This window comes from Actinacidiphila cocklensis, from assembly GCF_907177275.1.
GTDB lineage: Bacteria > Actinomycetota > Actinomycetes > Streptomycetales > Streptomycetaceae > Actinacidiphila > Actinacidiphila cocklensis.
Genome location: NZ_CAJSLV010000057.1, coordinates 56,804 through 114,474 on the forward strand (window position 1 = coordinate 56,804; position 57,671 = coordinate 114,474).

Consider the following 57,671-nt stretch of genomic DNA (forward strand, 5'->3'; position numbering starts at 1 on the left):
CTGTCCGGCAACTCCTTCAACATGGAGCGCACCGGTGTCTTCATCAGCGGCGACCAGAGCGTCGACCTGAGCCTCAACACCGCCACCCGCGCGGGTGACGCGAGCCGTGCCCTGTCGATCGACGTGGCCCACGTGCTGCGCTGGCGCGAGGGCAAGATCATCGAGGGCCGCGGCGCCATCTTCGGCACCGGCACCACCGAGTACAACCAGTTCTTCGCGTGATCCCGTGGCCGGGCCCGGCCCTGGTGGCCGGGTCCGGGTCCGGCCGCGGTCCCAGGACGGCAGGAACCCAGAGGGGAGACAGCAGTGTCGAACACGGATCTGGTCCTCAAGATGTACGAGTACTTCAACTCCGGTCAGCTCGACCGCATCCAGCAGGAGATCTTCCACCCGGACATCGCCTGGCGCATGCCCGGACACCACCCGCTCTCGGGTGAGATGAAGGGCGCTCCGCAGGTCATGGCGTTCTTCGGCGAGCTGTTCAAGGCCGGCATCGTCGTCGACAACGTGCACTTCGGCGAGCTGGACGACGGCACCGTGGTCGAGAAGCACATGGGGCACGCCTCGGCGAGCGGCCAGGAGTACCTCTTCCCCACCTCGACGACCTACAGCATCAGGGACGGCCGGATCGCCGACGTCCAGGTGCACACCGCGGACCAGCACAGCGTGGACCGCTTCATGTGGTCGGTCTTCGCGCTGAAGGCGATCGACGAGCGCCTGGCGGCCTGACCGCGCGCTGCTCCGGCTCCCGCGGGAGCCGGAGCGGCCTCGCGCGGGCCGCCCCATCCGGTACCACCGGCGGAGCTTCACGAGAAGGAGGCAGCAGTGGATATCAAAGACGTGGTGACGCGCTACTACGAACTGGCGAACCGGGGCGACTGGGACGCCTGGACCGACCTGTTCGCCGCTGACCAGGTGATGGACGAGCAACTGGCGGGCCATGTCGAGGGGCGCGAGACGCTCCGCGAGATGATGCGGGGCTTCCCCGCTCTCTACGCCTCCTTCCAGAACGTCCCGCGGCACATCGTGATCGAGGACGACAACGCGGCCGTCGTCTCGCACATCTCGGCGGTCGCCCACTCGGGCGCCCCCGTCGAGGCGGACGTCGTCAACTACTTCCAGGTGGTCGACGGGCTCATCGTCTACATGGCCAACTACCACGACACGGTGCCCTTCCGCCCTGTCTTCGCGTCTTCATAGGCCACGGGAGCGGTTGTGGAAGAGTTCGACTACATCATCGTGGGGGCCGGGACAGCCGGCTCGGTGCTCGCCCACCGCCTCAGCGCGGACCCGGACAAGAAGGTCCTGGTCCTGGAGGCCGGCGGGAACCGCATACCGACCAATGTCGACATCGCACCCCTGTGGTTCACCCTGCTCGGCTCCCCGGTGGACTGGGGCTACCAGAGCACCCCGCAGCGCGGTCTGGGCGGCCGGTCGACGTACGAGCCGCGCGGCAAGATCCCCGGCGGCTCCAGCAACCTCTACATCATGATGCACGTGCGCGGCCACGCCTCGGACTTCGACGCCTGGGCCTACCAGGGCGCGGCCGGCTGGTCGTACCGGGATCTGCTGCCGTACTTCCAGCGGATGGAGGACCAGGAGGACGCCACCGGGCCCGACACCGGGACGGGCGGCCCCCAGGTGGTCACCAACGCCGGTGCGCACGACCCGAACCCGCTGTCCGCCACCTTCATCGAGGCGTGCGCCGACCTCGGGTACCCGCGGACCGCGGACTTCAACGGCCCGCAGATGATCGGCGCCGGCTGGCACCACCTCAACGTCAAGGACGGCAGGCGCGTGGGCGCCCTGGCCTCCTACCTCGAACCCGCCCTGAACCGGCCCAACCTGACGGTGCGTACGGGTGCGCAGGCGACGTCGCTGGTGATCACGGACGGGCGCTGCACCGGGGTGACCTACCGGCAGCAGGACCTCCCCGACGTCGGCGAGGCACGGGAGCTGGCGGGAGCGGCACCGGGGGAGCCCGGTGAGCACACCGTCCACGCCCGGGCCGAGGTGCTGGTGTGCGCGGGGGCCATCGAGTCGCCCAAGCTGCTGATGCTCTCCGGCATCGGCGCCCCCGACCAGCTGCGACCGCTGGGCATCGACGTCACCGCGGCCCTGCCGGGTGTCGGCGGGAACTTCCACAACCACGTCCTGGTGGGCCTGATCGCCGAGACGGTGGAACCGGTGCAGCAGGGCCGGCAGAACCTGTCGGAGTCGGCGCTGTTCACCACCTCGCAGCCCGGCCTGATCGCGCCCGACCTGCAACTGGCCTTCGTCCACGTGCCCTTCGACGTGATCGTGGGCCAGCAGCACCCCAACGCGGTGAGCATCCTGCCCGGTGTGGTGCGGCCCAACTCGCGCGGCTCGGTGACGCTGGCCAGCGCCGATCCGCTCGCCAAGCCGCTGGTGGACCCGAACTACCTCAGCGACCGGTCCGACGTCGAGCGGCTGATCCAGGCCGTCAGGATCAGCCGGGACATCTTCGCGGCGCCGGCCTTCAAGGGCCTGCTCAAGGGCGAGCTGATGCCGGGCGCCGACGTGCGGACCGACCGCCAGCTGGAGCGGTTCGTCCGCGAACGCGCCGACAGCTACCACCACCAGGCGGGCTCGTGCCGGATGGGCATCGACGACCTGGCCGTGGTCGACCCGCAGCTGCGGGTGCACGGTGTCGCCGGGCTCCGGGTCGTCGACGCCAGCGTGATGCCGTCGGTGCCGTCGGGCAACTGCAACACCGCCATCGCCGCGATCGCCGAGCGCGCCGCGGACCTGATCAAGGGGGACTCATGACTCTCGTCTGGTCTCACGTGGCGCTGAACTGCCACGACCAGCGCACCACCGAGCGCTTCTACGGCGAGTTCTTCGGCTTCACCCGCGCCCGTACCGTGTCGCTGGGTGAGGAGGAGATCATCTTCCTGCGCAAGGGCGACGTCTACCTGGAGCTCTTCCACTCCACGCAGGCGCCGCTGGCCAAGGCCGAGGGCGACGGACCGGCCCACCAGGGGACCGCGCGGCATCTGGCCTTCCAGACCGACGACCTGGACGCCTTCCTCGACCGGATCGGCGACCAGGTGCCGGTGAGCCTGGGTCCGCTGCACTTCGACGACTTCATCCCGGGCTGGCGCAGCGTCTGGCTGACCGACCCGGACGGCGTCGTCGTCGAGGTCAGCCAGGGCTACCGCGACGAGGAGACCCCGGTCTCCTCCTGAAAACCCGCGCGCCCGGCCCGTACCGGGGTGGTGGAAGGGCCTCTCCACCACCCCACGGGCCGGGCGCGCGTCCGTGCCGCCGTCAGACTCCGCGCGGTCCGCGGGCGACGGTGTGCTGGTTGGCCTGGCCCATCACCCACGCGGACGTGTCTCTGATGAAGTCGCCGGGGAAGCCGAGCTTGAACTCGGTGGCCTCCTCAAGGCGCTTGACCAGCTCGTCCGGGATCACCGTGTCCAGGGCGCCGAGGTTCTCCTTGAGCTGCTCGACCCGGCGCGCACCGATGATCGGGTGCACGGCGGGGGACTTCAGCATCGTCCAGGCGATCGCCACCTGGGCCGGCGTCTTCCCCAGCTCGTCGGCCACCTTCTGGACGACCGAGGCGACCGCGTGGTCGTGGGCGGAGATCGAGTTCGCCGCCATGCGGGTGGGAACACCCGCCCCCACGTTGCCGCTGGTGTACTTGCCGGAGAGCACACCGTTGCTCAGCGGGCTCCAGGCCGCCACCGACAGGCCCAATGCCTCTGCCGCCGGGAGCAGTTCGCGCTCGATGTCCCGGTTCAGCAGGGAGTAGGGGACCTGGAGGGCCGAGAACTGGGTCCAACCACGCCACTCGGCAAGCGTGTTGGCGCGGGCCAGCACCCACGCCGGCACGTCGGAGACGCCGACGTACAGCACCTTCCCCGAGCGCACCGCGTCGTCGAGCGCCCGCATGGTCTCCTCGATCGGGGTCTGCTTGTCCCAGATGTGCACCCAGTACACGTCGAGGTAGTCCGTGCGCAGCCGGCGCAGGCTCGTCTCAAGGGACAGCGTCAGGTTCTTGCGGTGGTTGCCCGCCGCGTTGGGGTCGCTGCCGTCCCGTGACACCGTGTATTTGGTGGAAAGCACGAACTGGTCCCGGCGGCCTTCGAGAAGTTCGCCGAGAATTGTCTCGCTTGCCCCACCCCGGTAATTGATAGCGGTGTCGATGAAGTTGCCGCCCGCCTCGGCGAACGCGTTGAGCACCCTGCCGCTCTCTTCGGGCGAGGCACCCACGCCACCCTGCTCACCGAACGTCATAGCGCCCAGGAATAGCTCCGACACACGGAGACCGGTCTGACCCAGCAGGCGAAATCGCATGGAATATCCTCCTCGTGACTTTTCGTCGTACGATATGCGGATTGCCGCGAGCCGATAGGGCCGCATCGTCTCAGCGAGCGGACTACGTCAAGTCGGCGCCGGGGGAGGCGGGATGATTGACCTGCCGCAGTCCGTCCAGTGCTGAGCCATGTCGTTGTCCTGCCGCGCGCGGGCACTTCAGTCTGGCCACTGTACCGACGGAATCGACTGTGGAGGTTCGTCATGAGTGAAACCGTTGTGCCGCCTGTGTCTGCGGGTGAGCAGGCTGTACGTGACCTGGTGAAGACCTGGTACGAGGCACTCGACCGGCACGACCCGGTCGAGCAGGTGCTGCCGTACCTGGTCGACGAGGGGCTGGAGATGAAGTTCCCGGAGGCGACGCTGCGCAGCATCGAGGAGTTCAAGGGCTGGTACGAGGCTGTCACCCACCGGTTCTTCGACGAGATACACGAGTTGGTCAGCGTCGAGCTGACGCCCCTTGCCGACGGCTCGGGCGACGAGGTCAAGGTCGTCGTCAACTGGCAGGCCCACATCTGGGACCAGCCCGAGCCGCACAGCAAGTGGCTGGGCTTCGACGCCTACCAGACCTGGGTGGTCGTCAGCGATGAGCAGGGCAAACCGCGGGTGAAGACCTATAGCGTGGATCGGTTGGCGCCCATGGCGGGGTCTGCCGCCCTCTGAGGCGCCCCGGCAGGTCTGGTGGGCGGGATTCCCCCTGGGGGTCCCGCCCACCGGCAAATAGCAGTGGACTGAGTTAACTCGGGAATTGACAAATATTTACAGGGGTGGTTAAATGATTGCAGTGAAGGTAATCAACCGGTTATCGGCAGAGTCGGGGGTTGTCGTCTCATGACCGCGTACCTGCAATCTTCATCCGGGGGTCCTGACGGCCTCTCCGAATACTGTGCTCGGCTCTTCTCGCAGTTCACTCGTTCGGATCAGCGGCGCTGGGGTGAGGTCTACATTCGCGGCCTGCTTGACGCCGACGGCCGCAAGACGCCGGCGAGGATCTCCGAGCACGTCCTGGGGCACAAAGCGCCCCAGCAGCTGCAGCAGTTCGTGAGCCAGAGCCCGTGGGACTACTCCTTCGTCCGCCGCCACCTCGCCGAGTGGGTGGCCTCGGCCATGCCCCCGGCGGTCTGGGCGGTCGACGAGGTGATGTTCCCCAAGAACGGCACCCACTCGGCAGGAGTGGGCCGGCAGTTCGTCTCCAGCGAGGGACGGACCGTCAACTGCCAGTTAGCCCTGGCGACCTCGCTCGTCAGCGAGGCCGGCAGCGTGCCCGTCAACTGGCGCCTGCTGATGCCGCCGCACTGGGACGCCGACCCGGCCCTGCGCAGCGCGGCACGTATCCCCGAGACCGAGCAGTACCGCCCCCGCTGGCAGCACGTGCTGGGGGCCGTCGACGAGATGGCGCGTGACTGGGCACTGGCGCCGGCGCCGGTGCTCGTCAGCTGGAAGTACGAAGCCCAGGTCGGCCGGCTGCTGGGCGGGCTCGAAGCCCGCGGTCTGCCCTATCTGGTGGAGATAGGCCCGGGCACCCCGGTCACCGGGCGCAGTCCCCGGCCGCGTGGCCGGGTCGCGTCCGCGGTGAGCGGACAAGAGGTACCCTGCACCGCCGCAGAACTCGCCCTGGCCGCCCGGCACCACAGCGGGCGGGCCACTCTGGCCTGGCGCGAGGGCGTCGAAAGCTACGTCCGCAGTTCCCAGTTCATGGCGGCGCAGGTTCCGCATGCCGGCGACGCCATGACCGCCGAGGGGCACGTACGACGTCTGGTCCGCCCCCGGCAGCTGCTCATGGAATGGCCCGAGGGCACCACGGAACCCAGCTCATACTGGCTGACCAACCTGGGTTCGCGCCGTATGCCCGAGTTGGTGAGCGCGGCCAAACTGCGCTGGCGCTCGCGGTACGACCTGGCGCGGCTGCGCGAGGAGTGCGGGCTGCTCGACTTCGAAGGCCGCTCGTTCCGCGGCTGGCACCACCACGTCACTCTGGCCTCAGCGGCGCACGGCTTCCGGGTACTCGGCAGGGTCGGCGACAGCCGTACCGCGGCCGCGGAACGCCGGACGCTGGTGGCCTCTTCTTCATGAAGTAGGGGCGCCGACTTTACGCAGTACACGTCACGTTCGGTCCGGACGCATGCTCGCTCGGAGATCCTGGTTCACTACCCCGAGTGCAGTTCCCTTGTACAACCACGGGGCCGTCCGATCCTCGACCGCTGTGTCCGACCGGCGTGCGACCTACGCCTATTCGGCAAGAGAGCATGAGAGAAGGATGGTGCAGAGATGCGTTTCGGAGTCCTGGGTACCGGATGGGTCGGCAAGGCCATCGCCACCAAGCTGGTCGAAGTGGGGCATGAGGTGCGACTCGGATCGCGCCACACCGACAGCCCGGTCGTCGCGCAGTGGGTCAAGGAGAACGGCGACCGCGCCAGCGGCGGCACCTTGGCCGATGCCGCAGCGTTCGCGGAGATCGTCTTCAACTGCTCCGCAGGTCTGGGCACCATGGAGGCCCTGGAGGCCGCCGGCGCCAACAACCTGGCGGACAAGATCATCATAGACCTCGCCAACCCCGTCATCGCATCGGGTCGGATCGAGCCCCCCACCCTCGACATCGCCAACATCGACAGCCTGGGCGAGCGCATCCAGCGCCGCTACCCGGCGAGCCGGGTCGTGAAGACCCTCAACACCATCAACTTCAACGTGATGGTCAACCCCGGCCTCGTCCCCGGCGACCACGTGGTCTTCGTCAGCGGCGACGACCAGGAGGCCAAGGACCAGACCGCCGCGATCCTCGGCGAGTTCGGCTGGCCGGCCGACCGCATCGTCGACCTGGGCGACATCACCACCGCACGCGGTGTCGAGATGTACATCGGGCTCTTCTCGCGGCTGTTCCTGAAGTACCGCCACGTCAACTTCAACATCACGATCGTGCAGGACCCCGACGCGGTACCGATCCTCCCCCTCGACTCCTGACCGGCACTGCCGGCAGGTGCACGGTCCCCGGCCTTCCCGGCCGGGGAGTACCACCTTCCATAACCGAAGATCCGAATACCGAGGCCCACCATGTCAGAACCCGTTACCACCATGGACAGCAGGCGCTGGTACGTCCTCGCGCTGCTGGCCATGACGCAGTTCGTCGTCATCCTGGACATCACGATCGTCAATATCGCATTACCTGCGATCAAGGACCACCTCGATTTCTCCGAGAAGGGTCTGCCGTGGGTGGTCGACGCCTACATGCTGACTTTCGGCGGCTTCCTCCTCATGGGCGGAAGAGCGGCCGACCTCTTCGGACGCAAGCGCATCTTCCTCAGCGGGCTCGTCCTGTTCGGCCTGTCCTCGCTGGCCTGCGGTCTGGCCAACAACTCGGGTGAGCTGATCACGGCCCGCGCCTTCCAGGGACTCGGCGGCGCGATCCTGTCGCCGGCCGCGCTCTCCCTGGTGGCCGTCACCTTCACCCGGGACGAGGAACGCAACAAGGCGATGGGCATCTGGGGTGCCGTCGCCGGTGCCGGTGGTGCCACCGGCGTCGTCCTGGGCGGTGTGCTCACCGACGGCCCGGGCTGGGAGTGGGTGTTCTGGGTCAACGTCCCCTTCACCCTCGGCGGTGCGCTGATCGGCACCCGCCTGCTCGTCGAGAACCTGGACTCCACCACCGTACGCAAGTTCCGCGAGTTCGACCTGCTCGGCGCCCTGCTGGTGACGGCCGGCCTGTCGGCCCTGATCTACGGCCTGGTGCAGATCGGCGAGTCCGGCTCCGGTTCCGCCAAGGCCGGGATCGCCCTGGGCCTCGCGGTGCTGCTGCTGGTCGCGTTCGTCATGACCGAACTGCGCACCTCCTCACCGCTGGTGCCGTTCGGCATCTTCCGCAGCCGGTCGCTGACGGCGGCCAACGTGGTGATGCTGGCCTTCGCCGCGGGCGTGGTGGCGATGAACTTCTTCGTCACGCTCTACCTCCAGCAGGTCCTCGGCTACAGCGCCCTCGAAGCCGGCCTGAGCTTCCTGCCGATGGCCCTGGGCCAGATCGTGTTCTCCACGGTCGCCTCCAAGATGCTCGGCAAGATCGGGCTGCCCCGGGTGATGCTGATCGGCCTGGTCGCCTCCGCGGTGGCGCTCGGCTGGTTCGCGCTCATGCGGCCCGACGGCTCGTTCCTGGTCGACGTCCTGGGTCCTGCCGTGCTGCTCTCCGTCGGCGGCGGCTTCAGCTTCGTCGCGATCGTGGTCTCCGCCATCTCCGGCGTCCAGCCGATGGAGCAGGGCCTGGCCGGCGGCCTGATCAACATGTCCCAGCAGGTCGGCGGCGCCCTCGGCCTCGCCGTCCTGTCCTCGCTCGCCGCCTGGCGTACCGACCACCTGGCGGGCAGCGGCCCGATCAGCTCCACCGACCTCAACAACGGCTTCCGGCTCGGCCTGATCGTCGCCGCCGTGCTGATCGCCATTGTCGCGGCGGTGGGACCGTACGCCGTACGAGCCCCGGCGGCAGCCGCGGGCGGCGGCGAGGCAGCGCCGACCGAAGACACCGAAGCGGCCGGCGAGACCGTCACCTCCTGAGCGCCGACCGGCTTCAGGACGGCTGAATCCCAAGGAGTAGCCATGCGCCTGGAAGAGCTCAACCCTCCCTACGAAGGCATCGACGCCGAGCGGATCTCCCAGTGGGTTCCGCCGGACGCCGAGGTCGAGCCGCTGCACACCGTGCGGATGTACCTCAAGAACCACCCGCTGCTGGCCGAGAGGATGCGGCCGCTGGCCTGGTTCCTGCTCGACCCGTCGATCAGTTCTCTCGACGTGCGGGCTCGTGAGCTGGCCGTGGCCCGCACCTGCGGGCGCACCAACTGCGAGTCCCAGTGGGGGGTGCACCAGGCCGTCTACGGCGAGGTGGCCGAGATCACCCCGGAGCAGCGGCTGTCCACGGTCAAGGGCTCGCCCGAGGACGACGTATGGAGCGAGCGCGACCGGGTGATCCTGCGTGCGGTGGACGAGCTCATCGACACGCACGGGCTCTCCGACGAGCAGTGGGCCGCGCTGCGCGGTCACCTGGACGAGGCGCAGACCCTGGAGCTGCTCGTCCTGACCGGGTGGTACCTGCTCAACTGCATCACCACCAACGTCATCCAGACGCCGCTCGAACCCTTCGCCCTGCGCTTCCCGTCGTAACCGCAGGCACGCGTACCACCGACGAGACAGAGAACCCACGTACGAGAACGGAGGCGCTCCAAGATGAGTAACAAGATATCGGATCCGGTTCGCGCTGCTCTCACGGCAGGGAACCTTGCCCACATGGTGACGATCAACCCGGACGGCAGCCCGCAGGTGGCCTGCGTCTGGGTGGCGCTGGACGAAGAGGACCGGGTGGTCTCGGCACACCTGGTGGAACAGCAGAAGGTCCGCAACCTGCGGCGCGACCCGCGGGTCGCGCTGTCCATGGCACCCGGGGAGAAGAGCCCCGAGGGGCTCGCGTACCACTTCGTGGTGCACGGGCACGCCGAGGTCATCGAGGGCGGAGCGCCCGCGGAGCTCAGCCGCATCGCGGTGCCCTACCTCGGTGCGGGAGTCCAGTGGCCGCCGGCGCAGTTCGCCGACGCCGAGGGCTTCGTCATCCGCATCACGGTGGACCGCGTCGCGGGCTTCGGCCCCTGGGAGTAGTCCCTGCGGACCGGCGGCGGTACATCCGGTGACCCGGACGTACCGCCGCCGGCCCACTTCCGCACCACAGGACTACCCCAGGGAGATCCGGCATGCGGAACATCGGCATCATCGGTGGGACCGGCCCCCAGGGAAAGGGCCTGGCGTACCGTTTCGCCCTCGCAGGCCACGCGGTGGCCATCGGTTCCCGATCCGCCGAGCGGTCGGCGCAGACCGCGTACGAGCTGAACGAGCGGCTCGGGGGCGGCACGGCCGTGCACGGTACGACCAACGCGGGCGCCGCCGTCTTCTGCGACGTCGCGGTGCTCGCGGTTCCCTACCAGGGCTTCGCCGAAGTCCTCGCCGGCCTGGCGCCCCGCCTGGAGGGGAAGACGGCCGTCTGCTGCGTCAACCCGCTGGGCTTCGACCGCCAGGGCGCCTACGGCCTGTACGTGCCCGAGGGCAGCGCCGCCGAGCAGGCGGCGTCCGTGCTGAGCGGGTCCGCGGTCGCCGCGGCCTTCCACAACGTCTCCGCGGTCAGGCTGCGGGACGACGACGGGCCGCTGGAGGACACCGACATCCTGGTGGCCGGCGACGACCCGGACGCCAAGGAGGTCGCCATGGGCCTGGCGGCGGCGGTGACCGGCCGCGCCGGCGTCGACGCCGGCGCGCTGCGCAACGCGCGCATCCTGGAGCAGTTGACGGCCGTTCTGATCGCGGTCAACAAGAACTACAAGGTCAACGCCGGGATCGCGGTGAGCGGTCTGGCCCCCGGGGCGAGGGACCGCGCCGCGGCGGCGTGACCTGGCGGGACCCCGAACGCAGCGGCCGGAGGCTCAGCCTCCGGCCGTCGGCATTTCCGCAGGCCACCTGCCGACATGACACAAAATGCGGCTGGACCTGACGTTTCCGGGCCATGCGCCCGATTTTCTTTCCTCCGCGGTTCTGTCCGCTGATAGACATGCAGAGGAAATTGACTGCCCGAATGACTACCTGTCATGAAGGAGCTTCACGGATGGCGAAAAAGCGCATTCTCATCGTCCTGTCCGAGTACGGTTTCTGGGGTGAGGAGCTGATCGGCCCGCTGGAGACTTTCGACGAGGCCGGCTACGACATCACATTCGCGACGCCGACGGGTAAACGACCGGTGGCACTGCCGCCGAGCATGGACCCGGAGTACATCGACCCGCCGCTCGGCCGCTCGGTCACCAGCACCGAGATGGCCCAGAAGGTGCGGGCGATCGACCGCTCCGAGCGGCTGGACAACCCGCTGGACCTCTCCGCCTGGCTCCCGGACCGGCCCTACCGCTCCCGCACCGATTTCCTGCGGGCCTGGGAGGGCTACGAGAACCACCGGTCCGAGGTGACCGCGCAGATAGCCGACCGGTTCGACGCCCTGCTCATCGTGGGCGGCAGCGGCCCGATCGTGGACCTCGCCAACAACTGGCGGGTGCACGACCTGATCCTGGCCTTCCACAACCTCGACCTGCCGATCGCGGCCGAGTGCTACGGCGTGGCCTGCCTGGCCTTCGCCCGCGAGCAGGACAACCGGGTCAGCATCATCAGGAACAAGCACGTCACCGGGCACTGCATCGAGTACGACTACAAGGACGGCACCGGCTTCATGGGTACCGACTTCGTGATCGGCCCGCCGCCGTACCCGCTGGAGTACATCCTGCGCGACGCCACCGCACCCGAGGGCGCCTACCACGGCAACTTCGGCAAGGAGACGTCGGTGATCGTCGACTACCCGTTCATCACCGGCCGTTCCACCCCCGACTCCTACCTCACCGGCCAGAAGGTCGTCGAGGTCCTGGAGCACGGGCTGCGCACCTGGGGCTTCACCGCCTGACAACCCCCACGGGGTTCACGCCCGGCGGCTGCGGCCACGTACGCCGCAGCCGCCCGCATCCGGCACACCCAGAAAGGCAGGAGTCCATGGCAGCCAGCCGACCCGCTCGTGTGGCACTGCTCGAGCAACTGCAGGCCGACGGCGTCACCCACATGTTCGGCAACCCAGGCACGGTGGAACAGGGTTTCCTCGACGAACTGCGCAGCTTTCCCGAACTCCAGTACGTACTGGCCCTGCAGGAGGCCGCCGTCGTCGGCATGGCCGACGGCTACGCCCGCACCACCCGCAAGCCGGCCGTCATGCAGCTCCACTCGGGAGTGGGCCTCGGCAACGGCATCGGCATGCTCTACCAGGCCATGCGCGGCCACGCGCCGCTGGTCGTGCTGGTCGGCGAGTCCGGTCTGGCCTACGACAGCATGGACGCCCAGATGGCCGCCGACCTGGTCGGCATGGCCGAGCCGGTGACCAAGTGGGCGACCCGCGTGGTCGACCCGCAGTCGGTCCTGCGGGTCGTGCGGCGGGCCATGAAGGTCGCCGCCACCGCGCCGTACGGCCCGGTGCTGGTGGTGCTGCCCGCCGACGTGATGGACGAGAACACCGAAGAGCCGGTCGTGCCGACCTCGTACCTGGACACCGCCAGCGTCCCCAGTGCCGCCGCCGTCGGGCAGGCCGCCCAGTTGCTGGCCGGGGCACGCCGGCCGATGGTGATCGCCGGCGACGGCGTCCACTTCTCCGGGGCGCAGCCCGAACTGGCCCGGCTCGCCGAGCGCTGGGGCGCCGAGGTGTGGGGCGCGGACTGGGCCGAGGTCAACCTGCCCGCCGACCACCCGGCCTACCACGGGCAGTTGGGTCACATGTTCGGCGCCGCCAGCCGGCTGACGACCACCCAGGCCGACGCCGTCCTGGTGGTCGGCACCTACGTGCTGCCCGAGGTCTACCCCGCCCTGGAAGGGGTGTTCGCGCCCGGCGCGAAGGTCGTGCACATCGACCTGGACACCGGCGCGATCGCCAAGAACTTCCCCGTCGACCTGGGCCTGGTGGCCGACCCCAAGCAGACCCTGGGCCTGCTCACCAACGCCCTGGAAGGCGTGATGAGCCCGCAGGACCAGGCCAGGGCGGCCGAGCGCATCGAGGTATGGGGCCGGGAGAAGGCCGCCGCGCACGCCGAAGCCGTCGCCAAGGACGTCCAGGACGCGGAGACGCGGCCGCTGAGCATGGCGCTGTTCGCCCGCGAACTGGCCCGCCTGCTGCCGGACGACTCCGTCGTCTTCGACGAGGCCCTCACCTCCTCGCCCGCCCTCGGCCGCTACCTGCCGCCGAACGTGCCGGGCAACTGGATGTCGACCCGCGGCGGTTCGCTGGGCGTCGGCATACCGGGCGCGATCGGCGCCAAGCTCGCCCGCCCCGACGTCACGGTCTTCGGATTCACCGGTGACGGCGGCAGCATGTACACCCCGCAGGCGCTGTGGACGGCCGCCCGCTACGACATCGCGGCCAAGTTCGTCATCTGCAACAACGGCCGCTACCACCTGCTGGACCAGAACATCGCCGAGTACTGGCGCAGCCAGGGCATCACCGCGCACGACTTCCCCGACCTGTTCGACCTGAGCCGCCCCGCCATCGACTTCGTCCGGCTGGCCGGTTCCATGGGCGTCAGGGCGGTCCGGGTGGAGAAGGCGCAGGAGGTGGTACCCGCGATCGTGGACGCGCTGGCGCACGCCGGCCCGTTCCTGATCGACCTGGTGATCGACCGCGACATCTGAGGCCGCGTCTCATCGACCCCGCGTGAAGGAGTGGGCAGCGTGCGATTGAAAGGGCAGAAGATCGCGGTCCTGATGGAGAGCGACTTCTACGAACCGGAGATCTTCTACTACCAGCGCCGGTTCGCCGAGGAAGGCGCGGAGGTCCACTTCCTCACGCGCCTGTGGGGGAATGAGCGCATCGTCTTCCGCGGACACGAGTACCGGGTGCCGTTCGAGGTCAGCGAGTCGTTCGAGGAGCTGGACGAGTTCGGGCTCAAGCAGTTCTCCGCGGTCATCGTGCCCTCGGGGATGGTCTCCGACCGGCTGCGCTACACCGAGGAGGTCGACGAACTGCCGCCCGCGACGGCCTTCCTGCGCAGGGCCTTCGCCGACCCGGCGATCATCAAGGGCATCATCTGCCACGGCATGTGGCTGGCCGCCCCGATCCCCCAGGTCATCAGCGGACGCCGAGCCGTCGTCCACAACAACCTGCTGGGCGACCTGAAGAACATGGGCGGGATCTACCAGGACCGCGACGTCGTCGTCGACGAGGACCTGGTCACGGCACGTACCGGCAACCACTGCCACGTGTTCGCCCGCACCATCATCGACCTGCTCGCCGAGCGAGCCGAGCGCCACCAGGCCTGGGCGGCCTGACCCGCGCCGCAGACAACCGCCCCGGTCACCGCACGACACAAGGGACCGAACTGCAGTAGGGAAGAGGGGACGTCACACATGGCCACCGCGATCGATCGTACTGAGCTCACCACGTCGAGCCCGCCCGCGGCTTCCGCGGACGGACCACTGATCGGCCGCATTCCCGTTCTGGACGTCGCCCCCGCGGTGGACGGCGGCCGGCGCCCGGCGAAAGCCGTGGTGGGCGAGTCGTTCGAGGTCAGCGCAACGGTCTTCCGCGAGGGCCACGACAAGTTAGGCGCCAACGTGGTGCTGCGCGGCCCCACGGGGCGGATCGGCCCGTGGACGCCGATGCACGAACTCGCGCCCGGCTCCGACCGCTGGGGCGCGGAGGTGGTGGCGGCCACGCCGGGCCGCTGGACGTACACCGTCGAGGCCTGGAGCGACCCGGTGGGCAGCTGGCGGCACCGCGCCCGGATCAAGATAGCCGCCGGCATCGACACCGAACTGCTGCTGGAGGAGGGGGCGCTGCTGCTGGAGCGCGCGGCCGCGGGCGTGCCCAAGACCAAGGGCAGGGCGGCCGTCCTCGGCGCCGTGAAGACCCTGCGGAGCGAGGGACTCGGCCCCGATGAGCGGCTCGCCGCCGCACTGGCGGAACCGGTGGTCCGCACCCTGGACCGCTACCCCTTGCGGGAGTTCGTCTCCGCCTCCGCGCCGGCCGCACTCCAGGTCGACAGGGAGCGCGCGCTGTACGGCTCGTGGTACGAGTTCTTCCCCCGCTCGGAAGGCGCGAGCGTCGACCCGGTGGGCCACCGGCCGCCGGTCAGCGGCACCCTGGTGACCGCTGCCCGGCGGCTGCCAGCGGTGGCCGCGATGGGCTTCGACGTGGTCTACCTGCCGCCGGTCCACCCGATCGGCCGCACCTTCCGCAAGGGGCCGGAGAACTCCACGGAGGCCGCCGCCCACGACGTCGGCTCGCCCTGGGCGATCGGCTCGGCCGACGGCGGCCACGACGCGATCCATCCCGACCTGGGGACCCTCGACGACTTCGACGCCTTCGTCGGCCGGGCACGGGAGCTGGGCATGGAGGTCGCGATGGACTTCGCCCTCCAGTGCTCGCCCGACCACCCGTGGGTGGCCCAGCACCCCGAGTGGTTCACCACCCGGGTCGACGGGAGCATCGCCTACGCCGAGAACCCGCCGAAGAAGTACCAGGACATCTACCCGGTCAACTTCGACCTCGACTTCGAGGGGCTGGTCGCCGAGACGCTGCGCCTGCTGCGCTTCTGGATGCGGCACGGTGTGCGCATCTTCCGGGTCGACAACCCGCACACCAAGCCGGTCGTCTTCTGGGAGCGGGTGCTCGCCGACGTCGCCCGCACCGATCCCGACGTGCTCTTCCTCGCCGAGGCGTTCACCCGCCCCGCGATGATGCGGACGCTGGCGAAGATCGGCTTCCACCAGTCGTACACCTACTTCACCTGGCGCACCGGCAAGCAGGAGATCACCGACTACCTCACCGAGCTGTCCGGCGAGTCGGCCTCCTACATGCGGCCGAACTTCTTTCCCAGCACCCCCGACATCCTGCACGCCTACCTCCAGCACGGCGGCCGGGCGGCCTTCGCGATCCGGGCGATCCTGGCCGCGACGCTCAGCCCCAGCATGGGCATCTACGCCGGGTACGAGCTCTTCGAGGCCGCCGCCGTCCGCGAGGGCTCGGAGGAGTACGCGCAGTCGGAGAAGTACCAGCTCAGGCCGCGCGACTGGAGCACGAGCGACACGCTGGCGCCGCTGCTCACCACCCTGAACCGGCTGCGCCGCAAGCACCGCCCGCTGCAACTCCTGCGCAACCTGCGCTTCCACACCACGGACAACGACCAGATCCTCGCCTACTCCAAGACGGCCGCCACGCCCGACGGCGGCCGGGAGACCGTGCTGGTGGTCGTCAACCTCGACCCCCACCACACCCAGGAGACCACCGTCCACCTGGACTTCGGCGACCTGGACCCGGGGGAGTACTTCGATGTCCGCGACGAGCTGACCGGCACCGTCTACCACTGGGGGCGGCACAACTACGTGCGGCTCGACCCCGACCGGCAGCCGGCCCACGTGTTCACGCTGCATCCCGGGAGCGGGCAGTGAGCACGGCGTCCGACGCGTCCGGGGCCTGCGCGCAGGCCCCGGACGCGGCAGGGGCGTCGCTGCGCGCCCATCCGCTGCTCGGCCCGCTCGCCCCGGCGCTCACCCCGTGGCTGCTGAGCCGGCGGTGGTTCCCGCACGACGACGGCTGCGGGCACGACCTGAGACCCGTCGCGTGCAGCGTGCTGCACGAGGACGACGCGGTCGCGCTCGTGCACGCGCTGATCGAGGACCGCCGGGCCTCCGGCGACTCCCGGCGCTGGCAACTGCTCGTCGGCGTCAGCCGCGTGCCGCCCGCCGCACCCGACGCGGCGGTCTTCGGCCGCGCCGGGGACGGCCGCTGGCAGGGCTGGTCGCTGTACGACGCGACGGCCGATCCGCGGCTGATGACCGCCCTGGTGCGCCGCACCCTCGAACCGCGCCGCGGGGAACCGCGGTTGACGCTGGCCGCGGAGTTCGGCCGGTCCGCGCTCGACGGCCTGGTGCCGCGGGCGCTGCTGGCCGACCAGAGCAACACCAACGTGGTCTTCGGCGACCGCTTCATGTTCAAGCTGATCCGCAGCCCGCAGGAGGGCGTCCAGCCGGAGACCGAGATCCTCTCGGCGCTCACCCGGCTGTCCAGCCCGAGCACTCCGCGGCTGGCCGGCTGGCTGCACACCGCGGACAGCGGCAGTACCCCCACGGTGCTGGGCGTCCTCACCGAGTTCCTGCCCAACGACGGCGACGCCTGGCGGCTGGCCCTGACCGAGGCGGGCGCCGGCCGGGCCGCGGAGTTCACCGCGCACGCCAGGACCCTGGGCGGCGCCGTCGCGGAGCTGCACGCCCGGCTCGCCGAGGCGCTCGGCAGCAGCGCACTGACGCATCGTCAGATCCGCGACCAGACGGCTGCCATGGGCGAGCGGCTGCGGGCCGCGGTCGGGGAGGTGCCCGAACTCGCGCCGTACGAAAAGCGGTTGGCCGCACTGCACGAGGACTACGCACGCGCGGCCGGCGACGGCGCCGTCCAGCGAATCCACGGCGACCTGCACCTCGGCCAGATCCTGCACACCCCGGACGGCTGGCGGTTCATCGACTTCGAGGGCGAGCCCGCCCGCCCACTGGTGGAACGCGTGCGTCCCGAGCACCCGTTGCGCGACGTCGCGGGGATGTTCCGCTCCTTCGACTACGCGGCAGCGCAGGCGCTGGCGTCGGGACCGCCGGCGGACGCCGCCCATGCACGGGCCTGGTGCGCGGTCAACCAGCGGGAGTTCGCCCGGGGTTACACCGCCGCCGGCGGGCTGGACCCCGACCTGCACCCGGTGGCGATGCGCGCCTTCGAGGCGGACAAGGCGGTCTACGAGGCGCTGTACGAGTCCCGCCACCGGCCGGAGTGGCTGTCCATCCCGCTCGCCGCCATCGACCGCGCCCTGTCGGGACCCTGAGCGGACCACGCACCCGCAGAACCGAGTTCCCCCGTCCATGTGAGGAGACCGCACCATGGCCGCACCGACTCGCCGCTCCACCGTCAGGCGCACAGGTCGGGCCGCACCCCTGACGCTCTCCCCGGCCCGGCCCGCCCCGCCGCTCCCGGCCCACGAGGCCGAAGCGCTGGTCGAGGGCCGCCACCACGACCCGCACGCGGTCCTGGGCGCCCATCCGGTGCCGGGCGGTGTGTGCATCAGGGTGCTGCGCCCGCACGCCCAGCGGGTGGTCGCCGTGGTGGACGGCGAGGGCTACGAGCTGACCGCCCAGAACGAGGGCTTCTTCGCCGGGATCGTCCCGGTGGCCGAGGTCGTGCCGTACTCGCTGCGGGTCACCGCCGACGAGGTGGAGCACGAGGAGCAGGACGGCTACCGCTTCCTGCCCACCCTGTCCGAGCTGGACCTGCACCTCATCGGCGAGGGCCGGCACGAGCAGCTGTGGACCGCGCTCGGCTCGCGGGTCCACGTGGTCGCCGGCATCCGCGGCACGACGTTCGCGGTCTGGGCGCCCAACGCCAACGGCGTGCGGGTCATCGGCGACTTCAACGGCTGGCTCGGCACGGCCCACCCGATGCGCTCGCTGGGCTCCACCGGCGTGTGGGAGCTGTTCGTGCCCGGCGTCGCCGAGGGCACCCGCTACAAGTACGAGATCGCCACCCGCGACGGCCGGATGCTGCGCAAGGCCGACCCGATGGCCCGCTCCGCCGAGACGCCGCCCGCGACCGCCTCGATCGTCCACACCTCGGCCTACGAGTGGCAGGACGGTGAGTGGATGGCAGCCCGCTCAGGCCGGGCGCACGACGCGCCTCTGTCGGTGTACGAGGTCCACCTCCCCTCGTGGCGACCCGGGCTGACCTACCGCCGGCTGGCGACCGAACTCACCGAGTACGTAAGCGAGATGGGGTTCACGCACGTCGAGCTGATGCCGGTGACGGAGCACCCGTTCGGCGCGTCCTGGGGCTACCAGGTCAGCGGCTTCTACGCGCCCACCTCCCGGCTCGGTTCGCCGGACGACTTCCGGTACCTGGTGGACGCGCTGCACCGGGCGGGGATCGGGGTGATCATGGACTGGGTGCCGGCGCACTTCCCGAAGGACGACTGGGCGCTGGCCCGTTTCGACGGCGAGCCGCTGTACGAGCCGTCGGACCCGCGGCGGGCCGAGCACCCGGACTGGGGCACCCTGGAGTTCGACTTCGGACGTACCGAGGTGCGCAACTTCCTGGTCGCCAACGCCGTGTACTGGTGCGAGGACTTCCACATCGACGGGCTGCGGGTCGACGCCGTCGCCTCGATGCTCTACCTCGACTACTCCCGCACGGGCGGGAACTGGGTGCCCAACATCCACGGCGGCCGGGAGAACCTCGACGCGGTGGCCTTCCTCCAGGAGATGAACGCCACCGTCTACCGCCGCTGCCCCGGCGTCATGACCATCGCCGAGGAGTCCACCGCCTGGCCGGGTGTCACCAGGCCGACCGACCAGGACGGCCTGGGCTTCGGCCTGAAGTGGAACATGGGCTGGATGCACGACTCGCTGGAGTACATGCAGCGCGAACCGGCGCACCGCAGGCACCACCACCACGAGATGACGTTCTCGATCGCGTACGCGTACAGCGAGAACTACGTGCTGCCGATCTCGCACGACGAGGTCGTGCACGGCAAGCGCTCGCTGGTCGGCAAGATGCCGGGGGACTGGTGGCAGCAGCGCGCCAACCTGCGGGCGTACCTGGCCTTCATGTGGGCGCACCCGGGCAAGAAACTGCTGTTCATGGGCCAGGAGTTCGCCCAGGGCACCGAGTGGGACCACGACACGGGGCCGCAGTGGGCCGTGCTCGGCGACGACTGGCCGGCCGCCGCCGACCACCGCGGGATCCGGGAGCTGGTCCGCGACCTCAACAGCGGCTACCGCGCGGAGCCCGCGCTGTGGAGCCGTGACACCGACCCGTCGGGCTTCGACTGGATCGACAACAACGCGGCCGAGGACAACGTCTTCTCCTTCGTCCGCTACGACGGAGCCGGGCATCCGCAGGTCTCGATCAGCAACCTCTCCGCCACCCCGCGGTCCCACTACCGCGTCGGGCTGCCCGCCCGCGGCGCGTGGGAAGTGGTCCTGGACACCGACGAGGTGCGCTACGGCGGCAGCGGCTCGCTGGCCGGCAGCACCGCCGTCGCCCCCGACGGGCTGCCGTGGCAGGGCCACCCGACCAGTGCGGAGATCACGCTGCCGCCGCTCGCGACGATCTGGCTGCGGCCGGCCGCCGCAGCGGACCAGGAGGACGGCGAGGACAGGGAGGACAGGGAGGCCCCGCGGCCGCCGCAGGCGTGACGCCTGCGGCGGCCGCGGGGCAGCGGGTCACTCGAACGCGTTGGACGCGCACTTCAGCTGGTTGCCGCCGCGCAGGCCCAGGTCCTGCAGCGCCCGCTGGAACGCCGTCATCGCCGCGTCGGACTTCCCGCAGCTCTGATAGAGATCCCCGAGCCTGCGCCAGGCCAGGGCCGTCTGCCGGGACGGTGTGACCTGGCGCAGATCCCGGGCGGCCGTCATCAGGGTCTCCTCGGCGAGCGCCTGGTCGCCCATGGACAGCTGGGCCTCGGCCAGTGTCGCCCTGGCCTGCACGGTGAGCCAGCGCGGCTCGTTGTGCAGCAGGCCGAGCGCCCGGCTGGCGTGCCGCAGCGCGTCGTCGACCCGGCCCAGCCGGATGCTCGCCACACCGAGGTCGTTCTCCAGCCGGGCCTGCTCGGCCGCGGTGCCCACCTGGACGAGGATGTCGTGGGCCTGGGTGAACAGGTTCCAGGACCGCTCGACGTCCGGCGGGTCCGACTCCATCAGCAGCGAGCCGTGCATCGCGGTGAGCAGCGCGCGGTGCCGCAGGTTGTCGGTGGCGGCCATCAGGTGCAGCGCCCGCTCGGTCAGCGCCAGCGCGTCCGCGGTGGCGCCGCGGGCGTGGGCGACGAGCGCCGCGTTCCAGTAGACGCCGCCCCTGGTGACCTGCGACTCGGCGTCCTCGGCTGTGGCGACGAGCCGGTTGGCCAGCAGATGCGCCCTGGTGAGGTCGCCGCGCATGCTGTACGTGCCGATCAGTGTCGAGCCCAGCTGGATGTAGTCGTCGGTCGCCTCAAGACCGAGCTGGTCGAGCTGCTGCAGCGCCTTCTCGCCGACCTCGACGCTGAGCGCCAGGTCGCCGCACTCCCGGTAGCAGCGGCACAGGGAGGCGGCGATCTGGCTCCACTCCTGCGACCCGGCGACCGTCGCCGGTGCCTCGAACAGGTCGGTCAGCAGCTGGACCGCGGCGGCCAGCGACCCTATCTTCTCCAGCGCCAGCGCCAGCCCGATCTGCGCGCGGCGCACCGAGGCGTCGGAGAGCAGCGGCTTGTCGGCCAGCGCCTCGCTGAACGATTGCAGCGCCTCGCCGTTGTCGCCGTTGCGCAGCGCCATCTCGCCGAAGGCGATCTTCAGCTCAAGTTCCTTGATCCGATTGTCGTCCCTGCCGGACCGCAGATATTCGACCGAGCAGCCGAGCCGGTCGGCGAGGGCCTGCAGCACCGCCTTCGACGGTGTGCGCTTGCCGGTTTCGATTAGGGACACATAGCTGACGGAGAACTCGTCACTGGCCAGATCCTGTTGATGGAGGCCACGAGCTCGGCGCAGTTCACGAAGACGGGGTCCGATACCGGTGCTGTCGTCCTGCGGTAGCTTCATGGACTCTCCAGCCGCTGAGCCGTGCATTGATGTGACCGTTACAATCAGTCATTTTTACCATGCCCGTCCGCGCAGCTGGCCAATAGGTCGCCAGTTGGTTCCCGATCCATGACGCCGCGGACGGTCACTCTTTACACGGTAGTTGATTTTCGTTCAACTCGGAATAACTTCGTGTCAAGTGACTTTGCGGGCGAACGCCGGGTTGTTGTTCTACGCCGTTCGTTTCTTTTTCAGCGGCCCGCGGCCACCGGGGCCATCGTGTCGACCACCCCGGGGTGGCCGGCGATCCACTTCTGCACGCCCTTCGCCGTGTTGCCCTGGCCCGCCGCCTGGATGGCGGCCTCCAGCGAGCCGAGCTGCGGCTCTGTCATGTGAAAGCCCCGCATCCACGAGCTGACCTCGGGGAGCTCGGCACCCGCCGACTTGTTGGCGAGGTCGTGGATGGAGTCGCCGGGACCCCACAGGGACTTCGGGTCGGCCAGCTTGGTGAGGTGGTAGGTGCTGTAGGCCCAGTGCGGCGACCACAGCACGACGGCGACCGGCTTCTTCTGGGCGTAGTCGCGGGCGAGTTCGGCCAGCATGCCGGAGGTGGAGCTGCCGACCAGCCGGTACTCCTTGTCCAGCCCGTAGCCGGGCAGGACCTTGTCCTTGAGCAGGCCCATCTCGCCGGCGCCGGGCTCGATGCCGACGATCCTGCCGCCGAACTCCTTGCTCCGGCCCTTGAGGTCGGCCATCGTCGTGACGCCCTTGACGTAGGAGGGGACCGCGACCTCCAGCGAGGTCGTGTCGTACCACTTACCCAGGTCGGTGTAGTCCTGCCCGTACTGCTTCATATAAGCGGCGTGGGTGGTCGGCAGCCAGGCGTCGGTGAGGAAGTCGATGTTGCCGCGGGCCAGTCCGGTGAAGGCCGCGCCCGGGTCGTAGGTCTTCACCGCGGCCTTGAAGCCGCGGGCGTCGAGCGCCGCCTTCCACAGGTTGGCCGACGCGATCGACTCGTCCCAGTTGAAGGAGCCGATGGTGACGCTGCGGCCCTTGCCGATGTCGGCGCCCGCCGCGGTGGGGGCGGTGCCCGAGCCGTTGCCGGCGAAGACGCCCATGCCGCCGGCGACCAGGGCCAGCGCGACCACGCAGGACAGGCCCACCGCGGGGCGCGGCCGGTAGCGCAGCACCGCGAAGCCGCGCAGCGGGCCGCGGGTGCGGGCCGCCGCCCGGCGGCCGAGCGCCGAGACCTGCTCGCCCATCGCACCGGTGATCCGGTCCAGGTAGACCGCCAGGATGACGACCGAGACACCGCCCTCGAAGCCGAGCCCGATGTCGACCTGGCTGATCGCCCCGAAGACGGTCGAGCCCAGTCCCTCGGCGCCGACCATGCCGCCGATGACGACCATCGACAGGGCCAGCATGATGACCTGGTTGACGCCCGCCATGATCGTCGGCAGCGCCAGCGGCAGCTGCACCCGCAGCAGGGTGCGGGCCGGCGTCGTACCGAAGGCGTCGGCGGCCTCGACCAGTTCGGGGTCGACCTGCCGGATGCCCAGCTCGGTCATCCGCACGCCCACCGGCATCGCGAAGACGATGGTGGCGATGACGGCCGGGACCGTGCCGAGGCTGAAGAAGATGATGGCCGGGATCAGGTACACGAACGCGGGCAGCGTCTGCATGACGTCCAGCACCGGCCGCACCAGCATGCTCGCGGCGCGGCTGCGCGCCGCCCACACCCCCAGCGGCACGGCGAGCAGCAGCGCCACCGCGGCGGAGACGACCACCAGCGACAGCGACTGCATCGCCTGGTCCCACTGGGCCACGCCGTCGATCAGCGCGAAGCCGGCGAAGGCCAGGACACCGGTGGGCAGCCCGCGCATCCAGAACGCGAGCATCGCCAGGATGCCCGCCATCAGCAGCGGGGAGGGGCCGCCGAGGACCCACTCCACCGCGTCGTAGAGGTGGTTGACGACGCTGCTGATCGCGTCGAAGAGCCAGGAGGCGTGCCGGGTCAGCCAGTTGACGATGTCTTCGGCCCAGTTGCCGAGATGGATCCTAGGCATCGAGGGCCTCCTTCACCGGGCCGCCGGCCGGGGTGCCCGCGCCGGTGGCGGGGGCGGCGGGAACGCCGACCACGGTGGCCGGCTGGTCGCCGAGCGCGGCCAGCAGCGTGTCGCGTGCGATGACGCCGGTCAGGCGGCCCTCGTCGTCCACGACGGCCAGCGGCTGCCGGGTGCGCGAGGCGGGGGTGAGCAGTTCGGCCAGCGGGGTGTCGGCGTGCGTGGTGACGCAGTGCGGGTCCATCAGATCGCGCACCATCAGCTCCTTGACCGTGCCGCCGTCCTCGTCCAGCGCCTCGGTGACCTTCTCCTGCGTGACCGTGCCGACCAGCCGGCGGCCCGGCGCCACCACGAAGGCGGCGGACGCGTCGTCGGTGCGCAGCGCGCGCATCGCCGAGCCCGGGGCGTCGCCCGGGCGTACCGTCACCCGGGGCTCCTGCATGATCGAGGCGGCGGTGAGCACCCGGGAGCGGTCCACGTCCTGCACGAAGCTGGCGACGTAGTCGCTGGCCGGGTCGACGAGGATGTCCTGCGCGGTGCCGATCTGGACGATCACGCCGTCGCGCATGACCGCGATACGGTCGCCGAGCCGCATGGCCTCGTTGAGGTCGTGGGTGATGAAGACGATCGTCTTGCGCAGCCGCTGCTGGAGGGTGAGCAGCTGGTCCTGCATGTCGCGGCGGATCAGCGGGTCGAGCGCGGAGAACGACTCGTCCATCAGCAGCAGGTCGGCGTCGGTGGCCAGCGCGCGGGCCAGGCCGACCCGCTGCTGCATGCCGCCGGACAGCTCGTCGGGCCAGGAGCGCTCCCAGCCGGCCAGGCCGACCAGCTCCAGCGCCTCCGCGGCCTTCTCCTCGCGCTCCCGGCGCGGCACGCCCTGGACTTCGAGGCCGTAGCCCGCGTTGTCCAGCACGGTGCGGTGCGGGAAGAGCGCGAAGTGCTGGAAGACCATGCTGATCCGGTGCGAGCGCAGCTCGCGCAGGTCCTTCGGGGCCAGCGACGAGACGTCCCTGCCGTCGAAGAGGACCCGGCCCGAGGTGGGCTGCGCCAGTCCGTTGAGGGTGCGCAGCAGCGTGGACTTCCCGGACCCCGACAGGCCCATCACGACGAAGATCTCGCCCTGCTGCACCTCGAACGAGGCGTCGATCACGGCCGCCGTGGTGCCTTCCGCACGCAACTGGTCGCGGTCGGCGCCCGCCTTGAGGCGGCGGACGCCCTCCTTGGGCCTTCGTCCGAAGACCTTGAACACGTGCTCGGCTACGAGCTTGGACACGACTGCCTTTCGGGCCGACTACAGATCGGAACCGGCCCCCACCGGCTCGTCCACGAACCTAACGGGACGCCACTGCCGATTTCAGGTGGCCGCCCAGACCCCGCGAACGGCCCGCCGCGGACCCCGCCCGCGGGTCGCAGGACACGTCACGGCGTGGAAAGCCAGGTGGGCGCGGGGGAGTGGGACAGGTCACATCCGCGGCACCCGTGCCCGCGGCGGACGCCCTGGTTCAGTGGCTTTTGCAACCTGTGGCCGGTGTCGCAGTCCGGGCACGCAGCGTGGCGGGCCGCCGGGCGGCGGGCGGCCCGCCTTCGTTTGGAAGGTGTGCCGCCGGGCTTGCGGAATGGGCTATTTTGCGGCGGTATGCCGGGCAATCCATCGTGATGGAACCGTGTCCCGAATTTCTCCGACCTGTGGCCAACCTTGAGGGTTGAAGAGTGTCCTGGCCGGTCAGGGTCGGTCAGACCGCGCTGCCGCACGGCGGGACGGCCGGGTCCCGCTCGGCGGTGAGGCCGCTCCAGGGGCGCCGGCGTCCGTCGCTCACCGCCGCGATCCCGGTCTCGTCGTAACGTGCGGTAGCCAGCGACCAGGTCAGGTTGCCCGCCATCAGATGGCGCATGCCGTCCACGTAGTGCTCGACGTGCCCGCGGGTCTCCCGCGGGACGCCGCGCAGCGCGAGCGCGCCGGGCAGCGCGGTGGCCAGCCGGACGAAACGGGCCGTGCGCGCGTTGGCCAGCGCGCTGACGTGGCCGACCGCCTCCTCGACCGTGCAGCCCTTGTGCGCGCGGTGCACGACCACGGTGTTGTTGACGTCGCCGGCCGCCAGCTCCTTGACCAGCGAGACGATGTCGTTGACGAAGATCACCACGTCGCCGGTGATCTCCCGCATCTCCCGCAGCGCCGGGATGTCGTACACCTCGTCCGGCAGCGCGTAGCCGCCGCACCGCTCGGCGAAGTCCAGGCAGGGCCGTACCCCTATCGACTCCCGCCGGACCTCCAGGAACTCCTCCAGCGACGGCAGCCGGTCGGCGGTGCGGTGGAGCGCCTCCGCCTCGTGGGCGTCCAGATACGCCCGCCAGTGCGTACCGAAGCGCTGCCGCCAGCCGGCCGGGGTGCCCTCGGTGGACCGCAGCCAGATGTCGCGGAAGCCGCGCGCCAGCGGGCTGTCCCCGACGTCCCGCGGCGGCTCCCCTTCCGTGGTCATGGTCCCGGCGAGGTCGGCCACCACCTGCCGGATCTCCGCCGGGCGGGTGCCGAGCCCCCCGTCGAACTGGTCGTCGAAGATGAAGAACCAGGCGTTGAAGTCCGCGGCCAGCTCCAGGTCGGGGGCGGTGGCGTCGGGGTAGAAGTACGCCATCAGCCGCTCCAGGCGCAGCGCGTCGTACTCCGCCGCCGCGACGTCCCCGGTGAGCAGGCCGATGCCCTGCACCCACTGCAGGGTGTGCCGCCTGGCGCGCTCGGCGTGCAGGTTCAGCCGGGCCGGGAAGGGAACCCTGATCGCCGAGGCGCGGCGGGTCGGGTCCAGCGGGCGACCCGCAGGAACCGGGCCTGTGGCGGTCTCGTCCGGCATGCGCCCTCCAGGGTGCCGCGAAGTGCCGTTCTCCCAGTGCCGTCCAGGAAGCGTAGGCGCAGCTTCCGCCGGGGGACCGTGGCCGACGGGCGCTTCGGGGAGCGCGACCGGCGCACGCGGCTTCGCGTGCGCCCCCAGGGCGCCCCCACCGCGCCCCCAGGGGGCGAGACCTCGGCCTCCGCTGCCCGGGAGAGTAGCGGTCCGCGGCCCTTCGCGGAGCAACTGCGGCCAAGCCGGCGGAAGAAGCCGCTCGGCGGACTTCATATCGTGCACACGTGCGTACGCTGTGCCTACCCGAAGGGACGGGTGAACGGGGACACCGCGCGTTCGAGGGAACTGACATGGCGTACACCGCGGACCAATCGCCGCGTCGCAAGCGGCTGCTGCTGGAGCGTGAGACCGAGACGGCGGCGCTGGAGTCGCTGCTGGCGGATCTGAGTGCGCCGGCGCGCGGGGCGGCCGCGGGCGGCACCGGCGGGCTGCTGGTCTTATCCGGACCCGCGGGGCTCGGCAAGACCACGCTGCTGAGCGAGGTGCGCAGAAGGGCCGTGGCCCGCGGCTGCACGGTACTGTCCGCGCGCGGAGGCGAGCAGGAGCAGGGCGTCGCCTTCCAGGTCGTACGCCACCTGGTGCAGCCGCTGCTGGCGACCGGCACCGAGGAGGAGCACCGAGACGCGCTGGGGACGTGGTACGACATCGTCGCCCCCGCCGTCGGGCTGGTGGCGGGCGCGGCCAGCGGCACCCCCGACCCGCAGGGCGTACGCGACGGCCTGGACTGGATAGTGACGCGCTTCGCCGTGCAACGCGCCCCGCTGGTGGTGATGCTGGACGACGCCCACTGGGCGGACGCCGAGTCGCTGGCCTGGCTGACCGGCTTCGCACCGCGGGTCACCGAGCTGCCCATGCTGCTCGTCGTCGCCTACCGCCCCGACGAACTGCCGCGCGACGCCCTGGCGTTCGGCCGGCTCGCGGAGCGGCACGGCTCGCGCGCCCTGGACCTCGCGCCGCTCACCCCGGGCGCCGTCAGCCGTATCGTGCGGGACACCCTGGGCGAGGACGCCGACGAGGCCTTCTGCCGGGAGACCTGGGCAGTAACCGGCGGCAATCCCTTCGAGGCCGTCGAACTCGCCGCCAGGGTCGCCGACCGGGGCCTGAAACCCCAGGTCGTCCACCTGCCGGAACTGCGCGAACTGGCCTCCGCGGTCAAGGGCGGCGGCGTGGTCGAGCGCCTTGAGCGGCTCGGCACCTCCGCGGTCCGCTTCGCCTGGAGCGTCGCCGTGCTCGGCGCCGACGCGTCCCGCAGCCGCGCGGCGAGCGTCGGCGGGCTGGGTGAGGCCGAGTCCGACGACGCGGTCACCCGGCTGCGCGAGGCCCGCATCCTCGCGGAGCCCGCCCGCGGCGGCCTCGAAGCGGCGGACAGCCGGCTGGAGTTCTTCCACCCGCTGGTCTCCACCGCCGTCTACCGGGCGATACCCGCGGCCTTCCGGGTCGCCATGCACGGGCAGGCCGCCGCGGTCGTCTCGCAGTCCGGCCTCGGCGCCACCGCGGCCGCCAGGCACCTGCTGGAGACCCACCCCGAGAGCGACCCGTGGGTCGTCCAGCAGCTGTCGGAGGCCGCCCGCGAGTACCGGCGCTCCGGCGCCCCCGACGCGGCAAGGCGCTGCCTGGCCCGGGCGCTGCGCGAACCGCCGGCCATGGAGGACCGCGCCCAGGTGCTGTTCGAACTGGGCTGCTCCGCCCTGCTCACCGAACCCGCCATCACCGTCAACCATCTGCGGGCCGCCCTGGACGAACCCGTCCTGACCCCCGACCTGCGCGAGGCGATCGTCTACCGGCTGGCCCAGGCGCTCGGCCACTCCGACCGGATGGCGGAGGCGGCCCAGACCGTGGCGGAGGCCGCCCGCGGGGCCACCGACGTCAAGACCCGGCTGCACCTGCAGGCCGAGCAGTTCATGTGGAACGCCTTCAGGGCCGACGAGCAGGACTCCACCGCCCGCTCCCGCAAACTCGCCCGGCTCGCCGACCACCTGACGGCCCGCGGCACCGCGGAGCGCTACATCCTGGGGCTGCGGGCCTGGGACGCGATGGTACGGGGCGAGCCCGCGGCCACCGCGCTGCACTGGGCGGAGCAGGCACTCGGCGACGGCCTGCCGTGGACCGACGAGCAGTGGGGCTTCGAGGTGCCGGTCCTGGTGGCCCTCACCTTCATGTACTGCGACCAGCCCGGGCGGGCCGAGGAACTCTTCCACCGGGGCATCGTGGAGTGCCAGGAGCAGGGCTGGCGCGGCGCCCACCTGTCCTTCGGCCACACGCTGCTCGGCTACATCCGCTTCCGCCGCGGGCGGCTCAGCTCCGCCGAGACCATGGTCCGCGAGGGCCTGCGGATCGCCGACCGGGTCGGCCACCAGGTGCCGGCGCAGTACTTCGCGCTCGGCATCCTCATCGAGATCCTGCTCGCCCGCGGCCGCACCGAGGAGGCGCGGGAGCTGGCCGCGACCTACCGCTACGGCGACATCACGCCCAGCGCCGTGGTCTACCCCGACGCGCAGACCGTGTACAGCGAGCTGCTGCTGGCCCTCGGCCGGCACCGCGAGGCCGAGCAGCAGCTCGTCCAGGTCGGCGAGCGGCTGGACGCCCGCGGGATGCGCAACCCCGCCTGGTGCCCCTGGCCGCTGCGGCTGGCGGCCGCCAAGGAGGTCACCGACCCCGAGCGGGCCGCCGAGGTCGCCGAGGAAGGCGTCCGCAGGGCGCGCAGGTTCGGCACGCAGACCGCCGTCGGGCAGGCGCTGCACGCCCTGGCCGCGGTCACCCCGCTGGCCTCGCGGGCCGCGGTGCTCGCCGAGGCCGTCGCGCACCTCGAACGCTCCCCGTCCGGCTACGACCTGGCGCGGGCGCTGGTCGACCACGGCATCGCCCTGCGCCGCACCGGACTTCCGCAGCATGCGGCCGAGCAGCTGCACCGGGGACTCGAAGGCGCCGTGCAGTGCGGCGCCGACGCGCTCGCCGCCCGCGCCCGCGAGGAGCTGGACGCCACCGGCCTGTGGCCGCTGCGGCCCCGTACCGCGGACGCGGACTCGCTCACCGTGCAGGAGCGCACGGTGGCCGAACGGGCCGCGGCCGGCTGGTCCAACGCCCGCATCGCCGCGGCGCTCGCCACCTCGGAGACGGTGGTGCGCCGGCTGCTGTCCGACATCTACCTCAAGGCCGGCTGCGACCACGCGGGCCTGCCCCGCCTGATCGCCGGAACCTCGGGCGAGGCGCCGTAGCGGCCGGCGGGCGATGCGCCCGCACGGCGGTGGTGTTCAGCGACCGCCGCCCGTGCATAAGGTGATCCCGGCGGTGCGGATCCGGCGCGGCGCCGCTCCCGGCGGCCGCCGCTGCCCGGAGGCGCGACGGAGGGGGCAGGGGCATGGGCGACGAATTACGGCAGGCAGCGGAGGACCGGCTGCGGCAGGATCTGCCGCACAGCGCGCGGATGTACGACTACTACCTCGGCGGCAACACCAACTACGCCGTCGACCGGGACGCCGCCGAGCAGGTCATCGCGACCTTCCCCGCGGTGCGGACCGCCGCCCGCGTCAACCGCGCCTTCGTGCACCGCTCGGCGCGCAGGCTGGCCCGCGACCACGGCATCCGGCAGTTCCTCGACATCGGTACGGGCATTCCCACCGCGCCCAACCTGCACGAGGTGGTCCAGCGCGAGGCACCCGCCGCCCGGGTCACCTACGTGGACAACGACCCGATCGTGCTGGTCTACGCCGACAGCCTGCTGCGCAGCTCCGCCGAGGGCGCCACCGGCTACGTCGAGGCCGACGTGACCGACCCCGAGAGCCTGCTGGAGGTCGTCCGCAAGGACGGCTGCGTGGACCTGGCGCAGCCGGTGGGGCTGAGCCTGAACGCGCTGCTGCACTTCGTCCCCGACGACCGGGACGCCCGCGGTGTGGTCGCCACCCTCGTCGCGGCGCTCGCGCCCGGCTCGTACCTGACGATCTCGCACTGCACGCCGGACTTCGCGCCCGAGGTGTGGGCCGCGATCGTGGACGTCTACACCAAGGGCGGCACACCGCTCCAGGTCCGCAGCCGCGCCGAGGTGGGGGAGTTCTTCACCGGCCTGGAACTGCTCGACCCGGGCGTGGAGGTGGCGCACCGCTGGAATCCCGAGCCGGCCAGCGGGCCCAGCCTGATCTCGGACGCGGACGCGTCGCTGTACGTGGGCGTGGCCCGCAAGCCGTAGCCGGCGGGCGCGGCGACCGGCGGCGGCTCAGCGGTACTTCTGGCAGTAGTCCTTGAGCTTCTGCACGCATGCCGCCGACCCCAGGGAGCCGACCATCAGGCGGTCGAAGCCGCGCTCGTAGCTGTCGACCTCCTGACGGTCCTGCAGGTACAGCCCGCCGTTGCAGCGCTCGATGTAGACGATCGCGGGCAGCTGGTCGGCGGCGAAGTCGAAGACCGTGGTCGTGCCGATCTGCACCGGGAGGTTCAGCCGGGCGGAGGGGGCAAGCCGGAAGCTGATCCGCTCGTGCCCGGCGAGTTCTATCAGGTGCTCGATCTGCCGGCGCATGATCGGGTTGGTGCCGTAGCCGCGGGAGAGGGTGACCTCGTCCAGCACGCAGATCAACTGCGTGCCGGAGTCCCGCAGGAAGCGCTGCGCCCGCATGGTGCGCAGCTCGATGATCCGCTCGGCCGTCCGCACGTTCGGCTCCAGCGAGTTCGCCTTGACCAGCGCCCGGGTGTAGTCCGGGATCTGCAGCAGGCCCAGCAACTGGCCGCTCTCGTAGGAGCGGATGCGCGCGGCGATGTCCTCCAGGCTGACGTAGGTCTGCAGTTCCTTGGGCGCGACGTCCCGCCAGGCCTCCCACCAGCCCTTCTCGTTGGCCTGCTGGGACAGTCCGAGCAGCCGCTCGCGCTCGTCGGCGTCCACGACCCCGTAGACGTCCAGCAGGCCCAGCACGTCCTTCTCCTTGAAGTCGTGCTCGCCGCTCTCCAGCCGGCTGATCTTGGAGGCGGAGCAGCCGCCGACGGCGCGCGCGACCTCCTTCTCCGTCAGGCCGAGCGCGTCGCGGTGTTTTCGCAGCGTCTCACCGAAGATCATGCGCTGCGCGGTCGGCGCCCGGCCGGACAGCGGGCGGACATGGCGAACTCCGCGCGGGGCGCGGGACGGCTGGGCAGACACGGGCGGGCTCTCCCTCGCACTGAGCGGGCGTCATCGTGGCCCCCTCATCCTGCCTCAGTCATATGAGATCGGAAGTTGCCAGTCCGGGCGGCCGGTTACCGCCCCTCAGTGAACTCCCCGGCGGCCACGGAGGCAACGAAAGCGCGTGCCGCGGCGCGTTCGAAGGCCAGAACCGCACCTTCAGGGTCCTTCGAGTCGCGGAAAGCGACCGTTTCGCGACCGATTCTGCCCACTTCCACGCAGGCGCTCTGGTGGTTGCTGTAGGTGCTTTTCTGCCACGCCACGGCTAAGCCGCCCGTGCCGTCGGCTCCCATCAGGTGTTTCCCGTGATCTGTGTGTCGGCTGTGACCGGCCATGAGTCCTCTTTCCCTGCCGAGAGCGATGATCAGGTCCGCGGTCTGCAAATGCAGGCACCGCGGCCCCTTGGAAAGGATGACCCCCTGTCGCGGCCTTCATGCGCGGAGGCGGCATGCAAGGGGGTTGCGCCTGAGGCACGTGGAGCCGCCGGAGCGCTCTGGGGCGCGAGGTGCGTACGGACGGCGCGCTCGTCTGAACCGTTCAAGCGCCCCAGCTGGTGCTGGTGGTACTTGATGGAACCTGTCGGAAGCTGGGGGAATTTCGCCGCCTGGCATGCCGTCAACCAGCTGTGCGGCTTCTCGCCTGAGCGTTTGTGTGCGAACTCTTGCGTTCCGACCCTCCCGGGGCTAGGTTTCCGGCTCGTTAAGACGATTCAAGCTCCCGGCGCCGGCATTGGCGACCGCGCTTCCCACCGCAATGCTGTCGAAGGGGACCTCCGTGGACCTATCCCGCCGCGCCTTCTCCGTACTGACCGGCTCGGCCGCCGCCGCGCTGGCCCTGCCGGCCGCGGCCCACGCCGCCGCGCCCGGGGCCGCGGTCCCCGCCGGCACCGCACCGGCCCCCCTCGCGGGCGGCCACGGGGACGGCGCCGCGCACACCGTCGCCTTCGACCGCTACTCGCTGCTCATCGACGGGCAGCGGGTGCCGATCTGGTCGGGCGAGTTCCACCCCTTCCGGCTCCCCAGCCCCTCGCTGTGGCTTGACGTCCTGCACAAGATGAAGGCCAACGGCTACAACGCCGTCAGCATCTACGTCTCGTGGAACTTCCACTCCCCGGCCCCCGGCAGCTACGACTTCACCGGCGTCCGCGACCTGGACCGCTTCCTCGACCTCGCGGCCGAGGCCGGGCTCTACGTCATCGCGCGACCGGGCCCCTACATCAACGCCGAGGTGGACGGCGGAGGCTACCCCGGCTGGCTGGCCATCACCCCCGGCCGGGCACGCACCAGCGACCCGACCTACCTCGCGCACGCCGACGAGTACCTCACCGCGGTCAACGCGATCATCGGGCGGCACCTGTACACCAAGGGCGAGGGCACCGTGGTGCTCTACCAGCTGGAGAACGAGTACGCCTCGTTCGTCACCAGCTCCACCGGCATGGACTACATGGCCCACCTCTACGCGAAGGTGCGCGCCGACGGCATCGACGTACCCCTCTTCCACAACGACAAGGGCCGCAACGGCTACTGGGCACCCGGCGGCTTCGACACCGGCGGCGAGCAGGGCCGCTACCTCTACGCCTTCGACGGCTACCCCTCGCCCTCCAGCACCCCGCCCGACTGGGGCTACTTCGGCACCGGCGGCGCCAAGGGCGGCTCCACCGCCAGCCCCGACACCCCCGGTTTCACCGCCGAGTTCGGCGGCGGCTGGTTCGACCCGTGGGGCGGCGCCGAGTTCGGCGGGCTGGGCTACGGCGAGTCCCGCAGGACCCGCGACGCGGCCTTCGAACGGCGCTTCTACCTCACCAACCTGGCCAACGGCATCAAGGTCCACAACGTCTACATGACCTTCGGCGGCACCTCGTGGGGCTGGCTGCCCGCGCCCGTCGTCTACACCTCCTACGACTACGGCGCCGCCATCGACGAGGGCCGCAACCAGACCTCCAAGCTGCTGCCGATGCGGCAGATCGGCGCGATGCTCGCCACCTTCCCCGACCTGGCCGAGCTGGACCGGGCCGAGGACACCGCGGCCGTCGGCGGCACCGTCCGCGTCTACCACCTGGCCAACCCCGAGCGCGGCTCGCACCTGTACTTCCTGCGCAACGACAGCACGCAGGAAGCCGTCTGCACCCTGCCGGTGAGTACCGCGACCGGCACGGTCACCGTGCCAGCGGCCCCCGGCGGCATGCGGGTGGCGGGCAAGGACATGAAGGTGGTCGCCACCAACCTGTCGCTGGGCCGGCGGGCACTGCTCTACACCACCGCCCAGCCGATGTGGCGGGCCTCCGGCGACGCCCAGGACATCACCCTGCTCACCGGCAGGCCGGGCGACCCGGTCGAGACGGTCCTGGTCTGCCGCAGCCGCCCCACCGTCACGGTGACCGAGGGCAGCGCCGAGACCGCCTACGACGCCGCGGCCGGCACCCTGCGCGTCAACGCGGTCCTCAGCGGCCTCACCCGCGTCCGCGTCGAGGGCGGCAGCAGCGACACCCCGCTGCTGCTGCTCCTGGCCGACGACACCGCGGCCGCCACCCTGTGGCCCCGCGAGACCCCGGACGGCCCGGTGCTCGTCCGCGGTCCCGCGCTGCTGCGCACCGCCGAGGTCCACGGCGTCAACCTGCAGCTCACCGGCGACACCGACGCGCCCGCGCCGCTGGAGGTGTGGGCGCCGGACCGGGTCAAGCACCTCGACTGGAACGGGCAGCGCGTCCAGGCCGGCGCCACCCGCGACGGCAGCCTCGCCGCCGACCGCGAGCTGCCCGGCCCCGGCGCCGTCCGGCTGCCCGCGCTCACCGGCTGGCGGTACGCCGCCGAGAGCCCCGAGGCCGAGCCCGGCTTCGACGACGGCGGGTGGCGGGTGTGCGACCTCACCGCGTCCAACAGCTCCACCGCGCTGCCCGCCGGGCAGCCCGCGGTCCTGTTCGCCGACGACTACGGCTTCCACTACGGCGACGTCTGGTACCGCACCACGATCGACGGCGCCGCCGACCCGCAGAACCTCCGGCTGACCTACCAGGGCGGCACCCTCGGCCTGCTCATGGCCTGGTGGGACGGCCGGCCGCTCGGCACCCACCGGCTGCCGACGCCCACCAAGGCGCAGGACACGGTGGCCAGTTGGACCGGCACCGCGCAGTTCACCGTGCCCGACGACCTGCGCGGCGACGGGCCGCACACCCTGGCGGTGCTGGTCAGGCCGATGGCCCACGCCGAGGACGGCGGCGCCAACGACGCCTTCAAGGCCGCCCGCGGCCTGCTCGCCGCCACCCTCGACGGCACCGTACCGACCTGGCGCGTCCAGGGCGCGGCCGGCACCGACCCGGTGCGCGGCCCGCTCAACACCGGCGGCCTGTACGGCGAGCGCGCCGGCTGGCACCTGCCGGGCCTGCCCGACCGGCACTGGGCGCCGGTCACCCTGCCGTACACCGACTCCCGGCAGGGCGTCGCCTGGTACCGCACCGACTTCACGCTGAGCGTGGACCGCGGCACCGACGCCTCGATCGGCCTGACCCTCACCGACGACCCGTCCCGGGCCTACCGGGTGCAGATCTTCCTCAACGGCTGGAACCTCGGCCAGTACGCCAACGACGTCGGCCCGCAGCACACCTTCGTGCTGCCCAACGGCATTCTGCGCACCGACGGTTCCAACACCCTGGCGCTGGCCGTCCTCAGTGACGGGACCACCCCGGCAGGCCTCCCGGCACCCGCCCTGACCCTGCTGGGCGCGGTCGCGGGCGGCGTCCCCGTCGAGGACGTCCGCTCACCCGGCTACCGCGCGAGCTAGCAGCGCGGTGTGGCGGCCCGGCACCCGGTGGGGGGTGCCGGGCCGCCGGCGGGTCGGGCCGCGGACGCCCGTGGCGCGGCCCGCCGCAACCGGAGGGCGGCCGTCCGTGCCGTGTTGCGGGCGGCTGCGAGCCTTGGTGGAATCGTGACGTAGTCCTATGGCGACAGTCCGTGTTCGCCGGTGTTGCGGAGCGGGGTCCCCTCTCGCGTGATCCGCCCGGTACGGGGGTGCGCGGGCGCCTACGGAAGGAAGACCATGGCGGGTGACATCGTCAACCCCGACTTCGCCGAGCCCGGTATCGGGTCCGCGCCGAAGCGGAAGCTGTTCACCACCAAGAACGGCGACGGCATCCCCGGCTGGGAGGTCACCCAGGACGCCGTCCAGCTCGTCGCGCTCCCGCCCGAGGCCCGCCCCGCCGGGTCCGGCGGCGGGCAGGCCCTCCGGCTCAAGGGCGAGGAGCCCGAGCAGGTCGGCGCCGTCGACCAGACCGTGCCGACCACCCCCGGCCGCAAGACCACCATCAGCTGGATGGAGTCGCCCGACGTCTCCGCGCTGGCCGAGCCCATCGCCGCCGAGCAGGAGTACACGGTGCTGGTCCGCCCGGTCGAGACGGCCGAGGGCGGCCCGGGCCGGAAGAAGGAGGTCTTCGCGCCGGCCGGGACCGGGGGACCCGACTGGCACCGCCGCTCGGTCGAGTTCACCCCGACCGGCTCGAACGTGACCGTCGAGTTCAGCGCCGGCCTCCCGGGCGTCCTGGCCCCGCTGATCACCGGCTTCGCCCTGACCGCGGGCGCCGCCCCGCCGCCGCGGCCGGCCACCGTCCACGGCAAGGCGACCGGCGCCCCGGCCCGGGCCGAGCCGGGCGGGACGGTCCAGCTGGCGTTCACCGTCGGCAACCGCGCACCGGAACCCGTACCGGGGGAGAAGGTCACCGTCACCATGCGGTCGCAGCAGCCGCTCGCCCTGGCCGCGGGCAGCCCCGGCACTGTCACCTTCGCTGGCCGGCAGCTCGCCGCCGGCGGGCCGCCGGAGCAGGGCGCTTTCCTGGTCACCGTCCCGCCCGGTACCGCACCCGGGACGTACCAGGCCGTCGCCGACCTCTCCTGCGACGGTGTGCCGGCCGCCGACGGCACGCTGACCTGGCAGGTCGAGGTGCCCGAGACGGCGGCGCCGCCCGCGGACGGCCACAGCCCCGGGACCCCGCTGGCCGGCCGGGCTCCCTGAACCGTCCGCCGCCCCGCCGTCAGGCCCTGGCCGGCTCGATCCGGCCCGCCACCTCGCCGAGGCCGACGCGTACACCGCCGGGGCCGGGGGCGGTCGCCGTGATGACCACCTCGTCGCCGTCCTCCAGGAAGGCCCGCGTGCTGCCGTCGGGCAGCCCGACCGGCCGCTCGCCGCCGTGGGTCAGCTCGATCAGCGCGCCCACGCTGTCCGGCTCGGGGCCGCTGACCGTGCCCGACGCGAAGAGGTCGCCGGGGCGCAGGCTGGCCCCGTTCACCGTCAGGTGCGCCAGCATCTGCGCGTACGTCCAGTACATCGCCGCGAAGGGCGGCCGGGAGACCGTGTGCCCGTTGAGCCGCAGCTCCATGGCGATGTCCAGGCCGCAGGGCGGCTCGGCGGCGCTGTCGTCGAGATACGGCAGCAGCGGGGTGTCCCGCTCCGGCGGCGCGGTACGCGCGTGGGCCAGCGCGTCCAGCGGGACCACCCACGGCGACACCGAGGTCGCGAAGGACTTGCCGAGGAAAGGCCCCAGCGGCACGTACTCCCAGGCCTGCACGTCGCGCGCCGACCAGTCGTTGAGCAGGCACACCCCGAAGACGTGGTCGTCCGCGCCGGCCATCGCGACCCGCGAGCCGCGCGCGGAGGCGCCGCCCACCACGAAGCCCAGCTCCGCCTCGACGTCCAGCCGCAGCGAGGGGCCGTACGACGGCGCCGCCTCGCCCGCCGCCCTGCGCTGCCCGCACGGCCGCACCACGGGGGAGCCCGACACCACCACGGTGCCCGCCCTGCCGTGGTAGCCGATCGGCAGGTGCTTCCAGTTCGGGGTCAGCGGGTCCGCCCCGGCCCGGAAGATCCGGCCGACGTTCAGCGCATGGTGCTCCGAGGCGTAGAAGTCGACGTAGTCGGCCACCTCGAACGGCAGGTCGAGGACCGCCCCCGCCAGCGGGACCAGCAGCGGCTCCACCGCGGACCGGTGCCGCTCGGCGGTCAGCCACTCGGTGAGCGCCGCCCGCACCCGGGTCCACGCCGGGCGCCCCGCCGCGAGCAGCGGGTTCAGCAGGGGTGCGGACAGCAGTTCCACGACCTGCCCGGGCGCCTCGACCGCCCGGGCCGCGGCCCCCGCGTCCAGCACCCGGTTGCCGAAGCGAACCCCGATCCGCGGCCGCGGGTCCGCGGCGGTGCGGAAGACCCCGTAGGGCAGGTTGTGCACCCCGAAGGGATCGTCGGACGGCACGGCGAAGGGGCTGTCGGTGCTCAACGGACCTCCAGGGCGGGGCGGTGCGGCCGCCCCGAGACTACCGGCCGGGCGCCCGCCGCCGGTTTGGAGCTGCCCGCAGGTCAAACGTAAAGTTCGGCCCAAGACCCGGGGGCGTACCCGGGCTGCCCCGGGACCCCAGCGGACCGGGCGGACAGGAGAGCGGCAGCGGGATGACGGCGACGACCCAGGACTTCCACGACCTCGGACCGGAGGAGGACGCGCCCGGTATCGACCCGGCACGCCTCGACGTCTGCCTGGCCGTGCTCGCCGAACTCGACGCACTGCCCGTCGACCATCCCGACGCCATCGCCGTCCGCCGCGCCACCGCCGGCATCTACCGCATGGTCAAGCAGCGCCGCCGCCAGGAGCGCAGGGCCGCCAAGACCGCCAACGACAAGTCCGTGACCGAGGCCACCGCCACCGGCGCCGCCGACCGCATCGACGACGAGACGCTCGGCATCCAGCTGTCCACCTCGGTCACCACCGAGATCGCCGGCATCCTGGAGCGCCCCCGCTCCTGCTACGTCTGCAAGACCCGCTACGTCGAGGTCGACGCGTTCTACCACCAGCTGTGCCAGGACTGCGCCCGGGAGAACCGCGCCCGCCGCGACGCCCGTACCGACCTGACCGGGCGGCGTGCCCTGCTCACCGGCGGACGCGCCAAGATCGGCATGTACATCGCGCTGCGGCTGCTGCGGGACGGCGCGCGCACCACGATCACCACCCGCTTCCCCAACGACGCCGTCCGCCGCTTCAAGGCGATGCCCGACAGCGACGAGTGGATACACCGGCTCAAGATCGTCGGCATCGACCTGCGCGACCCGGCCCAGGTGGTGGCCCTGGCCGACTCCGTCGCCGCGGACGGCCCGCTGGACATCCTGATCAACAACGCCGCCCAGACCGTACGCCGCACCCCGGGCGCCTACCGCGAGCTGGTCGCCGCCGAGGGTGCGCCGCTGCCGGCAGGGGAACTGCCCGCCACCGAGGTCTTCGGCGCCTACGGCAGCGGCGCGCAGACCGCCGCCGCGCTGCCCGCGCCCCGCGGCGAGTCGCTCACCGCCCAGGACGTCACCGACCTCGCGCTGGTCAGCGGTTCCGCGTCGCTCGCCAGGATCGAGGCGGGCACCGCCATCGACGCGGGCGGGCTGGTGCCCGACCTGGACGCGTCCAACACCTGGGTCCAGACCGTCGGCGAGGTCGACCCCGTCGAGCTGCTCGAAGTCCAGCTGTGCAACGTGACGGCGCCCTTCGTGCTGGTCAGCCGGCTGCGGCCGGCGATGGCCGCGGCGGCGGCCCGGCGCAAGTACGTGGTGAACGTCTCGGCCATGGAGGGCCAGTTCTCCCGCGGCTACAAGGGCGCGGGGCACCCGCACACCAACATGGCCAAGGCCGCGCTGAACATGCTCACCCGCACCAGCGCGCAGGAGATGCTGGACACCGACGGCATCCTGATGACCGCGGTCGACACCGGCTGGATCACCGACGAGCGCCCGCACCCCGACAAGATCCGGCTCGCCGCCGAGGGCTTCCACGCGCCCCTCGACCTCGTCGACGGCGCCGCACGGGTCTACGACCCGATCGTCCGCGGCGAGCAGGGCGAGGACCTCTACGGCTGCTTCCTCAAGGACTACGCCCCCGCCGCGTGGTGACCGGGCCGGTCGCCCGGGCAGGGCCGCCCGGCGCCGGTAGGCTCCAAGGGTGCCCAGCTTCACGGTCGAACGGCGTACGGAGCTGCCGCCGGCCGAGGCATGGCGGCGGCTGACCACCTGGCAGGACCACAGCGCCACGGTGCCGCTCACCCGGATCACCGTGCGCACCCCGCCCCCGACGCGCGTCGGCACGGTCTTCGTCGCCATGACGGGGCTGGGCCGCGCCTCCTTCGCCGACCCCATGCGGGTCGCCGTGTGGGAGCCGCCCGCCGCGGACGGCCGCCCCGGGCGGTGCCGGCTGGAGAAGACCGGCCGGATCGTCACCGGCTGGGCCGAGATCCAGGTCGGTGCCGACGGCGCGGGCTCGGCCGTGCGCTGGGAGGAGGACCTGCGCGTGCGGTGGCTGCCGCGGGCCTTCGACGGGCTGACCCGGCGCACGGGGCGGCGGGTCTTCGGGCGGGTCGTGGACACCCTGCTGGCCGGCTGACACCCCGCAGGCCCGCGCCGCGCCGATGAGTTCCGCGCGGCCCGCCGGTCTACCCACGCGAGGCACCCACCACGAACCGACCCGAGGCGGAAAACATGCCGAGCAAGATGTTCGTCAACCTCCCCGTGAAGGACCTGCAGGCGTCGACGGCCTTCTTCGAAGCAGCCGGCTTCGCCTTCGACCCGCAGTACACCGACGACAAGGCCGCCTGCATGGTCGTCGGCGACAGCAACTTCGTCATGCTGCTGACCGAGGCCTACTTCACCTCCTTCAGCGGCCGGCCCGTCACCGACACCGCCGCGTCCGCCGAGGCCATCGTCGCCGTGTCGCAGGACACCGCGGAGGCCGTCGACCGGATCGGCGACGCGGCCCTCGCCGCGGGCGGCCGGGCCGCCAAGGCCACGCAGGACGCGAGCCCGATGCACACCCGCGCCTTCCACGACCTCGACGGCCACCTCTGGGAGATCTTCCACATCCCGCCGGCCGCGGCCTGACCCGCACACCCGCCGTCCGCCGCTCAGCTCGCGGGCGGTGGGGCGGAGCTGTCCCGGACGACGAGTTCGCTCGCCACCTCGACCCGCAGGGACGGCGGCCGGGAGCCGCCGAGCAGCTGGAGGACCATCCCGGCGGCGACCGCCGCCATCTCCGCCAGCGGCGTCCGCACCGTGGTGAGCCGCGGAGTGACCCACTCGGCGAAGGGCAGGTCGTCGAACCCGACCACGCTCAGGTCCGCCGGGATCCGCAGCCCCAGCGTCGCGGCGGCGCGGTACGTGCTGAGCGCCTGCTGGTCGCTGCCCGCGAAGACCGCCGTCGGCCGGTCGGGCAGCCGCAGCAGGTCGAGCGCGTGCCGGTGGGCGGGCTCGTTGGTGAAGTCGCCGTAGCGGACGAGCGCCGGGTCGTACGGCAGCCCCGCCTCCTCCAGCGCCGACCGGTAGCCGTCCACCCGGGCGCGGGAGGCCAGCCGGTGCGGCGGGCCGCCGATCACGGCGATCCTGCGGTGCCCGAGCCGGACGAGGTGCCGGGTGGCCGCCAGGCCGCCCGGCCAGTTCGTGGCCCCCACCCACGGCACGCCCTCCGGCGGCTCGTCGGCCGGGGAGATCAGCGCGAAGGGGATGCCCAGGCCGCGCAGCTCCCGGTGCTCGTCCTGGTCCAGCTCCGGGACCACCAGGATCGCGCCGAGCGTACGGCGGGCGGCGAGCGAGTCCAGCCAGCGCCTGCCCTGCCTGCCCTGGCGGCTGTGCGCCGCCGACACGACCAGGCCCATGCCGACCGCGTCCAGCGCTTCCTCCGCGCCGCGGATCAGCTCGACGGCCCATGCGCCGTCCAGCTCGTTCACCACGAAGTCGATCAGGCCGCCGGCGGCCAGGGCGGTGGCGGCGGGGCCGCTCCTGCCCGGGTACCCGTGCTGGGCCAGCAGCCGCTGGACCTTCGCCCGGGTGCGGGCGGCCACGTCGGAGCGGTTGTGGAGCACCTTGGAGACGGTCGAGACGGAGACGCCCGCCTCCGCGGCGATCACGGCCAACGTCCTGCCGCCCGGCCCTTCTTCCGTGCCGCTCACGGCACCCCCCTTCCCCGGGAATGTATCCCAGGAAAGGCCCCGCCTCTCGCGGCGGGCGGCCCGCTCTTTCCCGGCGCCCCGCCCGCCCCTCGCGGCGGGCGGTCCGTTCTCCGCCGGTGGGTGGCTGGCCGCACAGTTCTCCCCCAGAGCTTCGCCTGGGGGTACCCCCACGCGCCCCTGAAGAACGCTCACCCTCACGGCAGAGGGCAAGCCCCCGCCAGGGGCAAACCCTGTGCGTCGGAGGACGCAGGCCAAAGGGGGCGCGGGGAACTGCGCGACCACGATGCAGCCGCAGGCAAGCAATGCACCGCAGGGGCAATCACCCGGGGGCGCGGGGAACGGCGCGCGCAACCCGCCACCGGGGGGAAGGAAGGCCGCGCCACAGCAAGTGGCACCCCCCGGCTGGGAGGGCGACAGGGGCGCGACACGGGGGGGAAATGGTTGACGATGAGTCATATGGATGCTTATCGTCGAGCGCGCCCACCTCCAGAGGAGCCCCCATGCCTCAAGGACCGACCCGTCGGTCGCTGCTCACCGCCGGAGGCCTCGGCGTCCTCGGCGGATTGGGCGCCGCGAACGCCCCCTCCCCGGCGAGCGCGGCCGGCACGGCAAGCGCGGCAAGCGCGACCGCCGAACCCGCGGAAGCGAGCGCAGCGACCGCGCTCACGTTCGCCTCACCGCAGCTGACGCCGTATGTCGACGAACTGCCCGTCGCCCCCGTGCTGGCGGGCGACCGCACGATCCTGATGGCCACGTCGACCCACCGCTTCCACCGGGACCTGGGGGTCGCGAAGACCTGGTCGTACGGCGGGGAGCCGTATCTCGGGCCGACCATCGAGGCGCAGAGCGGCGAACCGCTGGCGCTGACCTTCGGCAACGCCCTGGTCGGCGGGCACCTCTTCGCCGCCGACGTCGACCCGACGCTGGAGGGCGCCTCCGAGCTGGACCGGACGCAGCCGCGGACGTCGGTCCACGTGCACGGCGCGGTCACCCCGCCGGAGGCGGACGGGCACCCGGAGAACGGCTACCGGCCCGGCGGCAGCATGACGCACCGCCATCCGAACGGGCAGGACGCGGCCCACCTCTGGTACCACGACCACGCGATGGGCATCACCCGGCTCAACGCGGTGGCCGGCCTGGCCGGCACGTACCTGCTGCGGGACGCGTACGACACCGGCGCCGCGGGCAACCCGCTCGGCCTGCCCAGCGGCGAGTTCGAGGTGCCGCTGACACTGGCGGACCGCCGCTTCCAGGCCGACGGCTCGCTGAACTTCCGCACCAGCCGCAACGTGCCGCAGGGCCGCTGGGAAGGCAGCATGTTCGGCGACCTGATGACGGTCAACGGCGTGGTGTCGCCGTATCTGAAGGTTGCCGCCGGCTACTACCGCTTCCGGGTGCTCAACGCCTCCAACGCCCGCGCCTACCGGCTGTTCTTCAGCAACCGGATGCTGTTCTGGGTGGTCGGCACCGACGGGGGCCTGCTGGACGCACCCGCCCGCACCTCCGCCGTACGCATCGCGCCGGGCGAGCGCCTCGACCTGGTCGTGGACTTCGGCTCGCTGGCCGCGGGCGACCACGTGGACCTGACCAACGACCAGCAGGAGCCGGCCGAGGTGGTGGCCGCCACCGCGGTCGCACCCACCAAGGACATCATCCGCTTCGTGGGCACCGGCGTACGCGGCTTCACCAGCGCGCCGCCCGACACCCTGCGCGGCGGTACGGGCCGGCCCGCGCTTCTGCCCGCGCTGCCCGCCGCCGGCAGCGTTGCGCGCCGGATCGTCACCCTCACCCCCGCGACGGCCCCCGGCTGGCCGCCCGCCGGGATGATGATGAACAACCTGCGGTACCGCGACGGGCCGATCCTCTCCCCGCGGCAGGGCACCGCCGAGGTGTGGGAGTTCGTCAACGCCTCCTCGCAAGCGCACCCCATGCACCTGCACCTGGTGCACATGCGGATCGTGGAGCGGCAGCGCTTCGACGTGGCCGCCTACCGCCAGGCCAACCCGCGCCCCGCCCCCGGCACCATGTGGTCGCCTGCGCCCGACGCGTATCTGCGGGGCGTCCCGCTGCCGCCGCAGGCCTGGGAGACGGGCGCCAAGGACACGGTCGGCTGCCCGCCCGGCATGGTGACCCGGGTGCTGGTCCGCTTCCCCGAGGCCGCGGAGCTGGGCTTCGACCCCGACGCGTCCTTCGCCGCCGTGAACGGCGCGCTGCTGCGCGGCTACGTCTGGCACTGCCACATCCTCGACCACGAGGACGACTGCATGATGGCCCGCTACCGCATGACCACCTGAGCGCGCCGGCGATTGCCGGGGCCGTACCCCGGCCCCATGCTGGATGTATGGCGCTCGACGGTACGGTGCGGACGCGGGGCTGGGCGGTCGGTACGCCCGGGCCGGCCGCGGACGGCCCGCTGGTGCCGGTCGACCGGGCCGTCGGCGGCCCCGGTCCCCGCGAGCTGCTGGTCGAGGTCGAGGCGTGCGGAGTGTGCCGTACCGACCTGCACCTGGCCGAGGGCGACCTCGCCCCGCACCGCGCGGAGACCGTCCCCGGGCACGAGATCGTCGGCCGGGTGCTCGCCGTGGGCGAGGGCGTGGCCGGCTTCACGGCGGGCGACCGGGTGGGCGGCGCCTGGCTGCGCGGCACCTGCGGGGTGTGCCGCTACTGCCGGCTCGGCCGGGAGAACCTCTGCCCGTACTCCGTCTACACCGGCTGGGACGCCGACGGCGGCTTCGCGGAGCGCACCCGGCTGCCCGCCGACTACGTCTACCCGCTGCCCGCCGAGGCCGACCCGGCCCAGCTGGCGCCGCTGCTCTGCGCGGGCATCATCGGCTACCGCGCCCTGCGCCGCAGCGACCTCCCGCCGGGCGGCCGGCTCGGCCTGTACGGCTTCGGCGGCTCGGCCCACCTGGCCGCCCAGGTGGCCCTGGCCGAGGGCGCCACCGTGCACGTACTGACCCGCTCGCCCGCCGCCCGCGACCTGGCCCTGTCGCTGGGCGCGGCCTCGGCCAGGGACGCCTACGACGACCCGCCGGAGGCCCTCGACGCGGCCGTGCTCTTCGCCCCGGTCGGCGACCTGGTACCGGTCGCCCTCGCGGCCCTGGACCGCGGCGGGACCCTGGCGGTGGCCGGCATCCACCTGACCGACATCCCGGCCCTGAACTACCAGCGGCACCTCTTCCAGGAGCGCAACCTGCGCAGCGTCACGTCCAACACCCGCCAGGACGGCGCCGACTTCCTCGCCACCGCCGCCCGCATCGGGCTGCACGCGACCGTCACCCGCTACCCCCTCGACGACGCCCCCCGCGCCCTGGCCGACCTCGCCGCGGACCGCGTGAACGGCGCCGCGGTGCTGATGCCCTGACCCGCGCAGGGGGCCGGCGGGCGTCAGGCCGGCCGGCGGCCAGGGGCGGATCCGGTGGAGCCGCGGGCCACGAGTTCGGGGGCGAAGGTGAACTCGGCGTTCCCGGCCGGATGGCCGCCGATCTGGTCCGCGAGCGCCTGGACCGCGGCGATGCCCATGGCCTCGACCGGTTGGCGCAGGGTCGTCAGGGGGGGATCGGTGTAGGCGATCAGGGGGGAGTCGTCGAAGCCGATCACCGAGACGTCGCCCGGGACGTGGAGACCGCGAAGGCGTGCGGCGCGTATCGCGCCGATGGCGAGCTGGTCGCTGCCGCACACGATCGCGGTGCATCCGCGTTCCAGGAGGCGGCCCGCCGCGACATGCCCGCCCTCCACGCTCCACAGGGAGTGCTCGGTCATCCGTGCGGCGTCGCCGGGCGGCAGGCCCACGGTCCCGGCCAGGGCCGCGGTGAACCCGGCTGCCATGCGGCGGGCCGGAACGTACCGGTCGGGTCCTGTCGACAGGCCGATGCGGACGTGGCCGAGCTGAGCGAGGTGCTGCACCGCCAGTTTCATGCCGACGGACTCGTCGGGGGTGACGAACGGCGCGGCGATGCCCTCGCGGTAGCCGTTGATCAGCACGAACGGCATACCGCGGTCGGACAGCCGCTGGTAGCGCCCGGTGCCGTGGGCGTGGTCGCTGTGCATGCCGTAGAGGAAGACGATCCCCGCCACGTTCTCGTCGAGGAGCGTCCGCACGAGGTCGTCCTCGGTGGCGGCCTCCGGGTCCTGCGGGCACAGCACCGGGTGGTAGCCGTGCCGGAGCAGGCCCTGGGCGATGGCCTGGGTGAAGGCCGGGAAGACCGGGTTGTGCAGTGCCGGGGTGATCAGCCCGACGAGGCCTCTGGCCGCGGGCCTCGCGGCGGGCGGCCGGGGTTCGCCGAGCGCGGTCACGGCCGCGCGCACCCGGTCGTGGGTCGCCGCGGTGACACCGGGACGTCCGTTCAGGACACGGCTGACGGTGGCCTGGCTGACGCCTGCCCGCGCCGCTATGTCGATGAGTCGCACCGGCCCCTGCCCTGGCCTCCCGGATTTCTCCACCCTCGACACTGTAGGCGGGCACGGGCCGCGGCATGCGCCCGCGGAACCCGCCGCCCTGCCGGCCGGGAGACCCGGCGGGCGGGTGCGGTCAGCCGATCCGGGCCGCGGGTCCCTCCTCCGCTGCCGGCGTGCTCGGCTGTTCTCCCGGAGCGCGCCCGGTGCCGGGGTCCGCGGCGCCTGCCCGGCCCGGCAGCAGGGACAGGCAGGCCCACAGGGCCAGGAGCATGATGCCGGTGGCCGCCAGCAGGGCGTAGCGGTAGCCGGTGGTCAGGTCGGCGGCGCCGACCGGGTGGCCGCCGGCGGCATGGTGGCTGCCCCAGGTGGCCACCGTGGTGATGACCGCCAGTCCGACAGCCGCGCCGATCTGCTGCGAGGTGCCGAGCACGCCCGAGGCGAGTCCTGACCCCTCGTCGTCGGCGCCTGCGGTACCCGCGACGGTGAAGGCCACGAAGACGATGCCGCCCGCGCCCAGGAGCAGCAGCGGCCCCAGCACCTCCCGCTGGTACGGGCCGCCGGAGATGCGGGACAGCCACACCACCCCGGCGGTGAAGAGCACCAGCCCCGTGGCCGTGCAGGCCCGGAGGCTGAAACGGGCGAGCAGGCGCCCCGCGACGGAGGACACGAGGGTGCTCGCGATCGCCAGCGGGAGCACGGCGACGCCGGACCTGAGGGGGGAGTAGCCCAGCACGCTCTGCAGGTAGAGGCTGAGGACGATGTACATCGGCGAGATGACCATGTTGATCAGCGCGGCGACGAGGTTGGCCCCGCGCAGCGGCCGCCGCCGGAAGATGCCCATCGGGACCAGCGGGTGGGAGCGGCGCAACTGGATCGCCAGGAACGCGCCCAGCAGGAGGCACGCCAGCGGTCCCAGCCAGAGGATCCGGCCCGACGTCCAGCCCGTCGTCGGCCCGTTGATGAGGACGTAGACGAACAGGATCAGCCCGGCCGTGACGGTGACCGCGCCGGGCAGGTCGAAGGTGGTGCGGGACGTACCGCGGTCCGGTGGCAGCAAGCGCAGCGCCAGGGCCGCGCAGGCGCACGCCACGGGCACGTTCACGTAGAAGACGGCCTCCCAGCCCCACAGGTCGGTGAGGACGCCGCCGGCGAACAGGCCGACCGACCCGCCGGCGGCGGCCGCGGTGCCCATCACCGCGAGGGCGTGGTTGCGGAGGTCGGCCCCGGCACGGTCGCGGTCCGGGAACACCCTCAGGATGAGGGACAGGGCCGACGGCGAGACCAGGGCGGCGGCCAGCCCCTGGGCGCCGCGGGCGGCGATCAGCCAGCCGGGTGCCGGCGCCAGCCCGCCGACCAGCGAGGCGGCGGCGAACAGCAGCAGGCCGCCGGTGAACAGCCGGCGCCGTCCCACGTAGTCGCCTAGCCGACCGCCGAGTATCAGGAAGCCCCCGTAGAGCAGCGTGTACGCGTTGGGGATCCAGGACGTGTCCTGCGAGGCGAAGCCCAGGTCGCGCCCGATGGAGGGCAGGGCCACGCCGACGATCGCTGCGTCCAGGATCAGCATGAACTGGGTGGTGACCAGCAGTGCGAGCGTGCCTCTGCGGCCCTTCATCGCGTCGTGCACAGGGGTGGTGCCGGCCATGGCGCGTCCTTGGGGATGTGGGGCGGCCCGGGGGCCGGAGTGGCTGACGGCGAAGTGTCGTTGGGCGGGACCCGTGTCCTGTCGCCCCGGGTCAGGACGCGCGTGCACGAGAGCCGCACGCAGCGGGCCGGCGGGCGCGCAGGACCGGGGCGTTGGCCGAGGAGGGGGCGGGCGGGCGGCCCTGGTCGCCCTCCGGTCGCGGGGATCCGTCCCGGTCGGCGAAGGCCAGCCGGAGCATGCGGGGGACCGAGAACCTCAGGTCCCCGGCCGGTCCTGCCGCGGTCTCCAGCAGGTGGCAGGAGGCCAGCGACTCCACCAGGTGCTCGGCCTGTGTACGCCCGATTCCCAGACCGGACTCCAGCGCCGGGAGGCCGCGCACGGGTGCGCAGTCGCGGCACAGCATGTCCAGCGCCTGGCGCTCGCGTTCGCCGAGTCGCGCTCGGCTGTCCCGCAGCAGGCGCCCCACGTCCAGGTGCGCACTGCTCAGCTCGGTCAGCCGCCGCCGCTCGTCGGAGAGCCGCCCGGCGAATTCCCGCAGCGAGCGGGCCGGCCAGGCGACCAGCTTCTCCGCGGCGGCGCGGATCGCAATCGGCAGGCCGTCGCACAGCCGTACGATCTCCTCGGCCGCGTGGAGCTCCTTGTCCACCCGCAGCGGTCCGGCGACCGCGGCGAGCAGGGCCACCCCGCCTGCCATCCCCACGGGACCCAGCGGAATCGTGGTGGTCGCCCCGAGGAAGCCGCCCAGCCGGTGCCTGGAGGTGACGAGCACGGTGCAGTTGGCCCCGGCCGGCAGCAGCGGGAGGATCTGCTCGGTGGACGCCGCGTCGTCCAGCAGCAGAAGCAGCCGGCGATGGACGGCCCATCCTCGGAACAGCCGCGTCAGGTCGTCCAGGCGCTCCGGCGTCTCGTCCGGCGGCAGCCCGACGGTGGCCAGGAACGACCGCAGTATTTCCGCGGGTTCGCTGGGTGTGCCGTCCGGACGGTGCAGCACGGCGAAGAGCTGGCCGTCCGGGAAGTGGGCCTGGAGGCGGTGCCCGGCGCGTACGGCGGTCACGGTCTTCCCCGTTCCCACCCCTCCGGTGATCACCACCACCCGCAGACCCGGGTCCTTCGCCCCGGTCGTGGCGCGCGCCGCCTCGTCGATCGCCGCCAGCGCGTGCTCCCTGTCCACGAGGTGGTCGAGCTCCGGCGGCAGCTGGTAGGGCGAGGGACTCCAGGCGGGGCCGGAAGCGGGCGGGTCGGGGCGCAGGTCCCACAGCGTCGAGTCACCGCTCAGAACGCGCTGCTGGAGTTCGCGCAGCCGGGGCGAGGGCTCCAGGCCGAGTTCGGCGATCATGGACCTGCGCGCCCCGCGGTAGGCCGCAAGGGCCTCGCGGTCCATGCCCGAGCGGTGCGCGGCCAGCATGAACTGCGCGCAGAACTCCTCGTGCAGCGGATAGCGGATGGTGAGGGCCTTCAGCTCCCCCACCAGGGCGCGGTGGCGGCCGAGCCGGAGGTCGGCGTCGATGCGCTCCTCGAGGGCCTGCAGCCGCAGGTCCTCGATGCTGGCGCGTTGCGCGGACAGCATCGGCCCTGGTTCGACCCCGGTGAACGCGTCACCCGTCCAGAGGTCCAGCGCCCGGTGCAGCAGGCTCGAAGCCGTGGAGACGTCCCCCCTGCGCAGGGCGGCCTTCCCCCGCGAGTAGCCCTCCTTGAACTGCCACAGGTCGAGTTGCCCCGGCTCGACCCGGATCCGGTACCCGTTCGCGTGGGTCTCCAGCAGATCGCGCCCGTCTGGATCGGTGTCGCGCCGCAGCGCCGCACGCAGGTTGTACACGTGCGTCTGCGCGGTTTTCCTGGCGAGCCGTGGCGCGCGGTCACCCCATAATTCCTCGATCAGCTGTTCCATGGGGACGACGTGTTCGGCACGGGAGAGCAGCAGGGACAGGACGCGCCGCACCATGGGTGCGCTGGGTGTGCGCAGCTCATCGCCACTGCGGACTTCAAGGGGACCCAGAACGGAGAAGTACAACGATGGCTCCTGGGAATCGCTTGCGTACAAGATGCCAGGACTTCACCGGAGGTGAAGGCGCGAAAAGCGCCGCTGCATCCGATGCCGAGGCTATTCAGCGCGCCCTGGGCGCCGGTTGTCCAAAGAAGTCAAGTCCCCATAGTGACAACAGTGCAACCGCGCACACGCGGTTTCTGGCCACGGCGGTCCCGCCGGAAGGCGTATATCACCCTCGGTCATGGATGTGGACGTGTCGGCAGGTCAGCGATCGCGCCACCGCTGCCTGCAGGGGCGATGTGTAGAACCCGACTTCCGGAGTGCAACATTCAATTCACAGCGACGTCATTCCGGGAGCGGCGGGGGCGCGTGCGCGTCCTCATGCGAAGCCAATTATGGCGTGTTCACACCTGCCCCACCGGTACCGCCGCGACCTGCTGTGCGGCCTGCCCGCCGGCGCAGCCGGGGGCCGCCGGGTCCGCCGCCGCGGGCCGTTGAGCGGTCCTTGGCCGTGCGTTGACCGTGCTCACCGAGGATGAGCCCCGGGGGTCCTGCCGCGTTGCTCCGCTGTCCTGGCCCAGTGCTCCTTGTCGCACTCGTGCCTGTTCCGCAGGCCAGGGCACGCCGATGATCCGCCTTCCTTCGTCTCACGGCAGGAGAGAGACTCATGGCGACAACCACATCTGCCGAACCGGCACTCGACTCCGAGGCCGACGGCCTGTACGCCTACGGCCTTCCGCACCAGAAGCACTGGAAGGTCGTCACCAGCAAACCGGTCAACTACGAGGTGCGCTTCCGGTCCGGCCTGCTCGACCCCGGTGATCCCACCCTCGTCAGCGCCGGAGCGCCCGCTTCGCACATCCCGCAGCGGCGGCTCCTGGTGGTCGAGACACAGGTGCACGCTCTGTACGGCGAGCGTATCAGCGCCTATTTCTCCGCCCGTTCTGTCGCTCATGAGTTCTGCGTCATCGACGCACACGAACAAGTCAAGACAATGGAATCGGTCTTCACTGTCGTCTCCGCGATGGACCGGTTCGGAGTTCCCCGCCGCAGGGAGCCCGTGATCGCCTTCGGCGGCGGTGTCCTCACCGACATCGTCGGTCTGGCGACCAGCCTCTACCGGCGTTCGACTCCCTATGTCCGCGTACCCACCACGCTGATCGGCATGATCGACGCGGGAATCGGCGCCAAGACCGGGGTCAATTTCGAACGGCACAAGAACCGCCTCGGCACCTACCACCCGTCGTTGACCACGCTGATCGACCCCGCCTTCCTGCGCACACTGGGCCAACGGCACATCAGTAACGGGCTGGCCGAGATCCTGAAGATCGCCCTGGTCAAGGACGCCAGGCTGTTCGGGCTGCTGGAGACGCACGGTACGCGGCTCGTGGAGGGACGGCTGCAGTCCGTTCAGGGCGGGGTGGGCAAGGGCGTCGCGGAGGAGGTCCTGCAGCGTGCGATCCACGGCATGCTGGAGGAACTCCAGCCGAACCTGTGGGAACACCAGCTGCGGCGCATCGTGGACTACGGCCACTCGTTCTCCCCGCTGATCGAGATGAACGCGCTGCCGGAACTCCTGCACGGTGAGGCCGTCGGTATCGACATGGCCTTCAGCACCGCACTGGCCCACCGGCGCGGCCTGGTCACGGGCGAGCAGCAGAGCCGGATACGGCAGGTCATGCGTGCGCTGGGGCTGCCGCTGTGGCACCGCACCTGTACGCCCGAGCTGATGGCCCGGGCGCTCGACGAGACGGTCATGCACCGCGACGGGCGCCAGCACATACCCCTGCCGGACGGCATCGGCTTCGCACGCTTCGTGGACGACCTCGGCCACACCGAACTGGCGGCCGCGCTGGCGGACCTGGTGCCGCGCGGCAGCATGGCGAGGGAGACCACGTGACCGCGCAGAACGGTGTCCGGGCCATCCTGCTCGCCGGAGGCGAGGGACGGCGGATGGGGCGGCTGGGAACGGGGCGCCTGAAACCGCTGATCCCCTTCGGCTCCACCAGCAGGCTCATCGACTTCAGCCTGGCCAACGCCCGCCGCTCGGGACTCGGCGAAGTCCTCCTGCTCTCCCAGTACGAGGAGCGGCAGTTGATGGACGACCTCCACTCGGTGTGGAACCAGGACCCCGGGTTCCGGGTGCACTTCGGGCCGTACGACGACGCGTACCGGGCGGTGCCCCCCGGCCGCACGCCGGTCGAACTGCCCGCTCGCACCTGGCCCAGCGAAAGGGGCACCGCCGACGCGCTGTTGAGCAAGTCCCGGTACGTGTTCGGCGGGCAGCCGTCGGAAGTCCTGATCCTGCACGCCGACCACGTGTACGGCTACGACTACCGGCCGATGCTGCGGGAGCACCGGGAGTCCGGTGCCGCCCTGACGGTGTCCTACCAGCGCATAGAGCGGCGCTTCGTGCACCTGTTCGGAATGGTCGCATTCGACGGAGCCGGCCGGCTCACCGCCTTCGTGGAGAAGCCGGAGAACCCCGAAGGGGACCTGGTCTTCGCCGCGTTCTGCGTCTTCGACGCCCGGGTGCTGCAACGCTATCTGGAACTGCTGGACGGCACCGACTGGCAGCACGACATCAGCCGGGACGTGATTCCCGCCATGCTGGCCGGTGGGGAGCACATCCGGGGGCACCTGGTGGACGGCCACTGGGAGGACATCGGCACCGTCGACCGGTACCACCGGGCGCACCTGGCGCTGCTGGACCCCGATCCCTCCCTCGCGCTGAGCGGGCTGCCCCGCACCATCCTTCCGCACATCGGGCGCCGCCTGGTCGGCGAGGCCGCCGGGATCAGTCGCTCCATCGTCCCGGACGACCTGGTCAACGAGGGCCGGATCGAGCACAGCGTGGTCTTCCCCGGGGCGCGGATCGGCCGCGGGGCACTGGTCCGGGACAGCGTGCTGCTGCCCGGCGCCCGCGTGCCAGACGGGGCCGATGTGGAGTCGGCGATCCTCCTGGAGGACGGATTCGTCCAGCCCGTGGCCCGGCAGGTGACACCGCTGTGAGCGGTACGCCCGTGCCGGGCGGTCGCAGCGGACACCCGCCACGGCCGTTCCGCCTGGTCGCCACCGACCTGGACGGCACGCTGCTGCGCGGCGACCTGACCGTCTCCGAACGGACCCGGCGCGCGCTGCGCCTGGTGCGCGACGCGGGCGCCCGGCACGTGGTGGTGACCGGGCGCCCCGCCTCCGGCTGCCGCTGGATCCCCGAGGCGCTGGGCTACCGCGGAATCATGGTGTGCGGGCAGGGGGCGCAGTTGTACGACGCGCAGGCGCACCGGCTGCTGACCGCCACGAGCCTGGACCGCCACGTCGCCCGGTCCGCGGTGGCGCGGATCAGGGCCGCGGTCGGCCCGGTGTCCCTTGCCGTGCTCACCGCAGGACTCGACGGGCGGTTCCTGACCGGACCCGGATACGCGCTGCCCGGCGAGTTCCCGTCCTGCACCGAGGCGGCGGAGGACACCCTGTGGGACGAGCCCATCGACAAGGTGCTCCTGCGTCGTCCCGGTCTCGACGACGATGTCCTGACCGACACCGCGGCGGCGCTGTGCGGTCCGCACGCCACGGCGGTGCTCGCTGCGGACCGCCAGGTGGAGTTGCTGCCGGCCGGCGTGGACAAGGCGGCCGGCCTGGCCCGTGCGGCCGCGCTGCTGGGACTCGGCCACCAGGACACCATCGCCTTCGGCGACATGCCCAACGACCTGCCGATGCTGCGCTGGGCGGGCTACGCGGTGGCCATGGGCAACGCGCATTCCCAGGTGCTTGCGGCGGCGGACGAAGTCGCCCCCAGCAACACGGAGGACGGCGTGGCGGCGGTCCTGGAGCGGCTTTTCGGCCCCCGGTCCGCCCGGGGGGCATCGGCCGGCGTCGGAGCGGAATGACAGGAAGGGGAAGGGATCTCCATGCACATCGTCAAATTCACCTTCGAATGCGGAGGCTTCGACTTCGAGATGATGCGGGGAGGGATGTCCCTGTCCGCGTGGAACACCGCCCGTGAATTCGCCGCCCACGGCCACCGGGTGTCGATCGTCACCCCGGCCCACGGCCGTATCGGCTACCTGAGGGAGAAATTCCACCTGGAGGAGGTGGAGTATTCCCTGACGTACGACATGCCGCTGCTCCTCGACCGTGAGGTCTGGCCCGGTTTCCCCGCCGCGCTCACGGTGCCCCTGACCACCAGGGCGCACCGGATGACCCTGGACGGGGTGGACATCTACTTCCTGTCCAACGACTACCTCGATCTCCTGTCGGACCGGTTCTACCCGCCGAAGACGAGCGAAGGACACGAGCTGTCCTACTTCAAGCCGCTGGTGTTCCAGATCGACGGAATCCGCTTCATCGAGACGATGTTCGGCGGTGAGCAGATCGTCGTCCAGGCGTACGAGCCGCTTTACCACTACCTGCTCGCGCTGGCCTTCCGGGACTCCCCGCACACACGGGTGGTCTCCACGGTCGCCAGCAACATGCCGATCAACCAGAAGGTCTACCGACCCCAGGTCCAGACGCTCCTGGACCTGCTGTCCGTGGCGGCGGACCTGGACGCGTTCGCCGACCGGGAGGCGGGCACCGGCCTGGACGTCGTCCGCGGCCACATTCCCAGCACGCACCTGCACAGCGAGTACGGCCCCGACTACGTCGGTGTCTTCTCGATGGTCGTCACGTCCTGCGACCTGGTCAACTTCCTTTCCGAGGGGCAGAAGGACTTCTACTCCACGTTCCGGGACACGCCGTTCGAAGACCTCTTCCGCACGCTCACGGTGTCCCGCCTCCTCAGGGAGAACGCCCACAAGTTCTTCGTCGGCGGGTGCGCGATCTCCGACGCATGGCTGGGGCGGGATCCCGGTGCGGTGGATCGGAACAAGGTGCTCACGTCACTGGGACTGGATCCGGAACTCCCCACCTTCTACCACTCCTCGCGATACTCGGTGCACCACAAGGGCCAGGTCGAGATGATGCGGGCGATCGACCGGGTTCTCGCCTCCGACCGCGGCGTCAACTTCGTCGTGCGCTGCCTGCTGCGCGCCGGGGCGTCCGGATCGCAGGCCGCCGGGAACACGTATTTCCAGGAGGTCGCCGAGCGATATCCCGGCAACGTCTTCCTGGACTGGCGCATGGTGGACGAGGACACGCTGTTCGACCAGGCGTCCTCCGCGGACTTCTGCCTCTTCCCCTCGAAGTTCGAGCTGGACACCTTCTTGATCGCCCAGGGGGAGGCCATGGCCTGCGGGGCGGTCCCGATCGCCACCGCCCAGGAGGGGACCCGGCACTTCGGCCACCACCGCGACACCGCGAGCCCGGAGGCGACCGGATTCCCCCTCGACCGGTCCTTCCGCGAGGACGATCCGCTGCTCGCCGACGACCTGGTCTCACGCATCCGCCAGGCGGCCGCGATGTTCCGCGAGGACGCGCCCGCCTACGAGCGGCTCTCCGCCAACGCCCGGCGCGTCGCACGCGGGTTCACCTGGGAACGCGCCGCGCGCCGGCACCTGGAGATGTTCGCCCTCATCGACGGGGGAGGCGTCCCCGAGCTGTCCGACGACGACGCCCTGCGGTACGGCTGGTTCGACCGGCTCAGCGAGAAGGCGTGGTCCGAGGACCGTGAGCGGGTCTCCCGCGCCGCGATCACCCACGGGGACCTGGCCGCCTACCGGCGGTGCGGAGACGTCGACGACGCGGCCGTCTCGTCGATGTTCCGAGCCGCTTACAACCGGGGCCGCTTCGAGACCTGCCATCGCCTGGCGGCCGGCTCCTCCCGCGAGGACCTGATGTCCGTACTCCGGGAACGCTGCCGCCTCGAGCAGCACGACGGCCGGTGGTCGGTGGACTACCACTTCCCCGACGCCAGGCGCGTCGACGTCTTCCTGCCCGCGGCGCCGGATGCGGCCGCGGCGGACAGCGCCCGTCAGCCGCACACCCTGGCCCGCCGTGGCGCGTCCTTCACCGGCGCCTTCCCCGGGGCGGCGCCCGCAGGAACGCTCCACTTCCTGCTCACCCTGTCATCCGGACGCTTCGTCTGGGACCGGAAGGAGACCGCGTCATGAGAGTCCTCGTCACCGGGGCCCGCGGCAAGGTGGGCCGTGCGGCGGTGTCCGCCCTGCAAAGAGCCGGCCACGAGGTGGGAGCGACGGACCTGGGCGTGCCCGAGCGGGACCCGGAGCCGGGATCCGCCCCGTACGTCCAGGCCGACCTCACCGACGCCGGCCAGGTCCACGCACTGGTCAGCGGGGTGTCCGCCGGCGAGGGCCGCTACGAGGCCGTCGTGCACGCCGCGGCCCTTCCCACCCCGCGCGGCTACGCCCCGCACCTGGTGTTCTCCACCAACCTCGCGGCCGCCTTCAACGTCGTCGAGGCATCCGTACGCCTGGGCGTGCGGCGCCTGGTCAACATCTCCAGCGACTCGGTGACCGGATTCCTCTTCGCCGAACGCCCGTTCCTGCCCGACTACCTGCCCATCGACGAGGACCACCCGGTCTGGCCCCAGGATGTCTACGCCCTGGCCAAGCACTTCGGGGAGCAGCTCTGCGACTCCGCGGTGCGCCGGTCGGACCTGCGCTCCATCTCGCTCCGGCCGGCCTGGGCGCAGGACGCGCAGACCTACGCGCGCAACCTGGGACCCGTGGTGCGCGACAGCGCGAGGATGACCGGCATGGGCTGGGCCTACGTCGACGTGGAGGATCTCGCCGAGGCGATCCGCTGTGCCGTCGAGTCCGACCTGCCGGGGCACGAGGTCTTCTACATCGCCGGCCCGGACACCGCCGGAGGGTGCGCACTGCACGACGCGTGGCGGGCGAGGTTCCCCGGGGCAGGCACCGAACTGCGCCCCGTGGCGCGGCCGGATGCCAGCAGCGTGTCCAGCGCCAAGGCCGAGCGGCTGCTCGGGTGGCACGCGAAGAGGTCCTGGCGTGACTACCTCACACCGGACGGGGAGCCCGTACCGGGCCGCTGAGGCCACTGCGATGGCGCCCTCGACGGCCATCGTCCACCTTCGACACCGGCTGGAGGTCTCCGCCGTGGGCGCAACCGTACGACCGATCACCGTTCTCGACGTCGGGGGAACGTATCTGCGCTGGGCCGCCTGGTCTCCCGAGCACGGACTGGGGCAGGTGCGGTCCAGGCCGTCGCCGAGCCGGTCGCGGCTGCCGGGCGCCGCCGTGGAGGACCTGCAGGCGACCCTGGTGGACGCCATGGCCGAGCCGGTGCCGCCCGCGGGAGTCGCCGGGGTGTCCTTCGGCGCGGCACTCGACCACCGGGCGGGAACGGTCTACGCGTCCGCTCCGCTGTGGGGCGCCTCCGTCCGGCCCTTCGACCTGCTCGGCGCCCTGCGCGCGGCCCGCCCCGATGTGCGCTGGCACATCGTCAACGACGTCACGGCCGCCCTGCTGCACCTGGCGGACTCGCCGCCGGCGCGGGAACGGCGCAAGATCCTGCTCGCGACCATCAGCACCGGCATCGCCTGCCGCAGCATCGACCAGCGAACCGGCGACATCCCGGTCGACGGCTGCGGACTGCAGGGGGAGATCGGGCACCTGCCGGCGTCCGTGGCCCTCGACGGCGTGCCGGTGGACCTGCGCTGCGACTGCGGACATCTCGGGCACGTGGCGGCATTCTCGTCCGGGCCGGGCATCTGCAGGCTGGCGGAGGTCCTGCGCGACCGCGAGCCCGAGCGCTGGAACGCGTCCCCGATCGGTACCCGGCTCGCCTCCGCGGAGACGTTCGAGGCTGCGCTGGCGGCGGCGCTCGACGAGGGCGACCCCGTGGCGACCCGCCTGCTCGACGCGGCGGCCGGCCCGGTGGCTGACGTGGTCCGCACCGCGCTGTGCCTGGATCCGCGGATCGACCTGGTCGCCTTCACCGGCGGGGTCGCGACAGCGCTCGGCGCCCACTACCGCGCCGCCGTCCTGGGACACCTGGAGCGGTCCGGGCTGTATCTCACCAGCCAGCGGGAGCCCGGCTGGGTGCGCGACCGCATCATGGTCTGCGGCCCGGGCCAGGCGAACGGGCTCGTCGGAGCCGGACTCGCCGCGATCGCCGGGGAGGCGGCATGAGCGCGCACCGGGCGATCGTGCGAGCGGGCGGCACCGTGTCCGTCGCCACGCGGCCGACCCCCGCGCCGAGGACGGGCGAACTGAGCG

Annotated in this window: 45 protein-coding genes and 1 pseudogene (2 of these 46 running past the window's edge); 34 read left to right on the top strand and 12 right to left on the bottom strand. The window is 71.9% G+C overall.

The genetic code is table 11. The annotated features are described in order from the left end of the window. From NFU81_RS18400 to NFU81_RS18420, 5 genes are all read left to right on the top strand, one after another. Positions 1–222, top strand: the final stretch of a protein-coding gene (locus NFU81_RS18400) for a nuclear transport factor 2 family protein (protein ID WP_251491221.1). 411 nt of this gene lie to the left of the window's left edge; only the last 222 of its 633 coding nucleotides appear in the window; its start codon lies beyond the left edge, outside the window; the stop codon is at positions 220–222. Positions 223–306: 84 nt separating this feature from the next. After that, positions 307–729 (top strand): nuclear transport factor 2 family protein, encoded by a 423-nt coding sequence (locus NFU81_RS18405; RefSeq protein ID WP_251491223.1) that lies wholly within the window; start codon positions 307–309, stop codon positions 727–729. Between the two features lie 96 nt (positions 730–825). Next, a complete protein-coding gene (locus NFU81_RS18410; protein WP_251491225.1) occupies positions 826–1,200 on the top strand; it encodes a nuclear transport factor 2 family protein in 375 nt (124 codons plus the stop codon). Between the two features lie 15 nt (positions 1,201–1,215). Continuing rightward, entirely contained in the window at positions 1,216–2,790 is a 1,575-nt protein-coding gene (locus NFU81_RS18415) for a GMC family oxidoreductase (protein ID WP_251491226.1), read from the top strand. Next, positions 2,787–3,209 carry a VOC family protein gene (locus NFU81_RS18420; RefSeq protein WP_251491228.1) on the top strand — a complete coding sequence of 141 codons (423 nt, stop codon included), beginning with the start codon at positions 2,787–2,789 and terminating at the stop codon, positions 3,207–3,209. The genes NFU81_RS18415 and NFU81_RS18420 overlap by 4 nt, the downstream gene beginning before the upstream one ends. An 82-nt stretch (positions 3,210–3,291) precedes the next feature. Here NFU81_RS18420 and NFU81_RS18425 read toward each other — a convergent pair whose 3' ends face one another. Next, positions 3,292–4,326, bottom strand: a complete 1,035-nt coding sequence (locus tag NFU81_RS18425; RefSeq protein WP_251491230.1) for an aldo/keto reductase — start codon at positions 4,324–4,326, stop codon at positions 3,292–3,294. A 222-nt stretch (positions 4,327–4,548) separates the two neighbouring features. On the opposite strand from NFU81_RS18425, the gene NFU81_RS18430 reads away from it, so the two are divergent. The 13 genes from NFU81_RS18430 to glgB all read left to right on the top strand — a co-directional run bounded on the left by NFU81_RS18430 (position 4,549) and on the right by glgB (position 20,103). Beyond that, positions 4,549–5,007 (top strand): nuclear transport factor 2 family protein, encoded by a 459-nt coding sequence (locus tag NFU81_RS18430; RefSeq protein WP_251491233.1) that lies wholly within the window; start codon positions 4,549–4,551, stop codon positions 5,005–5,007. A 168-nt stretch (positions 5,008–5,175) separates the two neighbouring features. Beyond that, the gene (locus NFU81_RS18435) at positions 5,176–6,417 is read left to right on the top strand and encodes an IS701 family transposase (RefSeq protein WP_251491236.1); all 1,242 of its coding nucleotides are present in this window, start codon (positions 5,176–5,178) and stop codon (positions 6,415–6,417) included. A gap of 195 nt (positions 6,418–6,612) precedes the next feature. After that, entirely contained in the window at positions 6,613–7,302 is a 690-nt protein-coding gene (locus NFU81_RS18440) for an NADPH-dependent F420 reductase (protein ID WP_251491239.1), read from the top strand. A gap of 90 nt (positions 7,303–7,392) precedes the next feature. Then, a complete protein-coding gene (locus tag NFU81_RS18445; RefSeq protein ID WP_251491241.1) occupies positions 7,393–8,880 on the top strand; it encodes an MFS transporter in 1,488 nt (495 codons plus the stop codon). A gap of 42 nt (positions 8,881–8,922) precedes the next feature. Then, positions 8,923–9,483: a carboxymuconolactone decarboxylase family protein gene (locus NFU81_RS18450; protein WP_251491243.1), complete on the top strand. Its 561-nt coding sequence runs from the start codon at positions 8,923–8,925 to the stop codon at positions 9,481–9,483. Between the two features lie 63 nt (positions 9,484–9,546). Then, positions 9,547–9,972 carry a TIGR03618 family F420-dependent PPOX class oxidoreductase gene (locus NFU81_RS18455; protein ID WP_274038018.1) on the top strand — a complete coding sequence of 142 codons (426 nt, stop codon included), beginning with the start codon at positions 9,547–9,549 and terminating at the stop codon, positions 9,970–9,972. 92 nt (positions 9,973–10,064) lie between these two features. Next, complete coding sequence (gene npdG, locus NFU81_RS18460) at positions 10,065–10,754, top strand: NADPH-dependent F420 reductase (RefSeq protein ID WP_251491247.1); 690 nt, start codon at positions 10,065–10,067, stop codon at positions 10,752–10,754. Positions 10,755–10,966: 212 nt separating this feature from the next. Beyond that, positions 10,967–11,803, top strand: coding sequence for a type 1 glutamine amidotransferase domain-containing protein (locus NFU81_RS18465; protein WP_251491249.1), 837 nt, complete (start codon positions 10,967–10,969; stop codon positions 11,801–11,803). A gap of 86 nt (positions 11,804–11,889) precedes the next feature. Then, positions 11,890–13,566, top strand: coding sequence for a thiamine pyrophosphate-binding protein (locus tag NFU81_RS18470; RefSeq protein ID WP_251491251.1), 1,677 nt, complete (start codon positions 11,890–11,892; stop codon positions 13,564–13,566). 39 nt (positions 13,567–13,605) lie between these two features. Beyond that, on the top strand, positions 13,606–14,202 hold the full coding sequence (locus tag NFU81_RS18475; protein WP_251491253.1) for a DJ-1/PfpI family protein: 597 nt from the start codon (positions 13,606–13,608) through the stop codon (positions 14,200–14,202). A gap of 147 nt (positions 14,203–14,349) precedes the next feature. Continuing rightward, complete coding sequence (locus tag NFU81_RS18480) at positions 14,350–16,323, top strand: alpha-1,4-glucan--maltose-1-phosphate maltosyltransferase (RefSeq protein ID WP_251491350.1); 1,974 nt, start codon at positions 14,350–14,352, stop codon at positions 16,321–16,323. Then, positions 16,320–17,741, top strand: coding sequence for a maltokinase N-terminal cap-like domain-containing protein (locus NFU81_RS18485; RefSeq protein WP_251491256.1), 1,422 nt, complete (start codon positions 16,320–16,322; stop codon positions 17,739–17,741). The genes NFU81_RS18480 and NFU81_RS18485 overlap by 4 nt, the downstream gene beginning before the upstream one ends. 55 nt (positions 17,742–17,796) lie before the next feature. Continuing rightward, the gene (gene glgB, locus NFU81_RS18490; RefSeq protein ID WP_251491259.1) at positions 17,797–20,103 is read left to right on the top strand and encodes a 1,4-alpha-glucan branching protein GlgB; all 2,307 of its coding nucleotides are present in this window, start codon (positions 17,797–17,799) and stop codon (positions 20,101–20,103) included. 27 nt (positions 20,104–20,130) lie between these two features. Here glgB and NFU81_RS18495 read toward each other — a convergent pair whose 3' ends face one another. The 4 genes and pseudogenes from NFU81_RS18495 to NFU81_RS18510 form a co-directional block, all read right to left on the bottom strand. Then, positions 20,131–21,504 carry a helix-turn-helix domain-containing protein gene (locus tag NFU81_RS18495; protein WP_308208300.1) on the bottom strand — a complete coding sequence of 458 codons (1,374 nt, stop codon included), beginning with the start codon at positions 21,502–21,504 and terminating at the stop codon, positions 20,131–20,133. Positions 21,505–21,725: 221 nt separating this feature from the next. Next, a pseudogene (locus NFU81_RS18500) lies at positions 21,726–23,522 on the bottom strand (ABC transporter permease/substrate binding protein); the annotation flags it as partial. Beyond that, positions 23,515–24,792 (bottom strand): quaternary amine ABC transporter ATP-binding protein, encoded by a 1,278-nt coding sequence (locus NFU81_RS18505; RefSeq protein WP_251491268.1) that lies wholly within the window; start codon positions 24,790–24,792, stop codon positions 23,515–23,517. The pseudogene NFU81_RS18500 and the gene NFU81_RS18505, both read right to left, overlap by 8 nt. Before the next feature lie 460 nt (positions 24,793–25,252). Then, a complete protein-coding gene (locus NFU81_RS18510; RefSeq protein ID WP_251491271.1) occupies positions 25,253–26,362 on the bottom strand; it encodes an isoafricanol synthase in 1,110 nt (369 codons plus the stop codon). A 341-nt stretch (positions 26,363–26,703) separates the two neighbouring features. Here NFU81_RS18510 and NFU81_RS18515 point away from each other — a divergent pair, with 341 nt between their 5' ends. Beyond that, a complete protein-coding gene (locus NFU81_RS18515; RefSeq protein ID WP_251491274.1) occupies positions 26,704–29,628 on the top strand; it encodes an ATP-binding protein in 2,925 nt (974 codons plus the stop codon). Between the two features lie 143 nt (positions 29,629–29,771). Continuing rightward, positions 29,772–30,596, top strand: a complete 825-nt coding sequence (locus NFU81_RS18520) for an SAM-dependent methyltransferase (protein ID WP_251491278.1) — start codon at positions 29,772–29,774, stop codon at positions 30,594–30,596. A 27-nt stretch (positions 30,597–30,623) separates the two neighbouring features. Here the strand turns inward: NFU81_RS18520 and NFU81_RS18525 are convergent, their stop codons facing one another. Both NFU81_RS18525 and NFU81_RS18530 read right to left on the bottom strand, forming a co-directional pair. Then, complete coding sequence (locus tag NFU81_RS18525; RefSeq protein WP_251491281.1) at positions 30,624–31,535, bottom strand: helix-turn-helix domain-containing protein; 912 nt, start codon at positions 31,533–31,535, stop codon at positions 30,624–30,626. A gap of 95 nt (positions 31,536–31,630) precedes the next feature. Next, the gene (locus tag NFU81_RS18530) at positions 31,631–31,891 is read right to left on the bottom strand and encodes a DUF397 domain-containing protein (protein ID WP_251491284.1); all 261 of its coding nucleotides are present in this window, start codon (positions 31,889–31,891) and stop codon (positions 31,631–31,633) included. Positions 31,892–32,330: 439 nt separating this feature from the next. On the opposite strand from NFU81_RS18530, the gene NFU81_RS18535 reads away from it, so the two are divergent. Then, entirely contained in the window at positions 32,331–35,333 is a 3,003-nt protein-coding gene (locus tag NFU81_RS18535; RefSeq protein ID WP_251491287.1) for a glycoside hydrolase family 35 protein, read from the top strand. Between the two features lie 255 nt (positions 35,334–35,588). Further along, complete coding sequence (locus NFU81_RS18540; RefSeq protein ID WP_251491289.1) at positions 35,589–36,557, top strand: hypothetical protein; 969 nt, start codon at positions 35,589–35,591, stop codon at positions 36,555–36,557. 19 nt (positions 36,558–36,576) lie between these two features. On the opposite strand, the gene fahA is transcribed toward NFU81_RS18540, so the two are convergent. Then, positions 36,577–37,812: a fumarylacetoacetase gene (fahA, locus tag NFU81_RS18545; protein WP_251491292.1), complete on the bottom strand. Its 1,236-nt coding sequence runs from the start codon at positions 37,810–37,812 to the stop codon at positions 36,577–36,579. Positions 37,813–37,982: 170 nt separating this feature from the next. Here fahA and NFU81_RS18550 point away from each other — a divergent pair, with 170 nt between their 5' ends. The 3 genes from NFU81_RS18550 to NFU81_RS18560 all read left to right on the top strand — a co-directional run bounded on the left by NFU81_RS18550 (position 37,983) and on the right by NFU81_RS18560 (position 40,442). Then, complete coding sequence (locus tag NFU81_RS18550; RefSeq protein ID WP_251491295.1) at positions 37,983–39,461, top strand: SDR family NAD(P)-dependent oxidoreductase; 1,479 nt, start codon at positions 37,983–37,985, stop codon at positions 39,459–39,461. A gap of 49 nt (positions 39,462–39,510) precedes the next feature. Then, positions 39,511–39,948, top strand: coding sequence for an SRPBCC family protein (locus NFU81_RS18555; protein WP_251491298.1), 438 nt, complete (start codon positions 39,511–39,513; stop codon positions 39,946–39,948). 95 nt (positions 39,949–40,043) lie between these two features. Then, positions 40,044–40,442 (top strand): VOC family protein, encoded by a 399-nt coding sequence (locus tag NFU81_RS18560; RefSeq protein ID WP_251491301.1) that lies wholly within the window; start codon positions 40,044–40,046, stop codon positions 40,440–40,442. Positions 40,443–40,465: 23 nt separating this feature from the next. Here NFU81_RS18560 and NFU81_RS18565 read toward each other — a convergent pair whose 3' ends face one another. Further along, complete coding sequence (locus NFU81_RS18565; RefSeq protein ID WP_251491304.1) at positions 40,466–41,506, bottom strand: LacI family DNA-binding transcriptional regulator; 1,041 nt, start codon at positions 41,504–41,506, stop codon at positions 40,466–40,468. Between the two features lie 500 nt (positions 41,507–42,006). Here NFU81_RS18565 and NFU81_RS18570 point away from each other — a divergent pair, with 500 nt between their 5' ends. Both NFU81_RS18570 and NFU81_RS18575 read left to right on the top strand, forming a co-directional pair. After that, positions 42,007–43,800 (top strand): multicopper oxidase family protein, encoded by a 1,794-nt coding sequence (locus tag NFU81_RS18570; protein WP_251491307.1) that lies wholly within the window; start codon positions 42,007–42,009, stop codon positions 43,798–43,800. Positions 43,801–43,847: 47 nt separating this feature from the next. Beyond that, positions 43,848–44,870, top strand: coding sequence for a zinc-dependent alcohol dehydrogenase family protein (locus NFU81_RS18575; RefSeq protein WP_251491310.1), 1,023 nt, complete (start codon positions 43,848–43,850; stop codon positions 44,868–44,870). Between the two features lie 23 nt (positions 44,871–44,893). On the opposite strand, the gene NFU81_RS18580 is transcribed toward NFU81_RS18575, so the two are convergent. From NFU81_RS18580 to NFU81_RS18590, 3 genes are all read right to left on the bottom strand, one after another. After that, positions 44,894–45,916: a LacI family DNA-binding transcriptional regulator gene (locus NFU81_RS18580; RefSeq protein ID WP_251491312.1), complete on the bottom strand. Its 1,023-nt coding sequence runs from the start codon at positions 45,914–45,916 to the stop codon at positions 44,894–44,896. Between the two features lie 121 nt (positions 45,917–46,037). Next, positions 46,038–47,546, bottom strand: a complete 1,509-nt coding sequence (locus NFU81_RS18585) for an MFS transporter (protein WP_251491313.1) — start codon at positions 47,544–47,546, stop codon at positions 46,038–46,040. 91 nt (positions 47,547–47,637) lie between these two features. Further along, entirely contained in the window at positions 47,638–49,488 is a 1,851-nt protein-coding gene (locus NFU81_RS18590; protein ID WP_251491315.1) for an AfsR/SARP family transcriptional regulator, read from the bottom strand. A 712-nt stretch (positions 49,489–50,200) separates the two neighbouring features. On the opposite strand from NFU81_RS18590, the gene NFU81_RS18595 reads away from it, so the two are divergent. The 7 genes in view from NFU81_RS18595 to NFU81_RS18625 are tightly spaced (at most 21 nt apart) and all read left to right on the top strand, a layout consistent with a single transcriptional unit that may run on beyond the window. Further along, the gene (locus tag NFU81_RS18595) at positions 50,201–51,433 is read left to right on the top strand and encodes a sedoheptulose 7-phosphate cyclase (RefSeq protein WP_251491317.1); all 1,233 of its coding nucleotides are present in this window, start codon (positions 50,201–50,203) and stop codon (positions 51,431–51,433) included. Continuing rightward, positions 51,430–52,545: a sugar phosphate nucleotidyltransferase gene (locus NFU81_RS18600; protein WP_251491319.1), complete on the top strand. Its 1,116-nt coding sequence runs from the start codon at positions 51,430–51,432 to the stop codon at positions 52,543–52,545. Before NFU81_RS18595 ends, NFU81_RS18600 begins: the two co-directional genes overlap by 4 nt. Next, on the top strand, positions 52,542–53,420 hold the full coding sequence (locus tag NFU81_RS18605; RefSeq protein WP_251491321.1) for an HAD family hydrolase: 879 nt from the start codon (positions 52,542–52,544) through the stop codon (positions 53,418–53,420). Before NFU81_RS18600 ends, NFU81_RS18605 begins: the two co-directional genes overlap by 4 nt. A gap of 21 nt (positions 53,421–53,441) precedes the next feature. Next, positions 53,442–55,580 carry a glycogen/starch synthase gene (locus NFU81_RS18610; RefSeq protein WP_251491325.1) on the top strand — a complete coding sequence of 713 codons (2,139 nt, stop codon included), beginning with the start codon at positions 53,442–53,444 and terminating at the stop codon, positions 55,578–55,580. Continuing rightward, positions 55,577–56,485 (top strand): NAD-dependent epimerase/dehydratase family protein, encoded by a 909-nt coding sequence (locus tag NFU81_RS18615; RefSeq protein WP_251491327.1) that lies wholly within the window; start codon positions 55,577–55,579, stop codon positions 56,483–56,485. The genes NFU81_RS18610 and NFU81_RS18615 overlap by 4 nt, the downstream gene beginning before the upstream one ends. A gap of 10 nt (positions 56,486–56,495) precedes the next feature. Then, positions 56,496–57,584, top strand: coding sequence for an ROK family protein (locus NFU81_RS18620; protein ID WP_251491329.1), 1,089 nt, complete (start codon positions 56,496–56,498; stop codon positions 57,582–57,584). Further along, positions 57,581–57,671 carry the start of an MDR/zinc-dependent alcohol dehydrogenase-like family protein gene (locus NFU81_RS18625; RefSeq protein ID WP_251491331.1) on the top strand. Its footprint extends 1,007 nt past the window's final position, so 91 of the gene's 1,098 nt are visible here — the first part of the coding sequence; its start codon is at positions 57,581–57,583; its stop codon lies beyond the right edge, outside the window. Before NFU81_RS18620 ends, NFU81_RS18625 begins: the two co-directional genes overlap by 4 nt.

What these genes read in the sequence shown, in the direction of transcription:
- NFU81_RS18420 (WP_251491228.1), top strand. Translation starts at nt 2,787, where the DNA reads ATGACTCTCGTCTGGTCTCACGTGGCGCTGAACTGCCACGACCAGCGC.
- NFU81_RS18425 (WP_251491230.1), bottom strand. Translation starts at nt 4,326, where the DNA reads ATGCGATTTCGCCTGCTGGGTCAGACCGGTCTCCGTGTGTCGGAGCTA.
- NFU81_RS18430 (WP_251491233.1), top strand. Translation starts at nt 4,549, where the DNA reads ATGAGTGAAACCGTTGTGCCGCCTGTGTCTGCGGGTGAGCAGGCTGTA.
- NFU81_RS18435 (WP_251491236.1), top strand. Translation starts at nt 5,176, where the DNA reads ATGACCGCGTACCTGCAATCTTCATCCGGGGGTCCTGACGGCCTCTCC.
- NFU81_RS18440 (WP_251491239.1), top strand. Translation starts at nt 6,613, where the DNA reads ATGCGTTTCGGAGTCCTGGGTACCGGATGGGTCGGCAAGGCCATCGCC.
- NFU81_RS18445 (WP_251491241.1), top strand. Translation starts at nt 7,393, where the DNA reads ATGTCAGAACCCGTTACCACCATGGACAGCAGGCGCTGGTACGTCCTC.
- NFU81_RS18450 (WP_251491243.1), top strand. Translation starts at nt 8,923, where the DNA reads ATGCGCCTGGAAGAGCTCAACCCTCCCTACGAAGGCATCGACGCCGAG.
- NFU81_RS18455 (WP_274038018.1), top strand. Translation starts at nt 9,547, where the DNA reads ATGAGTAACAAGATATCGGATCCGGTTCGCGCTGCTCTCACGGCAGGG.
- npdG (WP_251491247.1), top strand. Translation starts at nt 10,065, where the DNA reads ATGCGGAACATCGGCATCATCGGTGGGACCGGCCCCCAGGGAAAGGGC.
- NFU81_RS18465 (WP_251491249.1), top strand. Translation starts at nt 10,967, where the DNA reads ATGGCGAAAAAGCGCATTCTCATCGTCCTGTCCGAGTACGGTTTCTGG.
- NFU81_RS18470 (WP_251491251.1), top strand. Translation starts at nt 11,890, where the DNA reads ATGGCAGCCAGCCGACCCGCTCGTGTGGCACTGCTCGAGCAACTGCAG.
- glgB (WP_251491259.1), top strand. Translation starts at nt 17,797, where the DNA reads ATGGCCGCACCGACTCGCCGCTCCACCGTCAGGCGCACAGGTCGGGCC.
- NFU81_RS18495 (WP_308208300.1), bottom strand. Translation starts at nt 21,504, where the DNA reads ATGCACGGCTCAGCGGCTGGAGAGTCCATGAAGCTACCGCAGGACGAC.
- NFU81_RS18510 (WP_251491271.1), bottom strand. Translation starts at nt 26,362, where the DNA reads ATGCCGGACGAGACCGCCACAGGCCCGGTTCCTGCGGGTCGCCCGCTG.
- NFU81_RS18515 (WP_251491274.1), top strand. Translation starts at nt 26,704, where the DNA reads ATGGCGTACACCGCGGACCAATCGCCGCGTCGCAAGCGGCTGCTGCTG.
- NFU81_RS18520 (WP_251491278.1), top strand. Translation starts at nt 29,772, where the DNA reads ATGGGCGACGAATTACGGCAGGCAGCGGAGGACCGGCTGCGGCAGGAT.
- NFU81_RS18530 (WP_251491284.1), bottom strand. Translation starts at nt 31,891, where the DNA reads ATGGCCGGTCACAGCCGACACACAGATCACGGGAAACACCTGATGGGA.
- NFU81_RS18540 (WP_251491289.1), top strand. Translation starts at nt 35,589, where the DNA reads ATGGCGGGTGACATCGTCAACCCCGACTTCGCCGAGCCCGGTATCGGG.
- NFU81_RS18550 (WP_251491295.1), top strand. Translation starts at nt 37,983, where the DNA reads ATGACGGCGACGACCCAGGACTTCCACGACCTCGGACCGGAGGAGGAC.
- NFU81_RS18560 (WP_251491301.1), top strand. Translation starts at nt 40,044, where the DNA reads ATGCCGAGCAAGATGTTCGTCAACCTCCCCGTGAAGGACCTGCAGGCG.
- NFU81_RS18570 (WP_251491307.1), top strand. Translation starts at nt 42,007, where the DNA reads ATGCCTCAAGGACCGACCCGTCGGTCGCTGCTCACCGCCGGAGGCCTC.
- NFU81_RS18575 (WP_251491310.1), top strand. Translation starts at nt 43,848, where the DNA reads ATGGCGCTCGACGGTACGGTGCGGACGCGGGGCTGGGCGGTCGGTACG.
- NFU81_RS18585 (WP_251491313.1), bottom strand. Translation starts at nt 47,546, where the DNA reads ATGGCCGGCACCACCCCTGTGCACGACGCGATGAAGGGCCGCAGAGGC.
- NFU81_RS18590 (WP_251491315.1), bottom strand. Translation starts at nt 49,488, where the DNA reads ATGGTGCGGCGCGTCCTGTCCCTGCTGCTCTCCCGTGCCGAACACGTC.
- NFU81_RS18595 (WP_251491317.1), top strand. Translation starts at nt 50,201, where the DNA reads ATGGCGACAACCACATCTGCCGAACCGGCACTCGACTCCGAGGCCGAC.
- NFU81_RS18610 (WP_251491325.1), top strand. Translation starts at nt 53,442, where the DNA reads ATGCACATCGTCAAATTCACCTTCGAATGCGGAGGCTTCGACTTCGAG.
- NFU81_RS18615 (WP_251491327.1), top strand. Translation starts at nt 55,577, where the DNA reads ATGAGAGTCCTCGTCACCGGGGCCCGCGGCAAGGTGGGCCGTGCGGCG.
- NFU81_RS18620 (WP_251491329.1), top strand. Translation starts at nt 56,496, where the DNA reads ATGGCGCCCTCGACGGCCATCGTCCACCTTCGACACCGGCTGGAGGTC.